Source organism: Rhodococcus sp. PvR099 (assembly GCF_017833315.1).
Lineage (GTDB): Bacteria > Actinomycetota > Actinomycetes > Mycobacteriales > Mycobacteriaceae > Rhodococcus_G > Rhodococcus_G oryzae.
This window is the reverse complement of sequence record NZ_JAFIBV010000001.1, coordinates 3059968-3117638: the sequence shown is the minus strand read 5'-3', so window position 1 is coordinate 3117638 and position 57671 is coordinate 3059968. Positions and strand designations below refer to the sequence as shown.

45 protein-coding genes (2 of these 45 only partly in view) are annotated in these 57671 nt (G+C 69.3%); 16 read left to right on the top strand and 29 right to left on the bottom strand.

The window, feature by feature from the left end:
* From JOE46_RS14265 to JOE46_RS14215, 11 genes are all read right to left on the bottom strand, one after another.
* Positions 1-575: the 5' portion of a hypothetical protein gene (locus JOE46_RS14265; RefSeq protein ID WP_209927631.1), read on the bottom strand. It extends 535 nt beyond the left edge of the window; the window shows 575 of its 1110 coding nt (coding positions 1-575); it begins with the start codon at positions 573-575; its stop codon lies beyond the left edge, outside the window.
* A 269-nt stretch (positions 576-844) separates the two neighbouring features.
* Complete coding sequence (locus tag JOE46_RS14260; RefSeq protein WP_097211853.1) at positions 845-1147, bottom strand: gas vesicle protein K; 303 nt, start codon at positions 1145-1147, stop codon at positions 845-847.
* Positions 1140-1361 carry a gas vesicle protein gene (locus JOE46_RS14255; protein ID WP_097211854.1) on the bottom strand — a complete coding sequence of 74 codons (222 nt, stop codon included), beginning with the start codon at positions 1359-1361 and terminating at the stop codon, positions 1140-1142. Before JOE46_RS14255 ends, JOE46_RS14260 begins: the two co-directional genes overlap by 8 nt.
* Positions 1358-2146, bottom strand: a complete 789-nt coding sequence (locus JOE46_RS14250) for a GvpL/GvpF family gas vesicle protein (RefSeq protein WP_306455730.1) — start codon at positions 2144-2146, stop codon at positions 1358-1360. The genes JOE46_RS14255 and JOE46_RS14250 overlap by 4 nt, the downstream gene beginning before the upstream one ends.
* Positions 2136-2534 (bottom strand): gas vesicle protein, encoded by a 399-nt coding sequence (locus JOE46_RS14245; RefSeq protein WP_245221047.1) that lies wholly within the window; start codon positions 2532-2534, stop codon positions 2136-2138. Before JOE46_RS14245 ends, JOE46_RS14250 begins: the two co-directional genes overlap by 11 nt.
* Positions 2531-2860 carry a gas vesicle protein gene (locus tag JOE46_RS14240; RefSeq protein WP_209927629.1) on the bottom strand — a complete coding sequence of 110 codons (330 nt, stop codon included), beginning with the start codon at positions 2858-2860 and terminating at the stop codon, positions 2531-2533. The genes JOE46_RS14245 and JOE46_RS14240 overlap by 4 nt, the downstream gene beginning before the upstream one ends.
* A 5-nt stretch (positions 2861-2865) precedes the next feature.
* Complete coding sequence (locus JOE46_RS14235; protein ID WP_097211857.1) at positions 2866-3141, bottom strand: gas vesicle protein GvpG; 276 nt, start codon at positions 3139-3141, stop codon at positions 2866-2868.
* Between the two features lie 2 nt (positions 3142-3143).
* Positions 3144-3935, bottom strand: a complete 792-nt coding sequence (locus tag JOE46_RS14230) for a GvpL/GvpF family gas vesicle protein (RefSeq protein WP_209927627.1) — start codon at positions 3933-3935, stop codon at positions 3144-3146.
* Positions 3935-4342: a gas vesicle protein GvpJ gene (gvpJ, locus tag JOE46_RS14225; RefSeq protein ID WP_097211859.1), complete on the bottom strand. Its 408-nt coding sequence runs from the start codon at positions 4340-4342 to the stop codon at positions 3935-3937. Before gvpJ ends, JOE46_RS14230 begins: the two co-directional genes overlap by 1 nt.
* A complete protein-coding gene (locus JOE46_RS14220; RefSeq protein WP_097211992.1) occupies positions 4339-5388 on the bottom strand; it encodes an SRPBCC family protein in 1050 nt (349 codons plus the stop codon). The genes gvpJ and JOE46_RS14220 overlap by 4 nt, the downstream gene beginning before the upstream one ends.
* Positions 5389-5393: 5 nt before the next feature.
* Positions 5394-6083 carry a hypothetical protein gene (locus tag JOE46_RS14215; RefSeq protein ID WP_209927624.1) on the bottom strand — a complete coding sequence of 230 codons (690 nt, stop codon included), beginning with the start codon at positions 6081-6083 and terminating at the stop codon, positions 5394-5396.
* Positions 6084-6115: 32 nt separating this feature from the next.
* Between JOE46_RS14215 and JOE46_RS14210 the strand changes: the two genes are divergently transcribed.
* Both JOE46_RS14210 and JOE46_RS14205 read left to right on the top strand, forming a co-directional pair.
* Entirely contained in the window at positions 6116-6706 is a 591-nt protein-coding gene (locus tag JOE46_RS14210) for a hypothetical protein (RefSeq protein ID WP_209927623.1), read from the top strand.
* A 240-nt stretch (positions 6707-6946) separates the two neighbouring features.
* A complete protein-coding gene (locus tag JOE46_RS14205; RefSeq protein WP_209927622.1) occupies positions 6947-7273 on the top strand; it encodes a hypothetical protein in 327 nt (108 codons plus the stop codon).
* 4 nt (positions 7274-7277) lie between these two features.
* Here the strand turns inward: JOE46_RS14205 and JOE46_RS14200 are convergent, their stop codons facing one another.
* The 5 genes from JOE46_RS14200 to JOE46_RS14180 all read right to left on the bottom strand — a co-directional run bounded on the left by JOE46_RS14200 (position 7278) and on the right by JOE46_RS14180 (position 13385).
* A complete protein-coding gene (locus JOE46_RS14200; RefSeq protein WP_097211863.1) occupies positions 7278-7751 on the bottom strand; it encodes a DUF4383 domain-containing protein in 474 nt (157 codons plus the stop codon).
* A gap of 73 nt (positions 7752-7824) precedes the next feature.
* The gene (locus tag JOE46_RS14195) at positions 7825-9084 is read right to left on the bottom strand and encodes a DUF3533 domain-containing protein (protein ID WP_245221768.1); all 1260 of its coding nucleotides are present in this window, start codon (positions 9082-9084) and stop codon (positions 7825-7827) included.
* A 208-nt stretch (positions 9085-9292) separates the two neighbouring features.
* The gene (locus JOE46_RS14190; RefSeq protein WP_209927621.1) at positions 9293-11650 is read right to left on the bottom strand and encodes an MMPL family transporter; all 2358 of its coding nucleotides are present in this window, start codon (positions 11648-11650) and stop codon (positions 9293-9295) included.
* 33 nt (positions 11651-11683) lie between these two features.
* A complete protein-coding gene (locus JOE46_RS14185) occupies positions 11684-12337 on the bottom strand; it encodes a TetR family transcriptional regulator (RefSeq protein ID WP_097211866.1) in 654 nt (217 codons plus the stop codon).
* Positions 12338-12449: 112 nt separating this feature from the next.
* Positions 12450-13385, bottom strand: a complete 936-nt coding sequence (locus JOE46_RS14180; RefSeq protein ID WP_209927619.1) for a methionyl-tRNA formyltransferase — start codon at positions 13383-13385, stop codon at positions 12450-12452.
* 119 nt (positions 13386-13504) lie between these two features.
* Here JOE46_RS14180 and JOE46_RS14175 point away from each other — a divergent pair, with 119 nt between their 5' ends.
* The 4 genes from JOE46_RS14175 to JOE46_RS14160 all read left to right on the top strand — a co-directional run bounded on the left by JOE46_RS14175 (position 13505) and on the right by JOE46_RS14160 (position 33024).
* Complete coding sequence (locus tag JOE46_RS14175; protein ID WP_097211868.1) at positions 13505-14305, top strand: alpha/beta fold hydrolase; 801 nt, start codon at positions 13505-13507, stop codon at positions 14303-14305.
* A 95-nt stretch (positions 14306-14400) separates the two neighbouring features.
* The gene (locus JOE46_RS14170) at positions 14401-31272 is read left to right on the top strand and encodes a non-ribosomal peptide synthetase (protein WP_209927617.1); all 16872 of its coding nucleotides are present in this window, start codon (positions 14401-14403) and stop codon (positions 31270-31272) included.
* Positions 31273-31393: 121 nt separating this feature from the next.
* Positions 31394-32788, top strand: coding sequence for a lysine N(6)-hydroxylase/L-ornithine N(5)-oxygenase family protein (locus tag JOE46_RS14165; protein WP_374102894.1), 1395 nt, complete (start codon positions 31394-31396; stop codon positions 32786-32788).
* Entirely contained in the window at positions 32785-33024 is a 240-nt protein-coding gene (locus JOE46_RS14160) for an MbtH family protein (RefSeq protein WP_027503481.1), read from the top strand. The genes JOE46_RS14165 and JOE46_RS14160 overlap by 4 nt, the downstream gene beginning before the upstream one ends.
* 31 nt (positions 33025-33055) lie before the next feature.
* Here JOE46_RS14160 and JOE46_RS14155 read toward each other — a convergent pair whose 3' ends face one another.
* A complete protein-coding gene (locus JOE46_RS14155; RefSeq protein WP_257017481.1) occupies positions 33056-34498 on the bottom strand; it encodes a threonine/serine exporter ThrE family protein in 1443 nt (480 codons plus the stop codon).
* A 1-nt stretch (position 34499) separates the two neighbouring features.
* A complete protein-coding gene (locus JOE46_RS14150; RefSeq protein ID WP_097211994.1) occupies positions 34500-34874 on the bottom strand; it encodes a nuclear transport factor 2 family protein in 375 nt (124 codons plus the stop codon).
* 150 nt (positions 34875-35024) lie between these two features.
* On the opposite strand from JOE46_RS14150, the gene JOE46_RS14145 reads away from it, so the two are divergent.
* Genes JOE46_RS14145 through katG form a run of 3 tightly spaced genes read left to right on the top strand, consistent with a single transcriptional unit; the run spans position 35025 to position 40935 of the window.
* On the top strand, positions 35025-38201 hold the full coding sequence (locus JOE46_RS14145) for a multicopper oxidase family protein (protein WP_097211871.1): 3177 nt from the start codon (positions 35025-35027) through the stop codon (positions 38199-38201).
* 42 nt (positions 38202-38243) lie between these two features.
* Positions 38244-38759 (top strand): Fur family transcriptional regulator, encoded by a 516-nt coding sequence (locus tag JOE46_RS14140; RefSeq protein ID WP_179800552.1) that lies wholly within the window; start codon positions 38244-38246, stop codon positions 38757-38759.
* The gene (gene katG / locus JOE46_RS14135; protein ID WP_209927613.1) at positions 38746-40935 is read left to right on the top strand and encodes a catalase/peroxidase HPI; all 2190 of its coding nucleotides are present in this window, start codon (positions 38746-38748) and stop codon (positions 40933-40935) included. Before JOE46_RS14140 ends, katG begins: the two co-directional genes overlap by 14 nt.
* Before the next feature lie 61 nt (positions 40936-40996).
* Here the strand turns inward: katG and JOE46_RS14130 are convergent, their stop codons facing one another.
* On the bottom strand, positions 40997-42175 hold the full coding sequence (locus JOE46_RS14130; RefSeq protein ID WP_097211874.1) for an acyl-CoA dehydrogenase family protein: 1179 nt from the start codon (positions 42173-42175) through the stop codon (positions 40997-40999).
* Between the two features lie 291 nt (positions 42176-42466).
* On the opposite strand from JOE46_RS14130, the gene JOE46_RS14125 reads away from it, so the two are divergent.
* Complete coding sequence (locus JOE46_RS14125) at positions 42467-43318, top strand: alpha/beta fold hydrolase (protein ID WP_097211875.1); 852 nt, start codon at positions 42467-42469, stop codon at positions 43316-43318.
* A 5-nt stretch (positions 43319-43323) separates the two neighbouring features.
* On the opposite strand, the gene JOE46_RS14120 is transcribed toward JOE46_RS14125, so the two are convergent.
* Positions 43324-43884 carry a GyrI-like domain-containing protein gene (locus JOE46_RS14120; protein ID WP_143548455.1) on the bottom strand — a complete coding sequence of 187 codons (561 nt, stop codon included), beginning with the start codon at positions 43882-43884 and terminating at the stop codon, positions 43324-43326.
* A gap of 135 nt (positions 43885-44019) precedes the next feature.
* On the opposite strand from JOE46_RS14120, the gene JOE46_RS14115 reads away from it, so the two are divergent.
* Positions 44020-44454: a YjdF family protein gene (locus JOE46_RS14115; protein WP_097211877.1), complete on the top strand. Its 435-nt coding sequence runs from the start codon at positions 44020-44022 to the stop codon at positions 44452-44454.
* Positions 44455-44483: 29 nt separating this feature from the next.
* Here the strand turns inward: JOE46_RS14115 and JOE46_RS14110 are convergent, their stop codons facing one another.
* Both JOE46_RS14110 and JOE46_RS14105 read right to left on the bottom strand, forming a co-directional pair.
* Positions 44484-45797: an alpha/beta fold hydrolase gene (locus tag JOE46_RS14110; protein WP_209927611.1), complete on the bottom strand. Its 1314-nt coding sequence runs from the start codon at positions 45795-45797 to the stop codon at positions 44484-44486.
* A 114-nt stretch (positions 45798-45911) separates the two neighbouring features.
* Positions 45912-46862, bottom strand: a complete 951-nt coding sequence (locus JOE46_RS14105) for a YafY family protein (protein WP_209927608.1) — start codon at positions 46860-46862, stop codon at positions 45912-45914.
* A gap of 94 nt (positions 46863-46956) precedes the next feature.
* Here JOE46_RS14105 and JOE46_RS14100 point away from each other — a divergent pair, with 94 nt between their 5' ends.
* The 4 genes from JOE46_RS14100 (at position 46957) to JOE46_RS14085 (ending at position 49442) form a co-directional block, all read left to right on the top strand.
* On the top strand, positions 46957-47370 hold the full coding sequence (locus JOE46_RS14100; RefSeq protein WP_097211880.1) for a VOC family protein: 414 nt from the start codon (positions 46957-46959) through the stop codon (positions 47368-47370).
* Between the two features lies 1 nt (position 47371).
* Positions 47372-48001 carry a YdeI family protein gene (locus JOE46_RS14095; protein WP_209927606.1) on the top strand — a complete coding sequence of 210 codons (630 nt, stop codon included), beginning with the start codon at positions 47372-47374 and terminating at the stop codon, positions 47999-48001.
* A gap of 12 nt (positions 48002-48013) precedes the next feature.
* Positions 48014-49021, top strand: coding sequence for an alpha/beta fold hydrolase (locus JOE46_RS14090; RefSeq protein WP_097211882.1), 1008 nt, complete (start codon positions 48014-48016; stop codon positions 49019-49021).
* A gap of 79 nt (positions 49022-49100) precedes the next feature.
* The gene (locus JOE46_RS14085; RefSeq protein WP_143548456.1) at positions 49101-49442 is read left to right on the top strand and encodes an SdpI family protein; all 342 of its coding nucleotides are present in this window, start codon (positions 49101-49103) and stop codon (positions 49440-49442) included.
* A 132-nt stretch (positions 49443-49574) separates the two neighbouring features.
* Here JOE46_RS14085 and JOE46_RS14080 read toward each other — a convergent pair whose 3' ends face one another.
* The 7 genes from JOE46_RS14080 to JOE46_RS14050 form a co-directional block, all read right to left on the bottom strand.
* Positions 49575-50135: a dihydrofolate reductase family protein gene (locus JOE46_RS14080; protein WP_097211884.1), complete on the bottom strand. Its 561-nt coding sequence runs from the start codon at positions 50133-50135 to the stop codon at positions 49575-49577.
* 17 nt (positions 50136-50152) lie between these two features.
* A complete protein-coding gene (locus tag JOE46_RS14075; protein WP_209927604.1) occupies positions 50153-50734 on the bottom strand; it encodes a PepSY domain-containing protein in 582 nt (193 codons plus the stop codon).
* Between the two features lie 37 nt (positions 50735-50771).
* Positions 50772-51743: an antibiotic biosynthesis monooxygenase gene (locus JOE46_RS14070; protein WP_097211886.1), complete on the bottom strand. Its 972-nt coding sequence runs from the start codon at positions 51741-51743 to the stop codon at positions 50772-50774.
* Between the two features lie 10 nt (positions 51744-51753).
* Positions 51754-54480 carry a molybdopterin-dependent oxidoreductase gene (locus JOE46_RS14065; protein WP_097211887.1) on the bottom strand — a complete coding sequence of 909 codons (2727 nt, stop codon included), beginning with the start codon at positions 54478-54480 and terminating at the stop codon, positions 51754-51756.
* Positions 54477-55304, bottom strand: coding sequence for a xanthine dehydrogenase family protein subunit M (locus JOE46_RS14060; RefSeq protein ID WP_097211888.1), 828 nt, complete (start codon positions 55302-55304; stop codon positions 54477-54479). Before JOE46_RS14060 ends, JOE46_RS14065 begins: the two co-directional genes overlap by 4 nt.
* A 155-nt stretch (positions 55305-55459) precedes the next feature.
* Positions 55460-56125, bottom strand: coding sequence for a response regulator transcription factor (locus tag JOE46_RS14055; RefSeq protein ID WP_097211889.1), 666 nt, complete (start codon positions 56123-56125; stop codon positions 55460-55462).
* Positions 56122-57303 carry a sensor histidine kinase gene (locus JOE46_RS14050; protein WP_179800553.1) on the bottom strand — a complete coding sequence of 394 codons (1182 nt, stop codon included), beginning with the start codon at positions 57301-57303 and terminating at the stop codon, positions 56122-56124. The genes JOE46_RS14055 and JOE46_RS14050 overlap by 4 nt, the downstream gene beginning before the upstream one ends.
* A gap of 225 nt (positions 57304-57528) precedes the next feature.
* Between JOE46_RS14050 and JOE46_RS14045 the strand changes: the two genes are divergently transcribed.
* Positions 57529-57671, top strand: the 5' end (the start) of a protein-coding gene (locus JOE46_RS14045) for a serine hydrolase (RefSeq protein WP_245221046.1). Its footprint extends 1084 nt past the window's final position; 143 of the gene's 1227 nt are visible here — the first part of the coding sequence; it begins with the start codon at positions 57529-57531; its stop codon lies off the right edge, out of view.

Sequence of the window (57671 nt, the reverse complement as noted above, 5' to 3'; positions counted from 1 at the left end):
TACTGACGCACGCGGACCTTGCGGCCCTCGGTGCCTTGAATCCGCCCCTTGGGCGCGCGACCACTCAACGATGCCTTGCGCGCATAATCTGCTGCACTGGAAGGAATTCCGGGAACCCGTACGTCCTCGGCCGGGCGATCCGGGGTGATTTCCACCAGTCGCGCCGACCCCTCGGCAAGGGCGAGCACGAATGCGGACTGCGGGAAGGTGACCGCCCGGAGCAGCGGCTTCACGAAGAACCGATCCCCGACGGTGACGCCGGCCTCGAGCCGATTCGGAATCCGGAAGGTACGCATCCGCTCCGGCGTCGCGTGCACAACCAGCGTGCGCGCCTGGAATCGCCAGAACTCCTCATCTGCGATCAGATCCTCGAGCTCCTCCTCCAGTGCGACCCGCGCATCCCGATCATTGATACGCCCCAACGCATCTCGTGTCTGATTGGAGAACGCGGTCCGATTCTGCTCCGGTGTCGCAGTATCGGCCTCGGTCGGCGTATAGATCGACACGGACCACGGCGCGGAGGCATCCACCAGCGCCTCGATCTCGGAGCGAGTAGGGATATCGGTGTGCAACATGTCGACCCTTTCGAATGCTCTTGTCGGTTGCCCCCAACGTAGGACGAATGCGTAACGTTCATGTCTCGCGCCGTACCGAAATCGTTGAATCCAGAATCCGACAGAATCAGAAACCCGCCGGTCAACAACCGAAAACAGCGCAATGGGTGACAATGGCCACCACAGCGACAATGCGGGCCCGAATATCGATAGAACACAACTGGACCACGGCACGTGTGAGATTCGAGATCTCGCATGGGGGCGGCCGGCGCCGGGGTCTGGGCGTTCCCTCATGGCGGGGGCAACAGTGTTCCCAACGGCCCCAGGTCTATGTTGAGATCTTCGGGATCCAGCCCGAAATGCTCTCGTAGTTCCTCCATTCGACGTTCGAGGAGCATCAAAGTGGTGCCGATCCGCTCGATCTGGTCATCGCTGAGATCGCCCTCGTCGACACGGCGCAACGCTTGGCGTTCCATGAGTTGTCGGAGCAGTTCGACGATCGTGAGCACGAGGGTGGCCAGCCCTCGTTCCACCGATTCGGGATCGGAGTCGATGCGTTGCGGCAAGCTGCGCGTCTCCCGTTGCTCAGCCATCTGTCGCCTGTTCGGATGGAGCGGACACCGCGTCGAGGGCGGGCAGGGCCCGCACGGAGGAGACGAGGGTGCGCAACGAGACCTGCACCAGATCGACATCCGCGATCGCGAGCGTGACGTCGCCGGCGATGACCACCCCACCGGCGAGTACCCGGTCGAGCAGGTCCACGAGTGCGACGCGGCGTTCCCGATTCTCGTCCGGCGGCATGGTCATGGCGACTCCCGTCCCGAATCGCGTTCGATTCCGGTGAACGAATACGGTGGCCACGGACCCGTCAATTCGAGCCGCAGCCGTTCGTGGTCGCGATCGAGTGACGCGACGGCATCCGCGAACTCGCGGGCACGGTCCCGGTCCACCAGGTAAGTGCCGTTGAGCGGCATCCACTCCCGGGTGCCGGCAAGCGCAGGCGCAGTGGGGGATTGGCGACGGCCCATCGCGGCAAGCCGGAGCAGCGTGGTGTGGACGCTCTCGGCTTCGGCCGCGAGTGCGCGCTCGATGTCGTCGCGCGACGACAGCTCCGCCCGCCGCCGCGCCAGGTATCGGGCTCCTGCCCCGCCCGGCGCGTCCGTGCCGACGTCTGGGGCAGGCGGTGCGGTGGTGTCCGCGATCGCCCGCACTCCCCACTCCGCGCGGCCGGCGATCTGGCGCAGTGCGGCCTCGAAATCGCGACAGCTCTCGGCGAGGAGCGCTCGGACCTGCTCGTCGTCCGCGCACACCGTTGCCAACCGGAGGGGGACGGTGTCGGCGGTGCGGGCCACGGCACCGACCACCGCGTCGTGTGTGCGCGCTGTCGTCTCCAGCCAGTCGAGGTCCTCGAGGTTCCGCCGCAGCGCGGCCTCGCCGAAATCGTCGAGGCCGACGGTGCCCACGACCGCGGTCAGGCCCGCGGCCTCGATGGTGCGGACCCGTTCGGCCGCCACCCCCGCCGGGAGTTCGTCACCGTAGCGACCGCCGCCGACCACCGCGTAGACCCACACGCCCGTGCCGTCATCCGCCACGATCGTCCTCCGTCGTCTTCGGTGCGGTGTGCTGCTGCGCGGGCTGCTGCCGTCCGGATTCGACGGCGGGCATCGTCTCGCCTGCGTCGAGCGCGGCGAGCCGGTCCCGGAGCGCGCGATTCTCGAGTTCCAGATCCCGGGCGGATCCGCTGAGCCACGGATCGTGCTCCCACCAGTCGATCCCGACCGCCTTCGCGGTCTCGAGGGAGGCGATCACCAGCCGCAGCTTGATGGTGAGCAACTCGATGTCGAGGAGATTGATCTGGATGTCGCCCGCGATCACCAGGCCCTTGTCGAGCACCCGTTCGAGGATGTCGCCGAGGTTCGCCGGCTGATGCCCGGACCCGTACGGCTGCATACCGGCGGGCTCGCGCCCGGACATGGTCATTGCGAGTTCCGCCCGATATCGCTGCTGCCCCGCGGGTAGCGCCGCGTCCGGCTGTAGGAGAGCAGGTCGCCGTCCAGGCTGAGTTCCACCTCGTACAGCGCGAGAATGTCTGAGGATGTCGGGATGCGTCGGTCCTCGACGACCTCTACCTCGACCAGCCACCCCTCGTCCGTGGGAGCGACAGAGGTCGCTCCGACCGGATCGCGGGAGACGAGCTCGACGATCTGGCGCATGGCGATCCCCGCGGCCTCGGCAGCGGAAACCGGTGCGGGCGCGGGCGACTCGCGATCGTCGGTCTCGTTGTCCCCGCGAGGACTCTTGGGCACGGCTGTCACTCCTCCTGGTCGGTCTCGGGGTTCGCCGGTGGTGTTTCAGTGACCACCGGTTGGTCTGTCATCCGGTTCACCACCTCCTGTTGGGCTGCCTCCTGTTCGTCAGGCGTCAGCTCGCCCGCATCCGCTGCGGCATCGATCGCCTCGAGTTCCCGTCGCGCTTCGGCAGGATCGTGGAGTTGTTGCTCGACCCGCTCCTGGATCAGTTCGCCGAGCCTGATCACCCCTCGGACGGGAGCGAAGGGCGCGCCTAGTACCGCCGAGATCAGGCCCATCGTCAGCCCTCCTGCTCCGGTTCCCGCTTCATCACGAAGTCGTATGCAGCCATGGGACCCAGCACCTCGATCTCGGCCCGGCCGTCCCATTCGTTGGTGATATCGGCCAGCGCCTTCTCCAGATCCTCCCGGGCGCCCACGTCGAGGAGCAGCGCCACGTGAACCGCATCCAGGTCGTGGCTGGCGGGACGCACATTCACCGCGTGTGCGAGCGATCCGATCGCATCGAGCACGGTGCGGGTATCCGCGTCCCGCTTCGCGCCGATCGCCTGTTCGATGAACTCGCCGAGGGCGATCCGGGCGTCGCGGGTGGTCTCCTCGGGCTTGTCGCGGATCTCCTCTCGCAGCCTGTCCGCGTCGGGGCTCCCGGACAGCACCTCGCGCAGGATCACGGGCTCGTCATAGCGGCCCTTGATCACGTACTGCGCCCGGCCCTCCAATTCGTCGAGAGCGGACCGGAACTCGTCGTGATGCGGGGAGAGAAGTTCCTGGGTGACCGCGTCCACGTCCGTCATCACAGCACCGAATCGCAGCGGCAGGACGGGCGCGACGCGGGCCGATCCGTCGAGCAGTTCGGCGTGGGCCCGCAGGTCCTCGGGCGTGCCGAGCGGGTGACCGACCTGGATCTCGCTGACCAGGGCGGCGACCTCGTTGTGGCGGACGGCCGTCACCGAGCCGGGTGGATCGCCGACTCCCGCCGCGTCGGGTTCCGGCTCGACGTCGGCAGGCACGATGCCGTAGACGTAGGTCGCGGTCCCCGAGCGTTGATCGGTGGTGTCCTCTGCCGCCGACATCATCGCTCCCTTCGCTTCGACGTCTTCTCCGCATTTTCGTCGCGTCTGTCCTGGACCTCGCCGAGGAAGTCCGAGAGCTTCTCGCCTGCCGCCTCGATCGCACCTTTCGTCTTGTGTTTGGCGCCACCCTCGGCGACGTCGCCGACCAGGCCGGGCAAGCCGGTCGGCTCGTTCTCCGAGATCTCGAGCCGGTTCACCGCCTCGGCATAGCGCAGGTAGGTGTCGACGCTGGCGACGACCACGCGGGCATCAACCGTCAATAGTTCGATGCCGACGATCGAGACCCGCACGAACGCGTCGAGAACCAGACCCTTGTCGAGGATGGTGTCGATGACATCGGCCAGTCCGGACGCACTCGGTCGTCCGAGCTCGCCCCCGCCGTTCGCACCCTGTGTCGCAATGGTCATGACGCGGACCCCCGCTTCTCGCCTTTCGCGCGCGCGGATCCCGTACGCCGTCGCGGCTGCCGTTTCGGGGGTTTCCGGTCTTCGTCCTCCGCGGGTTCGCTCTCTGGTTCTTCGGGTTCGCTCTCCGGTTCCTCGACCTCTCCGTCGTGGATCTCGCCGCGCCAGCCCTCCACGTCGTCGGGATGAAGGGCACTCTGCGTCATCAGGTGTCGCTGGAAGTGCTTGAGCTCGAGACGAGCCCGACGGCCCTGCGCCCGCCAGAGGTTCCCGGTCTTCTCGAAGAATCCCTGAGGGTGGTACTCGAGAACCATGATGATCCGGGTGAGGGAGGGCGCTAGCTCATGGAAGGTCACCGCCCCGTCGATGTAGCCCTTGTTGCCCTTGGATCGCCAGATGATGTGCTCCTCGGGAACCTGTTCCAGGATCGTCGACTCCCACGTTCGGCGTGACCAGAAGACTTTCGCCGTGAACGAGAGCTTCTCGTCCGACTTCTGTTCGACCTGTTCGACCTTCTTCATGAACTTGGGGAACTCGCCGAACTGGGTCCACTGGTCGTATGCGAGTTGGACGGGCACACCGACATCGATCTGTTCGACGATGTTGGTGAGTTTGATCTTCTTGCCGCCCTTGTCTTTTCCTTTGCCGCCGGTGAAGGACTCCTTGATGTCCTCGAACTTCTTCCCGGCGAGGTCCTTGACGTTCGTCAACCCGGCGCTCATCGCCGCCGACAGCGGCGACTTGCCTTCGGCCAGCTTCTTCGACCCCGTGAGCGCGGCGAGCAGGCCGCCTCCCGAGCCCTCCGCGTAGTCCGTCAGCCGCTCGGCCGTCCCACTCACCTTGTCGGAGACAGCCGCCACGGCGCGCTCGGTCAGCGTTCCGGCCAGATGTTGCACCGACTGCTGCAGCGGCTGCAGATCGCGGGGGGTTTCCGTGACGGCCTTGCCTGCGGAGCCCACCGTGTCCGTGGCCGTTTTGCCGACCCTGCCCACGGTCTTCTTGGCGACCTTTCCTGTCTTGCCGGTCGCGCGTTCGATCGATCGTGTCACCGGACTCACCTTCCTGTGCGCCGCACGGGCGCGCGGTCCGATGTGGCGCCCTCGGATCGTTTGGTGCGCCGCGAGGGGCTCGACGAATTCTTGCCCCCAGCGCGGGAACTCCGGGCGCGTGGGCGACCTGAGGTGGAGACCTCGTCCGCCGGGCGCCGACGGCGAGAACTCGTCGGTGCGCGGTCGACTCGTCCGTCGTCGTCTTCCGATTCATCCTCGACTTCGGCTTCGTCCTCCGGTTCCTCGTCCTCCTCCGGTTCCTCGTCGTATTCGTCGTATTCGTCCTCGAAGTCCTCGTCGGATTCGGGTTCCTCGTCCTGCTTCGATTCGGCCCTTCGAGTCCGTGCCTTTCGGCGTGGTTCCTCGCGTTCCTCGTCGCTTTCGGGTTCCTCGTCGGGTGCGGGCAGTTGCAGGCGGTCGTTCAGCGCCTCGATTCGATTGGCCGCGGCCGTCACCGCCGCCGCACGGGCCGCGCCGATGAGGTCACCGCGTACCGACTCGGTGATCTTGCCGAGTTCGGTGGACGACCCGAGCGCTCCTGCGGCCTGTTGCATCAGCTCCCGTGGGGTTCCGGGCAACCGCCCGGTCATACCGCCTCCCGCCAGCAGCAGCGCCAGCTTCAGCTTGCGGGTGCGACCGAGGACGTAGCCCGCGCCCACCCCGAGTCCCAGGGCCATTTTCGTTCCGGACTTCATTGTCGATTCTCCTTCGCAGGTGGTGTCCCGCGATGTGGGTGCTCGGTTACCGGGCGGATCCATTTCGTTTTCGCGGACTGAAACTTGGCCTACCCAAGCTCGCACCGGTGGAAACGCATTCGGTCAACCTTTTCCACAAGGAGTTCCGGGTTGGATCGGATCCTGTGCGCGGGCTCGTGTGCTCGCATGTGTTTGAGCCGGAAAGGGCCGGGTACACCGCCGCCATGATGAAATCCACTGCCTTGACCATCGCCGCGGCGGGCCTGGTTGCCCTCGCCGCCGCCTGCGGCAACGACGATGACTCGCAGGACGCTCAGGACGGTACCGGCGCGGTCATGACAGGCACAGGTGCCGTCATGACAACGGCGGAGTCTGCGATCGACGAGACCAAGCTCGCAGCATTCGTCGCCGCGTTCCGTACCGGCTATGCGGAGTTGGCCCAGGACCGCAGTGATGAGGACATCGAGATGATCGCAACGCAATCGTGTGCTCATCTCGCAGCCGGTGCGGACAAGGAGACCGTGACCGTCGAGATCGAGACGCTGGCGGCGAACGACGGGACGAAGCCGAGCCAGGAACAGGCCGAGAACATCTACAACCTGGTCACGCCTGCGTGTCCGTGAAGGGCGTCGTTTTCGTCCGAGGTACTAGTTCTTGAAGGCGTCCTTGACCTTCTTCCCTGCCTGCCCATGGCCTTGCCGACGACTTTCTTGGTGGCATCATGGCGGCGAAACCACCGTCCGATCCGATTCCGGAGGCGCGCGAGGTTTGGTCACGCACCGGTCGGGTATGCGCCGCACATGCGAAATCTATGGTTGGGATTGGTGATCGGGGCGCTCACAGGGGCGGCCGTGGGGGCTACGGTGGACGGCGCGCGCCGTGCTGGTCAGGCCGCGGCGCGAGTCGGACACAAGGTCGAGCACTCGATCTCGGAACACAAGCCGAACGTGAATGCCGCCGGGATCGCGGACAAAGTGCATGCTGCTGCCATCGCCGACAAAGTGCGGGAGGTAGACCTGCCCGACCGTGCCCGGGCGGTTGCTGCCCGACTGGCAGAGTCGCCGGTGGCAGAGACGACCCGCCATGCCGGCCACGTGCTCGCGGACACGGCGCGACGGTCGGAGGAGCGCACGGAGAAATTCGCGCTGGAACATCCGCCCCGGAAGGGGGACGGTGACCCCACCGACTAGGCGGTCACTCGATCGGCGAGTGGGGGCGATGCGGATCGGTGGCTCTGGTGGTACCGATTCTGGGTGTCGCAAAGAAGATGGCGAGCATCGCGATGCCCAGCCCGAAATGCAGCCAGTCGTCGGCCGCGTTGGTGGGCAGAAAATCCGCTCCCGAAAGGTCATCGACGATCAGTCCGTAGATCCACAACACCAGGTAGGCGATCCCCCCGAGCACCAGGAAGAGTGCGGACGCGGCGATCGACCGTGATGCGGCAACACCGATCACGCCGAACACGAGATGGACGATGTTGTGCAGGATCGACACCTCGAACAAGCCGAACAGTTCGGCCTGCGAATCATGTGGCAGAGCGAGCGTGTCGTAGCCGGTTGTCACACCTGGCACGAAGCCGAGCACACCGATGACCACGAAGACCAAGCCGATCAGCACGGCCGCCATCTGAACCGGCGCGGTATCGCCTTCGCCTCGCAGGTGTCTCATGACCCCTTCTCCTCGCACGGTCACCGAGATCGCAACTGTCGCTGCCACCGCGAATACCCATAGGCGCGGGTTCTCACACCGGATCTGCGAGGCGAGCGACGTCAGCTTCCACCGCGGGCCGGGCGGCCCCGCGGTGGAAGCCCTTCCGGTCGTAGAGCAGGGTCACCGTGGCGCCGAGCGTCAGCCCGACCAGCAGCCCGATCAGCGTCATCATCACGGCGTGCGTGAGGTCGCCCGCGCCGCCGCTGGTGAAGTAGAGCAGGGCGCGGGCACCGAGGAACACCTGGTGCATGGGCTCGAAGTTCGCCAGCCAGCCGTAGATCGGTGGGGTCGCCTCGATCGGGATGGTGCCGCCCGAGGACGGCAATCCGAGGACGACGAACAGGATGAGGTTGACCAGCAGTCCGACGGTGCCGAACACCGCGAGCACCGACAGCGCGGTGATGCCGACGGCGGCGATGGCGAAGGTGCCGTACATCCACAGCGCGAGCTGGTTGGGGATCGGCATGCCGAGGGCGCGGCCGACGGCCACGTACAGGCCCGAGACGAGCGGGGCCAGCACCACCATCACGGCCCACTTCGACAGCAGTGTCCGGAAACGCGAGATCTCGACCGCCGGGTTGTGCACATACCGGGGACCGAACTCGGTGGGCGCGAAACCCAGCATCCCGTCGGCCAGCGAGTTCACGATCATGCCCCCGGTGAACCCGGCGAGCACCAGCAGGAGCGCGTAGTAGAACGCGGACAGCCCGTTGCCGGTCCCGTCGGGCAGCGGATTGTGTGCGGTGGTGAGCACCTTGATCGGTTCGGCCAGGCTCAGCCGCGCGGCCCCGGAGAGCGCCGGGGCGTCCGCGATCGCGGCGAGCTGGGCGTTGACCTGCTCGGTCAGCTGCGCGCCGACCTTGTCGTTGACCGCGTCGAGGGCGGGCCAGGCGATGCCCGTGACCAGCCCGACTCCGAACGTCCCGGCGCGGGGATTGGTGTAGACGGTGATGATCGGCTTCTCGATGTCCCCGGGTATGACGCCCGCCTTGGCCAGGATCAGCAGGCGCTTGGTGAAATCGCTGGGGATGACGATCGCGCCGTAGATCTCGCCGGTGTCCAGCCGGGACTGGGCCTGCGCGATCCCGATCTGCTGCAGGTCGACCTTGTCCGCTGGGACGTTCGCCACCAGTCCCTCGGTGATCTGGTTGCCGAAGTTCTCCGGCTTGTCGCCCTCGGGGGTGGAGACCGTGTCGCCCTCGTCCTGGTTGACGATCGCGAGGGGGAAGTCGTGCAGGTTGCCCTTGGCGTCGAGGATCCCGCCGAGGTAGAGCGCCGCGAGCAGGGACATCAGCAGGGACACCACGACGAGCGGCGCCAACCAGAATCGGGGCGTGCGCACGATGTGCGTCGGACGGTCGGTCGAACCTCGCCTCAGCGATGTCACAGTGGCAGCCCCTCGTCCGCGGATATCCGTGTGCCGATTGTCGCAGCAACGACGGAGGCCGGCAGCGCATCGCGCCGCCGGCCTCCTCGATTCGATCCGGGTGTCGCCGCCGCTAGCGGGCGGCCACCGTCTCCTCGCCGTCGAGCGCATGAGCCGGCAGCTCGCGCTGCAGCTTCTCGCCCTCGATGTCGACGTTCGGCAGGATCCGGTCCAGCCACGCCGGGAGCCACCACGCCTTGTCGCCGAGCAGGGCCATCACCGCGGGGATGATCACCATGCGGACCACGAAGGCGTCGAAGAAGACCGCAGCCGCCAGGGCGAAGCCGATCGACTTGATGAACGAGTTCGGCTCCGCGATGAAGGCCGCGAACACCGACATCATGATCAGCGCGGCGGCGGTGACCACCCGCGACCCGTGGGTGAACCCGATCGTCATCGCGTCCTTGGCGGAGGCGCCGTGCACGTACTCCTCACGCATCCGGGTCACCAGGAACACCTGGTAGTCCATCGCCAGGCCGAAGACCACACCGATCAGGAAGATCGGCATGAAGCTGACCAGCGGCTGCGGGTTCCCGACCAGACCACCCCAGCCGTTCTGGAAGATCGCGACCGTGGCGCCGAAGGTGGCCGCGACACTGAGCAGGAAGCCAAGGGTGGCGGTCAGCGGCACGAGCAGCGACCGGAACACCAGCGTCAGCAGGATGAACGCCAGCCCGACCACCACCAGCAGGTAGGGGATCAGGGCGTCCTGCAGTCGGTCGGAGATGTCGGTCTCGAGCGCGGTCTGACCGGTGACGCCGTAGTTGACGCCGATCTGCTCGTGCATTCCGGTCTCGCCGTCGCGGATGGACTGCATCAGGTCGACGGTCTTCGGGTCGGTCGGCCCGCTGTCCGGGGTGACCAGGATCTGTGCGGTGTCGCCCGCCTGGTTGACGCCGATCACCTGTGCGTTGGCGACATCGGTCTGCTCGGAGATGGTCGCGGCGACGTCACCGAATGCCTGCATCGCCGGGACGGTGGCGTCGCGGGCATCGACGACCACCAGCAGCGGGCCGTTGCGGCCGGGGCCGAAGCCCCCGTCGATCAGGTCGTAGGCCTGGCGGGCGCTGGTCGCGGGGTCGCCGGTGGCCTGACTGGGCAGCGCCAGCTTGAGGCCGGTGGCGGGCACCGCGAGCACGGCGAGCAGCAGCACGCCGCCGATCAGGGGGATCAACGGGACGCGTGCGACCCAGCGGGCGTAGCGCATGGCCGATCCCGGCTGCATCGAGCCGGACTCGGGATCCTTGGCCTCGACGAACGGGATCCGGCCCGCGAACACCTTGCTGCCGAACAGCCCGAGCATCGCGGGCAGGAAGGTCAGCGCGATCAGCACCGCGATGAACACGGAGAAGCCGGCGGCCATGCCCATGTCGGTGAGGAACTTGATGCCGACCACTCGCAGCGCGACGAGCGCGATGATCACCGTCAGCCCCGCGAAGACCACGGCCGATCCGGCGGTGCCCACGGCGCGTCCGGCCGCTTCCTCGCGGTTGTCGGTGACGGTCAGTTCGTGCCGGAAGCGCGAGACGATGAACAGCGAGTAGTCGATCGCGACGGCCAGGCCGATCATGATCGCCAGCGTCGGCGTCATCGATCCGAGCTCGGTGAATCCGGTCGCGATGGTGATGCCGAGGCTGCCGATGCCGACGCCGATGATCGCGGAGATCAGCGGCAGGCCTGCGGCGACGAGCGAACCGAAGGTGATCATCAGGACGACCGCGGCCACCGCCATGCCGATCAGCTCGGTGGTCCCCCCTGGAGCCTCCTGGACCTGCGCGGCGCTGCCGCTGAGCTGGACGTTGAGCCCGGCGTCGCGGCCGACCTGGGCGGCGGCGTCGATCTCGGCGGTCAGTTCGTCGGTGACGTCGGTGACCTCGCCGGTGAACGGCACGTCGACATAACCGACGGTCGCGTCCGCGCTGAGCGAGGACAGCGCCTGCGCGTCGGCGAGCGCGCGGTCGAGCGGCTTGCCGGACTCCTGCGCCTGCTCGGTGACCATCTCGACCAGGCCGTCGTGGGCGACGACGGGGTTGACCAGGGCCGCGCTGCGTTCGCCCGCGGCGGGCGGGGTGGCGGGGTCGGCCTTCGCGGCGGGCTCGACCTGCTCGATGCCGCGCACCTTGTCCAGCACGGCGTCCATCGCGGCCTCGTTCGCCGGGTCCGTCAGCGTCTGGCCGTTGGGCGCGGCGAAGACGAAGCGTGCGCTGAGCGAGTTGAAGGGGTCGCTGCCGGCGGCCTCAGGGAAGCGCTCGGCCATCAGGTCCTGCGCCTGCTGCGCGGGCGTCCCTGGGATCGAGAAGGAGTCGTTGGTCGGCCCGGAGAGGGTCGCGGCGCCGACGCCCATCAGGACGAGAAGGGTGAGCCAGATGGACAGGACCGTGCCCTTGCGCCGATAGGCGAACTTGCCGATCCGATAGAGATAGGTGGCCATGGAGGACCCTTCGTTCGAGGTGGTACGGGTCGGTCAGTGCTGCGTGGGGGCTGGCGCGGAGCCTGCGAAGCGACCCGGCAGCGGTGTCGGCTGCGGGATGCCTGCGCGGAGTTGGCGGAAGGCCTCGGTGACGAGCTCGCCGGGGTTCGCGTAGTCGGAGGTGCCCTGCATCCAGAGGTCGATCGCCGCCTTACATGCGGCCCCCGCGGCCATCTGCAGCAGGTTCGGGTACAGGTCGCGCTCGATGTCGGTGCCGGTGCGTTCGGCGATCGCCTCGCCGAAGATGCGGTTGACGCGCCCCTGCAGTTCGAGCTGGCGGGCCAGCAGCGCGGGGCTGTCCTCGACGAGGGCCATCACGGCGAAGGTGTCGGTGAGGTCGCGCTCGGGATCCATCACGATGCCGACGACCACTGTCTCGAGCGAGTCCCAGATGGGTTCCTCGGCCGGGCGCTCGCGCAGTTGCTGCACCCACTGGGTCACTTCGGTCTCGAAGCGGAAGAGGATGGCCTCTTCCTTCGACGGGAAGTAGTTGTGAAAGGTGCGCGTGGAGACGCCCGCGTCTGACGCGATGGCGTCCGCTGTCACGCAGTCGATGCCGAGGGTCCTGGCCAGCCGGACCGCGGCGTCGCTCAGTGCCCGTCGGGTGGCGGCCTTCTTACGGTCGCGCAGGGGCAGTTCTTGGATCACCCCATCGACGGTACGGACTTTGCAGACCTCTGCAAGGTTGCAGAGGTCTGCAAAATTGGTGTGGTTGCCCACACTCGACGCCGCTCGGTGACGGGGGTCACCGAGCGGGTCGTCAGCTCAGGTAGCCGCCGCCGTGCGGGAAGAACTCCTTGCCGGTCATCTCGGTGCCGTCGTCGAGGCGCACGCGCTCGATCGACAGGCCCCGGTTGCGGCCGCTCCACGCGTCGGGCCCGGCGACGATGACCATGCCGTCGCCCTCGTGGATGAAGACCCGGCCGGGGGTGCCGCCGTAGCAGCCCTTGGACACCGAGGACTCGATGACGCGGATGCGCTGGCCCTTGAAGTGGGTGAACGCGTTCGGGTATGGGTCGGACTGCGCGCGGACGAGTCGCTCGATGACCTCGGCGGGCCAGGTCCAGTCGATCCGGCTGTCCTCCGCGGCGCGCTTGTGGAAGAAGGTGGCCTGCGACCGGTCCTGGGGCGTCCAGTCCGTGCGGCCGGACTCGATGAGGTCGAGGGCGTCCACGGTGATCGGGCCGATCATGTCGACGGTCCGGTGGAACAGGTCGGTGACCGTGTCCTTCGGGCCGACCGGGGTGCTGCGCTGCAGGATGATGTCGCCCGCGTCGAGCTCCTCGTCCATCAGGTGTGCGGTGAGGCCGACCTCGGGTTCGCCGTTGATCAGCGCCCAGATCAGCGGGGAGAACCCGGTGTACTTCGGCAGCAGCGAGTCGTGGATGTTGAGGGTGCCGTAGCGGGGGGCGTCGAAGACGTCCCTTGGCAGCCAGGTGCGCCAGTTGTTCGCCACGATGATGTCGGGGTCGGCCTGCTTCAGTGCGGCCTTGAAATCCTCGTCGGGCTTGTTCGTGATGTGCACCTGCACCCCGTGCTCGGCGGCGAGGTCGGCGACCGAATCGGCCCACATCCGCTCGTACGCGTGGTCGCTCTTGGGGTGGGTGATCGCAAGCACCACCTCATGTTTGGAATCCAGCAGCGCCTGCAGGGTACGGTGACCCCAGGTCTGGTATCCGAGCGTGGCGACTCTCAACGGGTTCCTCCTGGACGAGCGCGACAATTGCCGTCGAGTGATCGACGCGGGGCTAGCTTAGGCTATCCATAGCGACGGCACCGGGCCGTGTCCCCGGTTCTCGCCAGAAAGGCTCGTCGATGCCCCTCGCCACGATCAATGGGATTCAGCTGAATTACCAGGTCAAAGGCTCAGGTGACCTGGTCGTCCTGATCATGGGGACCGGCAGCCCCGGTCGGGTGTGGGACCTGCATCAGGTCCCCGCGCTGCTGGCCGCGGGATACCGCGTCTGCACCTTCGACAACCGCGGCATCGCCCCGACCGACGAGTGTGCGGACGGCATCGCCATCGAGGACATGGTCGCGGACACCGCGGCGCTGATCGAGCACCTCGGGGGCCCGGCCCACGTGATCGGCACCTCGCTCGGCGCCCGCGTCGCGCAGGAGCTCGCGCTGGCGCGCCCCGAGCTGGTGCGGAAGGCCGTTTTCCTTGCCGCGCACGGCCGCCGGGTTGCGCTGCAGAAGGCGTTGTCCGAGGGTGAGCGGGAACTCGACGCGCAGGGCATCACGCTGCCCGCGAGCTACCGGGCCGCGATCACCGCGGTGCTCAACCTCTCGCCCGCCTCGCTGGTGGACCAGATGGCGGCCCAGGACTGGCTGGACATCTTCGCCTTCTCCAAGGCCGAGACCAGCCGCGGCGTGCGAGCCCAGCAGAACCTGGACGACTTCGGCGACCGCCTCGCGGCTTACCGCCGGATCACTCGGCCCTGCCTGGCGATCGGGTTCGCCGACGACCGGTTGGTGCCGCCGCACCTGGCCGCCGAGGTGGCCAAGGCCATTCCTGGGGCGAACTACGTGGAACTGCCGGACTGCGGCCACTACGGCTACCTCGAGCGTCCCGACGCGGTGAACTCCGCGATCCTGGACTTCCTCACCGGCTAGCGCGGGGTAGTTTGCCTACCCTAAGGGTAGGTAGCCTATCCTAAGGTCCGAAATCGCGGCGATGACCGGCGCCGCGCGACGAAGATCGGACCTGTATGTCTTCTCCCTCGGATTCGACGGCACTCCCGCACGCCACCGGCCAGTGGCTTCCCGTCACCGCCGCCCAGTCCGAGGTGTGGGTCGCGCAGCAGCTCACCCCTGCCAGCCCGGCCTACAACATCGCCCTCACCGTCGAGGTGAACGGGCCGCTCGACATCGCCCGCGCGGTCGAATCCGTGTACATGACCATCCGGCGCGCCGAGGCGCTGCACGTGCGGTTCGCGGTCGGGGCGGACGAGGTGCTGCGGCAGCAGCGACTCGATCCGGAGGGGTGGACCCTGCGGATCGTCGATCTGCGCGGTCGGCCGGATCCCCTCGCAGCCGCCCGCGCGTGGGTCGAGAACGACATGCAGACCGTCGCCGAGCTCGAGAGCGACGAGCCACTGTTCACCCAGGCGATCCTGCGGATCGACGACGAGCTCACGTGGTGGCACCAGCGCTACCACCACAGCATCATCGACGGGTACGGCATCGTGCTGCTGGTCGCCGAGGTCGTCGGCAGGCAGGAACACCCGGAGCTGCTGTTCGACGAGCAGGACTGGTCGCTGCAGACCGCGATCGACGCGGACGTCGAGTACCGCGTGTCCGGGCGGTACGAGGCGGATCGTGCCCACTGGCTGGAATGGTTGGCCGACGCCCCCGAACCCCCCGTGCTGCTGCCGCCCTCGCCGGACCCCACCGCGCCGCCGATCAAGGCGACCGTCGAACTCGACCCCGAGACCGTTGCCGGGCTGTTCCGGTTCGCCGACGCCCAGGACATCCGGCGCAACCGGATCCCGTTCGCGATGATCGCCGCCTATCTGCACCGGGTCAGCGGCCAGACCGACCTGATGCTGTCGGTGCCGCTGACCGGCCGCACCGGTCGGGCGCTGCGGAACCTGCCGTCGATGGCCTCGACCATCCTGCCGATGCGACTGCGGGTGGACGGCGACAGCACACTGGCCGCACTGGCGGCACACATCGACAAGGGGCTGGTCGGGCTGCTCCGGCACGGCCGCTACCGCGGCGAGGACCTCGCAAGGGAGATGCGCGCGCTCGACCCGTCCCGGCGCGTGTTCGGCCCCGGCGTGAACATCGTCATGTTCGAGCACCCCATGACCTTCGGCGGCAGCCCCGCGTCCGCGCAGAACATGGTCACCGGCGCGATCGGCGAGCTGGACTTCACCGTGCAGGGCGGTCAGGAGGGTCAGTCGATCAGGATCGACCTGCGCGTCGGTGCGGGCCTGGAGGACGAACTCGAGCGGCACCGCGTGCAGTTCACCGAGTTCCTCCGCCAGCTCGCCGCCGCGCCCGAGGCCCCGGTCTCGCGGTTCGACGTGCTGTCGGACGCGCAGCGGCGCCAGGTGCTGGTGGACTTCAACGACACCGCCCGGCCGCAGCCCAGCCACACCGTGCCCGAACTGTTCGCGGCTCAGGTCGCGGCGACCCCGGACCGGGAGGCGTTGATCGCGGGCGAGGTCCGGCTCAGCTACCGGGACCTCGGCGCGCGGGTGAACCAGCTCGCCCGACACCTGACCGAGTGTGGACTGGCGCCGGAAGAGGTTGTCGCGGTCGGTGTTCCGCGTTCCGCCGAGATGGTCGTCGGACTGCTCGCGGTGATGGCCGCTGGCGGCGCCTTCGTGCCCCTCGACCCGGCCTGGCCGCAGGACCGCCGCGACCAGGTGCTCGCCGATGCGGGCGCACGGCTGGTGCTCACCGGACCGGGCGGGGTGCAGGCCTCGCCGGACGCCGCGGTCGCGGTGGACCTGGCCGACTGGGCGCACGGGTTGCAGTCCGCGGATCCGCTCGACGCCGCGATCGAGGGCCGGTCGCTGGCCTACGTCATCTTCACCTCCGGTTCCACCGGCAGGCCCAAGGGCGCGATGATCCGCCACGAGGCGATCTGCGCCCGGTTGCTGTGGCAGGTCGAGGAGGTGCTCGGGTTCGGCGTCGACGACGCCTCACTGTTCAAGGCGCCGCTCTCCTTTGACATCTCGGTCAACGAGATCCTGCTGCCGCTGGTCTCCGGCGGCAGGCTGGTGGTCGCCGAGGCGGGCGGCGAGCGCGACCCGCACTACCTGCTCGACCTCATCGAACGCGAGCGGGTCACCTTCGTGTACCTGGTCTCGTCGATGCTCAGCGTGCTGCTGGACCTGGCCGAGGGCGGCCGCTCGCTCGACGGACTCCGGCACGTCTGGTGCGGCGGCGAGGTGCTCACCCCGGAACTGTTCGACCGCTTCCGGCGCCGGCTCAGCACCACCCTCTACCACGGCTACGGCCCCGCCGAGGCGACGATCGGTGTCTCCCATGTGATCTACCGCGATCGCGCCGAGCGGATCGCGTCCTCGATCGGCAGGCCGAACCCCAACACCCAGCTGTACGTGCTGGATTCGCAGCTGCGGCCGGTGCCGCCAGGAGTCGGCGGCGAACTGTATGCCGGCGGCTACCTGCTCGGCCGGGGCTACGTCGGGGCGGCCGCCATGACGGCCTCCCGATTCATCGCCAACCCCTTCGCCGAGGACGGGTCCCGGCTCTACCGCACCGGTGACCTCGCGCGGTGGGCGGAGGACGGCAGCCTCGACTTCATCGGTCGCGCCGACAACCAGGTCAAGATCCGCGGCATGCGCCTCGAGCTCGAGGACGTCGAGGCCGCGCTCGCGTCGCACCCGGGCGTCCGTGACTGTGCGGTGCTGGTGCGCGAGAACAACGGATCCAAGTACCTTGCGGGCTATGTGGTCTCGCACGCGACACACCCGGGGCTGACCTCCGATGAGGTGCGGGCCTGGGCGGCGGCCAAGCTGCCCGAGTACATGGTGCCCACCGTCGTGTTGGTCCTCGACGAGTTCCCGCTGACCCCGAACGGCAAGCTGGACCGGCGGGCACTGCCGGAACCGGACCTGCGCGCCGCGCTGCCCGGGCTGGCTCCGCGCACCGAGCGAGAGCAGCAGCTGTGCGCCATCATCGCCGGGGTGCTCGGCGTCGACAGCGTCGGCGTCACCGACGACTTCTTCGCGCTCGGCGGTGACAGCATCGTCGCCATCCAGCTGGTGAACCACGCGCGCGGCGCCGGCCTGAACTTCAGTGCCCGCGAGGTCTTCCAGTTGCGCACCGCGGAGGCCCTCGCCCGCGAGATCGAGGGCCGCGCGGAGGCGTTGGTGGACCGGCTCGACGTGCCGCTCGGCGAGGTTCCCGCGACGCCGATCATCGCGCACACCAGCGAATCCGGCGAGGCCGTCGCCCGGTTCCACCAGTCGGTGCTCGTGCAGACGCCGATCGGGCTCGACGCGGACGCGGCGCGCGCGGCGCTGGCCGCGGTGATCGAGCGCCACGATGCGCTGCGCGCCGCGCTGGTCCGCGGTGAGCGCTGGGCGCTGTCGGTGCCGGAGACCGCGGCCGCGACGGACCTGCTCCTGCTCGACGCGGAGCACCTGTCCGAGGCCGAGCTAGACGCCGTGGTTTCACGCGAAACAATCGCCGCCGCAGCGCGACTCGACCCCGACGCGGGCGCGATGGTCGCGGCGGTCTGGTTCGACGGCGGGACGGACCGCCCGGGCCGGCTGTTGCTGGTTGTGCACCACCTGGTGGTGGACGGCGTGTCCTGGCGGATCCTGCTCGAAGACCTGGCCAGGGCGGGATCGGCGGCGACGGCGGGCATTCCCGTCGAGCTGGCCCCGGTGGGCACCTCGCTGCGCCGGTGGTCCCAGCTGCTGTCCGAGCGGGCCGAATCCGGTGCGTTCGACGGCGAACTCGATCACTGGCTCTCGGTGTCGCGGACACCGGACCCCGCGCTCGGATCCCGCGGGCTCGACCCGGCGCTCGACCGCTGCGGCGCGGCCGAGTCGATCACGGTGAGTCTGGCGCCCGAGTTCACCGGTCCGCTGCTCGGGGCCGTGCCCGCCGCGTTCGGCGGTCAGGTCGGCGACGTGCTGCTCACCGGACTCGCCGCCGTGCTGGCGGACTGGCGCGGCCAGGCCGGGTCCGGCACCCAGGTGGTCATCGACCTCGAGGGCCACGGCCGCGAGGAGGACGCCGCGGGCAGGCCGGTCGACCTGGGCCGCACGGTCGGCTGGTTCACCAGCCTGTACCCGGTCCGGATCGACGCGGGTGCGCTCGCGGACGGCCTCGACCCGGCCGCGCTCGGCGTGGCGGTGAAGACGGTCAAGGAACAGCTGCGGGCGGTGCCCGGCAACGGTATCGGCTACGGCGCGCTGCGATACCTGAGCCCGTCGGGTGCCGAGCTGGCCGGTGGCGTCACCCCGCAGGTGCTGTTCAACTACCTGGGCAGGGTTTCCGCCTCCGAGGGCGCGGACTGGCTGCCGATCGCGATGGACGGCGCCAACGACCCCGATGCGCCGATGGGCCACGCCATCGAGTTCAACGCGATCGCGGAGGACGGACCCGACGGGCCGACCCTGCGCACCACCATCACCTGGGCGCCAGGGTTGTTCCCCGCGGCGCGGATCGCCGCCCTGTCCGAGGCCTGGACCGCGGTGCTGCGTGCGCTCGCGGCGAGCGCCCCGTTCGGCGGCCACACCCCCTCGGACTTCCCGCTCGCGCGGCTGGGCCAGGCGGACGTGGACCAGCTCGAGGCCGCGGCCGCCGAGCTGGTCGACGTGCTGCCGATGACCCCGCTGCAGGAGGGCATCTACTTCCACAGCGCGTTCGAGACCGAGCACTCCGATCCCTATGTGGTGCAGCAGATCATCGAGCTGGCCGGTCCGGTGGACCCGCAGGCGCTGCACACCGCGCTGCAGACGGTCGTGGACCGGCACGCGGCGTTGCGCACCGGGCTGCGGGCGGTGTCCGACGGCCGGGTGGTGCAGGTGGTCTCCGGCGAGGCCCTGGTCCCGATGGATGTGGTGGACCTGCGTGGGCTCGGTGCCGACGAGGTCTCGTCCCGGGTCCGGCAGATCCTCGCCGACGAGCGGGTGCGCGGGTTCGACCTCGAGCAGGCGCCGCTGCTGCGGTACGTGCTGGTGCTCGTCGGACCGGGCGAGCACTTGCTGCTGCAGTCGATCCACCACATCGTGGCCGACGGCTGGTCGGTGCCGGTGATGCTGCGCGAGCTGATGGCGCTGTACACGCCCGCGGGCTCGGCGCCCGCGGCGCTGCCCGCCCCGGAGCCGTACCGGAACTACCTGGGCTGGTTGGGCTCCCGTGATCGGGAGGCATCGATCGAGGTGTGGCGCGCCGCGCTCGACGGTGTCGACGAGCCGACCGGGCTCAGCAAGGCCGAGCGCGGCACCGAGGTCGGTGTCCGCGAGGTCGAGGTCAACCTGTCGGCGGCGCAGACAGCGGACCTCATCGCGTCCGGTCGAGCTCGCGGATTGACGCTGAGCACCCTGGTGCACGGCGCCTGGGGCCTGCTGCTGGGCCGGCTCACCAAGCGCCGCGATGTGCTGTTCGGCTCGACGGTGTCCGGGCGCGGCGGCGACCTGCGCGGCATCGAGACGATGGTCGGGTTGTTCATCAACACGGTGCCCGCTCGATTGCGGTACCGCGCCGAGGAATCCGCCGCGGAGGCGCTGACCCGTTGGCAGGACGAGCAGTCGAGGCTGCTCGAGCACCAGTACATCGGCCTGAGCGAGCTGCGCAGGCTGACCGGGCTGCAGGAGCTCTTCGACACCCTGGTGGTGTTCGAGAACTACCCCATCGGCGAGGGCGCCGTCGCCGACCCCACCGGCCGGCTGGAGATCACCGGCATCACCTTCGAGGAGAACCCGCCGTACCCGGTCACGCTGATCGTCGCGCCCGGCGACGAGCTGCGGCTCGAGGTCAAATACCAGGCCGCGGTGGTCGACTCGGCCACCGCCAACCGGTTGGCCGACGGCATGGTGTCCTTCCTCGGTGAGCTGGTGCGCGACGGCGACCAGCCGATCTCCGCGCTGGCGCTGGTGACCGCGGCCGAGCGGGACGAGCTGGAGGCGAGCTGGGCCGCGTCCCTCGGATCCGCCGAGGACCGCACCCTCACCGACCTGCTCGACGAGCAGGCTGCCCGGACCCCGGAGGCGGTCGCCGTCGAGTTCGAGGGACGGTCGCTGACCTACGCCGAGCTGCACGCACGGGCGAATCGGCTGGCGCGAGACCTCGTCGACCGGGGGGTGGGACCGGAGTCGCTCGTCGGCGTCGCGCTTGGACGTTCCCTCGAACTCATGGTCGCGCTGCTGGCGATCGGCAAGGCGGGCGGCGCGTACCTGCCGCTCGACCTCGACTACCCGGCCGACCGGTTGTCGTACATGCTGGCCGACGCGGAGCCCGTGTGCGTGCTCACCGACGGCGGGCCGTTCGACACCGGGCTGCCGGTGCTGACGGTGGATCTGTCCGAGCCTCTGGGGGATTCGGGTGTGCTGCCGGCGGTCGCCAGGGCCGTGGCGGGCAATCCCGCCTACGTCATCTACACCTCGGGTTCGACCGGCAGGCCCAAGGGCGTGCTGGTGCCGCACGAGGCCATCGTCAACCGGCTGCTCTGGATGCAGTCCGAGCACCCGCTGCCGGTCGGGGAGCGGGTGCTGCAGAAGACGCCGTCGAGCTTCGACGTCTCGGTGCCGGAGTTCTTCGGGCCGTTGATCGCCGGGGCCACCGTCGTGCTTGCCCGTCCCGGCGGGCACAAGGATCCGGCGTACCTCGCCGGCCTGATCGCCGAACGCGGCATCAGCCGTGCGCATTTCGTTCCGTCCATGCTCGACCTGTTCCTGGCGGAGCCGGGCGCCGCCGCCTGCACCGCGCTGCGGGTCGTCGGCTGCTCGGGTGAGGCGCTGCCCGCGGCATCGGCCCGGCGCTTCGCCGAGGTGCTGCCGGGAGTGCGGCTGGACAACCTCTACGGGCCCACCGAGGCCGCGGTCGAGGTGAGCTACTTCTTCGGGGCGCAGGAGGTTTCGTCGGCGGCGCTCAGTGTGCCGATCGGCGCGCCGGTCGCGAACACCCGGCTGTACGTGCTCGATCAGTACCTGAACCCGGTGCCGCCGGGCGCCGAGGGCGAGCTGTACCTGTCCGGGCCGCAGCTGGCCCGCGGCTACCTCGGCCGCGCCGCGCTGACCGCGGACCGGTTCGTCGCCGACCCGTTCGTCGCAGGCACCCGGATGTACCGGACCGGCGACCTGGTGCGGTCCGTGGATGGCGATCTGGAGTACGTCGGCCGCGCCGACGACCAGGTGAAGCTGCGCGGCTTCCGGATCGAGCTCGGCGAGATCGAGGCCGCGCTGCTTGCCGATCCGTCGGTGGCTCAGGCCGCCGTCCTGGTGCGCGAGGACCGGCCCGGCCAGCAGCGTCTGGTCGCCTACGTGGTGCCCTCCGGGCCCGTGAGTCCTTCTGGCCCCCAGGGGGACCAGAAGTACCCACAGGCGCTGGCCGCCTCGCTGCCGGAGTACATGGTGCCCAGCGCCTTCGTGGAGCTGGACGCGTTGCCGCTGAGCCCGAGCGGAAAGCTCGACCGCAAGGCCCTGCCCGCGCCGGACTTCTCCGCCGCGGTGTCGGCACCCGCCTCGAGCACGGGCACGGAGGGACGCATCGCCGCCCAGTTCGCCGAGGTCCTCGGCCTGGACCGGGTGGGACCGGGCGACGACTTCTTCACCCTCGGCGGCGACAGCATCCTGGCGATCCGGCTGGTGAACCTTGCCCGCCGCGACGGTGTCACGCTCACCCCCCGCCAGATCTTCGAGCAGCGCACCCCGGCCGCGATCGCGCGGTTGGTCGGCGAGGCGGACCCGGTCGCCCAGGCGGCCGCGCCCGACGCACCCGTCGCCGACGGCATCGGCGAGGTCATCCCGCTGCCGGTCGTGCACCGGCTCTCCGAATGGTCAGGCGGCACCGACCGCTTCAACCAGGCCGTGCTGCTGCACACCCCGGCGGGCGCCGACGAGCGCGCACTCCGCATGGCGCTGCAGGCCCTGCTCGACCACCACGACGGCCTGCGCGCCCGCCTGACCCGGCACGCGCCAGGCGTGTGGTCGACGGTCACCACCGAACCCGGTTCGGTGAGCGCCGCCGCCCTCCTCACCACCGTCGACGCCCGCGACCAGGAGTCGCTGCGCGACATCGTCACCGAGCACTCCGAGGCGGCGACCGAGCGCCTCGACCCCGAGTCGGGCGTGATGCTGCAGGCGGTGTGGTTCGACGCCGGACCGGAGACCACCGGCCGCCTGCTGATCGTCGCCCACCACCTCGTGGTGGACGGGGTGTCCTGGCGGATCCTGCTCGAGGACCTCGCGATGGCGAACGTGGCGTCGGCATCCGGTCAGGATGCGGCGCTCGATCCCGTCGGCACCTCGTTGCGCGGGTTCGGCCGGATCGTTGCGGAGCAGGCCCAGGGCGCCGAGCGCCTCGCCGAGCTGGCGCACTGGACCGCCGTGACGGCGCCGGGAGCGGCGCTGGTGCCGGAGGTCAGCGGTCACGCGACCATCGGAACCGGTTCCCAGCACCGGGTTTCGCTGTCCGTCGAGGACACCGTCGCCGCGCTGACGATCGTGCCCGCACTGGCGAACGCCGACGTGACCGACGTGCTGCTCGGCGCGCTGCGGATCGCCGTGAGCCGCTGGCACCGCGACGCCGGCAGCGCCGCCTCGGACCTGCTGGTCGACCTGGAGCGGCACGGCCGCGAGGAGCTGACGCCGGGCGTTGACCTGTCCCGCACGGTCGGCTGGTTCACCAGCATCAGCCCGGTCCGACTGCGGGCGGGCGAGCGACCGCTGGACGTGCTCAAGGACGTGAAGGAGCGGCTGCGGGACTCGCCCGACGGCGGCATCGGCTTCGGCATGCTGCGGTACTCGAACGCCCGCACCGCCGCCCTGCTCGCCGCCCGCGCGGAGTCGCAGGTCCTGTTCAACTACCTGGGCCGGATGCCGTCGACCGATCTCGGCGTCGCGGTCCCGTGGGCCCCTGCGCCCGAGACCGATGCGCTGTCAACCTATCCCGATGCCGACATGGGCGGTCCCTACCTGCTGATCGTCAACGCGATCTGCGAGGACACGGCCGAGGGCCCGGTGCTGCGCGCGAACTTCGGCCGCTCGGACCTGGGGCTGACCGAGTCCGACGGTGAGGCGCTGAGCCAGGGCTGGGCCCAGGCGGTGCGCGAGCTCGTCGAGACCGCGGCGCGCCACGACGGACCCGGCGTCCTGACGCCGTCCGACGTGCCGCTGGTGGCGCTGACCCAGGACGAGCTGGACCTGATCGCCGAGCGCAGCCCCGCCGGGGTCGACGCGGTGTGGCCGCTGTCCCCGCTGCAGGAGGGCCTGTACTTTCAGGCGACCTTCGACACGTCGCCGGCGGCGACCCGTGACGCTCCCGCCGACATCTACACCGCGCAGTTCTCGCTGGACTTCGAGCATCGCCTCGACGTCGAGCGGCTGGCTGCGGCACTGCGCACCCTGCAGCGCCGGAACCCGACGCTGCGTGCGGGATTCCTCAGCGACGGCCTCACCACGCCGGTGCAGTTCATCACCGCCGACCTCGAGGTCCCGATCGCCCTGTTCGACCTGCGCGAGCTGGCGGAGTCCGAGCGCGAGGCCCATGCCGCCGAGCTGATGGCCACCGACCGGCTCACCCCGTTCGACCTGACGGCGCCGCCGCTGTGGCGGGCGATGGTGATCCGTCTCGACGACGACCGCGACCGCCTGGTGGTCAACCGGCAGTTCCTGCTCTGGGACGGCTGGTCGAACGGCATCGTCGTGAGCCAGCTGCTGGCGCTCTACGAGTCCGCGGGTGATGACGGCGGGTTCCCCACCGCGACGGGCGGTTTCGACGACTACCTGGGCTGGCTGCGCGACCGCGACAGCGAGACGGGGAAGGCGGAGTGGCGGCGCGCGCTGGCCGGTCTCGAGGAGCCGACCCTGCTCGGGTCGACCGTGGCCGGGGCGCCGGCGCTTCCCGGCCGTCGCGACACCGTGCTCACGGCGGACCTCAGCGAGCGGCTGCGGACCAGGGCCTCGGCGAGCGGGGTCACCTTCAACGCCGTCCTCAGCGGCGCGCTGGCACTGGTGCTCGGCGCCGCGACCGGGCGCGACGACGTCGTGTTCGGCATCACCGTCGCAGGCAGGCCCCCCGAGGTCGAGGGCCTCGACACGGTGGCCGGACTGTTCCTCAACACGGTCCCGGTCCGCACCACGCTGCGTCCGGCGGAGCGGGTGGAGGACCTGTTGCGGCGCAGCCAGTCCGAGCGTCTCGGCCTGATGCCGCACGACTACCTCGGACTGGCCACCATCGGACGCGAGTCCGATCACCGCCAGCTCTTCGACGTGCTCTACGTGCTGCAGAACTTCGTCGACGAGAACCAGGTGTCGGCGCTCAACAGCGCGCACGACATCAGCGGCGGCGACAGCGTCGACCACACGCACTACCCGCTGACCGTGGTGGTGACACCGGGCAACCGGGTGAAGATCAAGTTCGAGTTCCGCCCCGAGGCGGTGGCCGAGGCGACCGTCGAGTCGATGCTGGCCCGGTTCGTCGGGCTGCTCGAACTGTTCGCCGACGACGTGTCCGTGCCGGTCGGGTCGCTGGACCTGTCGCTGCCCGGCGAGCGCGCGGCGCTGGCGTCCCTCTCGGCCGAGCGGGAGCTGCCCGAATCCACCATCGCGGACCTGTTCGCGGAGGCGGCCGCGCGCACCCCGGACGAGGTCGCGCTCGTCTTCGGTTCGGAGTCGGTGACCTACCACGACCTCGACGGCCGGATCAATGCCATGGCCCGGCTGCTGCTGGCACACGGCGCCGGCCCGGAACGGATTGTGGCGCTTGGCCTGCCGCGGTCGGTGGAGATGGTGGTCGCGCTGTTCGCGGTGCTGCGCACCGGGTCGGCGTACCTGCCGCTCGAGCTGGACCACCCGGCGGAGCGCCTGCTCGGGATGCTCGAGGACGCCCGGCCGGTGGCACTGGTGACCACCGTCGCGGTCCGCGAGACCCTCGCCGGGTTCCAGGGCGAGGCGATCGTCCTCGATGGCGACGCGACCCGGGACCACGGCACCGGACCGCTTACGGACGCCGAGCTGGGCGGCTTCGCCCCCGGCACCCCCGGGCGGCTGGACCACCCGGCGTACGTCATCTACACCTCCGGCTCGACCGGTAAGCCGAAGGGCGTGGTCACCGGCTACCGCGGCCTGACCAATATGCAGTTCAACCACCGCGCGGAGATCTTCGACCCGACGATCTCGATGACCGGCGGCCGTCGCCTCCGGATCGCGCACACCGTGTCGTTCGCGTTCGACATGTCCTGGGAGGAGCTGCTCTGGCTCGTCGAGGGTCACGAGGTGCACATCTGCGACGAGCACCTGCGCCGCGACGCGGAGGCACTGGTCACGTACTGCAACGCGCACGCCATCGACGTCGTCAACGTGACGCCGACCTACGCGCAGCACCTGTTCGAGGAGGGCCTGCTCGGCGACGGTCCGGGCGAGCACCGGCCGCCGCTGGTGCTGCTCGGCGGCGAGGCGGTGCCGGATTCGGTGTGGAGCCGGCTGCGGGACACGGAGGGGACGTTCGGCTACAACCTGTACGGCCCCACCGAGTACACGATCAACACGCTCGGCGGCGGTACCGCGGACTCCGCGACGCCCACGGTCGGCAAGCCGATCTGGAACACCAGGGCCCACATCCTCGACTCGTGGATGCGTCCCGTCGCGGACGGGGTGGCCGGTGAGCTGTACATCGCGGGCATCGGCCTGGCCCGCGGCTACCTGGACCGTTTCGGCCTGACCGCCGAGCGCTTCGTGGCCGACCCGTTCGCTGCGGGCGGCCGGATGTACCGCACCGGCGACCTGGTGCGGCGCGGCGTCGATGGCAATATCGACTTTCTCGGCCGCACCGACGCCCAGGTGAAGATCCGCGGTCACCGGGTCGAACTGGGCGAGATCGAGGCGGTCCTCGCCGGCCTCGACGGGGTGCGGCAGTGCGCCGTCATCGCGGCGCCCGGCCCCGGCGGCGTCAAGCGGCTGGTCGCCTACGTGGTGCCCTCCGGGCCCGTGAGTGGTTTCGGCCCGCAGGGGGGCCAGAAGTACGCACAGGCGCTCCGCGCCTGCCTGCCGGACTACATGGTGCCGGCGGCCTTCGTACCGACCGAGACCTTGCCGATGACGGTAAACGGCAAGCTCGACGCGCGAGCACTGCCGCCGGTGCCGGACGCGGTCGGTTCGGGATCACGCGCTCCCGCCGACCACATCGAGCAGGCGCTGTGCGAGCTGTTCGGTGAGGTGCTCGATGTCAGCGAACTCGGTGTCGAGGACAGCTTCTTCGACCTCGGCGGGCACTCGCTGCTGGCGACCAGGCTGATCAGCCGGGCCCGGTCGGCGCTGTCGACCGAGCTGACGATGCGGGACCTCTTCGAGGCGCCCACCGTGGCTGCGCTGGCGGAGCGGGTCCGCGCGCGGGGACAGGCGGTGCGCCCTGTACTGGCGCCCGCGGCCCGGCCCGACAACCTGCCGATGTCCTCCGCACAGCAGCGGCTCTGGCTGATCCAGCAGATCGAGGGGGACTCGGTCTCGACGGACGGCGTGCCCGCCGGGGCTGCGTACAACTTCCCGATCGTGTTGCGCCTGAAGGGCGAACTCGATCCCGAGCTGTTCTCGACCGCGCTCGCGGACGTGGTCAGCAGGCACGAGTCGCTGCGAACCGTGTTCGGCGAGGTCGACGGCCTGCCCGTGCAGCGGATCCTCGACGAGGCGACCCCGGAGCTGACGGTGGTGGACGGGGTCGAGGCCGAGATCGCGGGACTGGTCCGAGGCGCCGTGCTGCGTCCCTTCGACCTGACCCGTGAGATCCCGGTGCGCGGCACCGTGATCCGGCTGGCCGGGGGCGAGCGAAGCGACGGGGGATGTCACGGTGATCACGTCCTCGCGCTGGTGCTGCACCACATCGCCACCGACGAGTGGTCGGACCGGCCGTTCCTGCGGGATCTGATGCTCGCCTACGCCTCGCGGGCGCACGGGCAGGCGCCGCAGTGGGAGCCGCTGGCCGTGCAGTACGCGGACTACACGCTCTGGCAGCGCGAGCTGCTCGGCGACCCCGCGGACCCGGATTCGGTTCTGAGCGAGCAGCTCTCGTACTGGGAGCGGACGCTGTCCGGTGCGCCGGAGGAGCTGACGCTGCCCACCGATCGGGCCCGGCCCGCACGGCCGAGCTTCGCGGGCGGCGCGATCGAGCTGGATCTGGATCCGCGCACCACCGCAGCGCTGCGGGCGCTGGCCACCGACAGCGGAGCGAGCATGTTCATGGTGCTGCACGCAGCCGCGGCGGCGCTGCTGCACCGCATCGGCGCGGGCGAGGACCTGCCGCTCGGCGCGCCCATCGCGGGCCGCACCGAGCAGGGCCTCGACGAGCTGGTCGGGTTCTTCGTCAACACGCTGGTGCTGCGCACCGACGTGAGCGGCAACCCGACGTTCGGCGAGCTACTCGGCCGGGTCCGTGAGCTCGACCTCGCGGCGTTCACCCACGCCGACGTCCCGTTCGAATCCGTTGTCGAGCGCCTGAACCCGGCACGCACGCTGGCCAGGAACCCGCTGTTCCAGGTGATGGTCGGCTACCACAGCCGGGCCGCCGATATCACCGAACTGGGTGGCCTGACCCTGGAGCCGGTGCCGCTGCCGGAGCGGACCGCCAAGTTCGACCTGGTGTTCAACTTCACCGAGTTCCTGCCCGCGGCAGCGGATTCGGATGCCGGCGACGGCAAGATCACGCTGCGCCTGGAGTACGGCGCGGACCTGTTCGACCGGTCCACCGCCGACGCGATCGCGCACCGTCAGCTGGCGCTGCTCGACGCCGTCGCGCAGGAGCCGACGACGCCGATCGGCGCTGTCGACGTGTTCCTGCCCGGCGAGAGGGACCTGGTGCTGGTGGACTTCAACGACACCGGCCGGGAGGTGCCGGAGGAGACCCTCGACGCCTCGTTCGCGCGCTGGGTCGAGGCCACACCGGACGCGGTGGCCGCGCTCGACGAGCACCGCAGCGCCACGTACGCCGAGCTCGACGAGCGGTCCGATCGGATCGCCGCGGTGCTCGCCTGTCGCGGCGTCGGCGCGGAATCGGTGGTGGGCCTTGCCGTTCCGCGCTCGGTGGACATGGTCGCCTCGGTGTTGGCCGTCCTCAAGCTGGGCGCGGCCTACCTGCCGCTCGACCTGAGCCACCCCGCGGACCGGATCTCGTACATGCTGGCCGACTCGAACGCGGGGGTGCTGCTGAGCACCGCCGCGGAGTCCGCGCGGATCGACGAGGTGCCGGGCCTGCGCCGGGTGCTGCTCGACGAGCCGGGTACGGTCGCGGAACTGGCCGCGGCACCGAAGCCGGTGGCCGCGGTGCCCGACGGCATCGACCACGCCGCCTACGTCATCTACACCTCCGGATCCACCGGCAGGCCGAAGGGCGTGGTTGTCTCGCACGAGGGCATATCCAGCCTGGTCGCCACTGCCGAGGACCGGATGAAACTGGTCCCGGGTTCGACCGTGCTGCAGTTCGCCTCGGTCGGGTTCGACGTCGCGGTGTTCGAGCTGTCGATGGCGCTGTGCACCGGTTCGCGCCTGGTGATCGTGCCGGACCGCTCGCGGGTCGCGGGCCCGGAGCTCACCGACTTCATGCACGAGCACGAGGTCACGCACGCGATCATCCCGCCGTCGCTGATGGCCGCGCTGCCGCCTGGCGCCCTGGTGCCCGCGGGCTGCACGGTCCTGGTCGGCACCGAGACGGTGCCGCCGGACCTGATCGGGCGGTGGGCGGAGCGGCTGAACCTGCTGGCCGCCTACGGCCTCACCGAGGCCACGGTGAACAACACCCTGTGGCAGGCGCAGCCGGGCTGGAACCAGGCCGTGCCGATCGGCATCCCGGACCCCAACGAGCAGGCGTTCGTCCTCGACGCGCGACTGCGGCCGGTTCCGGTCGGCGTCGCGGGCGAGCTGTACATCGCCGGCCGCGGGCTTGCCCGCGGCTACCTCGGCAAGCCGGCGCTGACGGCGGGGCGTTTCGTCGCCAATCCGTTCGGCCCCGGCCGGATGTACCGCACCGGCGATCTGGCGCGCTGGCGTGCGGAGGGCAATATCGACTTCCTCGGCCGGGTCGACGACCAGGTGAAGATCCGGGGCTTCCGCATCGAGCTCGGCGAGATCATCGCGGCGCTCGCGGACGGCCCGGGCGTCAACCAGTCCGCGGTGGTCACCGACAGGGACGGGTCGATCGCCCGGCTGATCGGGTACGTGGTCCCGCACGAGGGTGCGGTGGTCGATCCGGCCGCAGTGCGCGCCCACGTGGCGTCCTCGCTGCCGGACTACATGGTGCCGAGCGTGGTCATCGTGCTGGACGGGCCGCTGCCGCTCACGCCTAACGGCAAGCTCGACCGCAAGGCGCTGCCCGCGCCGGACTGGTCGGAGCTGACCGGCGACGTCGCGCCGCGGACGCCGAGGGAGCGGGTGATCGCGGACCTGTTCGCGGAGATCCTGCACCTGCCCTCGGTCGGCGTGCACGACAACTTCTTCGACCTCGGCGGTCACTCGATGGCCTCGATGCAACTGGTCGGCCGGGTGCGCGCGGAACTGGGTGCCCAGCTGAGCATTCGGGAGGTCTTCGACGCGCCGACGGTCGCGGAGCTCGCCGAGCTGACCGAGGCGGACACCGGTGAGGGCAGGCCTGCCGTGATCGCGGGCGCGCCCCGCGACGGGGCCGCGCCGCTGTCGCCGCCGCAGCGCAGGCAGTGGCGGATGTACCGGGAGTCGCCGACCGCCAGCCACGCCCTCTCGCTCTATCCGGAGCGTCGGCTCGATGCCGAGTCGCTGGCGTTGGCGCTCGACGACGTGGTCTCGCGGCACGAGCCCCTACGCACGGTGTTCTTCGAGCGCGACGGCGAGGTGTTCGGCCAGGAGGCGGTGCGCCCGCAGGTCGGGCTGGTCGACATCGGCGACGGCGATCTGCACGCGCGGGTCTTCGAGCTGGCCCAGCAGCCGATGGATCTCACCGAGGAGGCACCGCTGCGGGTGCAGCTCGTGGAGGACGCGTCGGGTCGCCAGGCCCTGCTGCTGGTGATGCACTACCTGGCCGTCGACGAGTGGTCCGTGGTGCCGTTGCTCGGGGAACTGCTCGCCGGCTACCTGGCTCGGCAGGCGGGACATTCGCCCGACCTGCCGCAGCTGCCGGTGACCTATGGCGACTACGAGCTCTGGTCGCGGCAGGTGCTCGGCGATCCCGCCGATGAGTCGAGCAGGCACGCAACGCAACTCGCGTACTGGCGGCAGCGCCTGTCCGGCGTGCCGGAGGCACTGGCCATGCCGGGCGAGCGGCCGGGTGGTCCCCGCCGCGGCGACGTGGTGCCGCTGCCGATCGACGAGTCACTGCATCGCGAGATCGACGCGCTGGCCCGCCGGACCGGCACCTCGATGTTCATGGTGTTGCAGTCGGCACTGGCCGTCGCGCTCACCGAGGCCGGTGTGGGCGAAGACCTCCCGATCGGGGCCCTGGTCGCCGGCCGGACCGAGGAGGCACTGTCCGGGTTGATCGGCTGCTTCTTCAACACGGTGGTGCTGCGGACGGACACCTCGGGTGAACCGACCTTCGCGGAGTTGCTGGCCCGGGTCCGGGAGAGCAACCTGTCCGCGCTCGAGCATCAGGATGTCGGATTCGACGACGTGGCAACCGATCTCGGCGGCGACGCGCTGCGGCCTCAGGTGATGATCGTGCACCACGAACAGGCGCGCCTTGGCGAGGTGGACGGGGTCTTCGGGGGGCTGCTGCCGGTCCCGGTCGGGGAGCCGGTGTCGGACCTGACGCTGAGCTTCTACGAGCCCGTGGGGGAGGGTCCCGTGCACGCCTACCTCGGCTACCGGGCGCACGTGCTCGATCCCGCCATCGTGTCAGTGCTGGCGGACCGACTGCTGGCCGTGCTGGCCGTCGCGTGCGCCGACGCGGATCGCCGGATCGGGGTGATCAAGTGAGGGCCCGCCCAGCCACCCGAATTAGGGTAGGCTGCGCTACTATTCGGCGCGGCCCAAATGTTGGACCCCGAGCTATGTCAGCAACAAGCAGCACTGCCGCCGGCCGAACCGGCGAGGATGGATGACCGTCATGGATACGACTCTCTCGGCCGCTGACCGCGACCAGTCGCCGACCTACGACCTGGTCGGTGTCGGCTTCGGGCCGTCCAACCTGGCGCTGGCCATCGCCATCGAGGAGCACAACGCGAGCTGCGCCCCCGGCGACCGGATCCGGGCGCACTTCCTGGAGAAGCAGGACCGCTTCCGCTGGCACCCCGGCATGCTGCTGGACGGTGCGACCATGCAGATCGCGTTCCCGAAGGACCTGGTGACCTTCAGGAACCCGGCCAGCTCGTTCAGCTTCTTCTCCTACCTGTTCGACAAGGGCAGGCTGGTCGACTTCGTCAACCACCAGACCTTCTTCCCGACCCGGCACGAATTCAATGACTACCTGCAGTGGGCGGCAGGCCGGGTCGACGCCGACGTGCGATACGGCACCGCCGTCACCGGCGTTCGCGGCCTGCCCGCCGCGGATGGGGCGGTGGACGAGTTCGAGGTCGAGACGGCCGACGGGCAGGTCCTGCGGACGCGGAACCTGATCGTCGGGGCCGGGCTGCGCGAGCGGATCCCGGAGTGGGCGACGCCGTCGGCGCGCTGCTTCCACAACCATCAGTTCCTGTTCCGGATCGACGAGCTGCCCGAGCTGCGGCACCAGCGCTTCGTGGTGCTCGGCGCCGGCCAGAGCGCTGCCGAGGTGGTCCAGTACCTGCACCGCAACTACCCGAAGGCCGAGGTGCACAGCGTCTTCTCGCGCTACGGCTACAGCCCGGCCGACGACAGCCCGTACGCCAACCGCATCTTCGACCCCGGCGCCGTCGACGAGTTGCACGGCGCCGACAGCACCGAGCGCGAGCGGATCCTGACCCTGCACAAGAGCACCAACTACTCGGTGGTCGACATCGAGCTGATCAACGAGCTGTACACCACCGAATACCAGGAACTGGTGCGCGGCCAGCGGCGCCTGTTCATGCGCCGGGCCTCCGAGATCGACGGCGTGGTCGAGACCGAGGAGGGCATCGAGGTGAGCGTGCGCAGCAGCCTCGACGGGCTGACCGACTCGCTGATGTGCGACGCGCTGGTGCTCGCCACCGGGTTCACCCCCACCCCGCTGAGCAACCTCATCGGCGATCTGGCCCCCGAGGGCGGGGTGGCCACCGAGGTGGACCGCGATTACCGGCTGGTCACCCCCGAGAACGTCCGGGGTGGCATCTACCTCCAGGGCGGCACCGAGAAAACGCATGGCCTCACCTCGTCGCTGCTGTCCAATGTCGCCGTTCGCGCCGGTGAGATCCTGAATTCTGTGCTGGATAATCGTCCCGACCACGGCGATCTTGATAGGGTCGAGGCGTCCGCTGGGACGGAAACCTCAGCGCTGGAAACACCGATGAACGAATTTGCGACAAGCGAGGCCAGATGAGCACCAATCCCTTTGACGACGAAGACGGCCGTTTCTACGTGCTCGTCAACGACGAGGACCAGCATTCGCTGTGGCCGACGTTCTCGGACGTCCCGCAGGGGTGGCGTGTGGTGTTCGGTGAGGACAGCCGCCAGGCGTGCGTCGAGTACGTCGAGGCCAACTGGACCGACATGCGCCCGAAGAGCCTGCGTGAGGCCATGGAACGCGACGCTGCCGAGCGCGGGAACCAGAGCTGACAACCCGGCGCCACCGGCGCCGGCGCATTGACTACAACGCCCGATTCTGACCCGACCTCCGTCGGCTCAGGGTCGGGCGTTTCAGCGTTCCTGTACGGCGCAGGATCCGCGGCCGCCGCATGGTCCGGGCGATCCACTCGCCGAGCGTGACCCCCGCGGCGAGCGCACATCCGATGCCGAAGGCCGACAGCAGCGCGCTGAAGCCGTCCAGTAACTCGTTGTTGAGCAGGGCGTACAGGCCGCGGTACAGGGCGAGACCCGGCAACAGCGGGGTGATGCCCGCGACCGCGATCACCTGCGGCGGGGTCAGCGCCCGGCGGGCCAGGATGCCGCCGACGGAGCCGACGACGGTCGCGGCGATGGCCGAGGCGATGACCGGGCCGATGCTCACGCTCAGCGCCAGGGCATAGACGAGGATGCCGGCGGCGCCGCCGATGCCCGCGATGGGCAGCGCCCGCCGCTCCGCGTAGCAGGCCACCGCGAAGAACAGCGAGGTGAACGCGCCCGCGACCACCTGCACCGGGATCTGGGCAAGCGCGGGCGGCGGGACGGTGGTCAGCACCGGCAGCGTCGAACCGAGGGCGCCCGCGATCCGCAGCGAGATCGCGACGCCCGCGATGATGCCGCCGGTCATCATGAGGACCTCGAAGAACCGCGCGACGGCGGTGATCGGTGCGCCGGTGATCGCGTCCTGCACCGAGCCGACCAGCGACAGCCCCGACAGCAGCACGATCACCCCTGCCGCGATGATCAGTGACGGCCGGATGGTGATGCCCAGCTGGTCGCTGAAGGTGTACAGCAGGCTGGCGGGCGCGGCGGCGATCAGTCCGCCCATCACGTGCTGGAAGAAGAACGGGAGCCCGATGGCGTTCAGCCTGCGGTTGACCCGGTCGATGACCATGGTGGTCAGAAAGCTGACGACCGCCACCAGCAGGTTGCCGCCGAGCAGCACCGAGGCGGAGGCGGCCATCGACGCCCACGCCAGCGTCGCCGTCCAGCGGTTGTAGGGATGCGGCGCGCGGGTGATCCGGGTCAGCTCGTCGTGCGCGTCGTCCGGGCTGACCGCCTCCGTCCGCAGTCGGCGGGTGAGCCGGTCGACCGCGGCGAGCCGGGTGAAGTCCAGCGACCGGTAGTGCACGATCCGCATGGTGGCGGCGGGCGGCATCGTCGGACCGCGGTGCGCGCTGATGCGGATCGCGTTGTAGGTGACGTCGACGTCGCAGCGCGCGAGCCCGTAGCTCGCGGCGACGAACTGGACCTGCGCGGTGGTGTCCATCGCGGAGGTGCCGGACGCGAGCAGCACCTCGCCGGATCGGAGGGCGATGTCGAGGACCTCGGCGACCTTGGCGTCGTCGGTCAGGTCGATCGGCTGGAGCGGCGCGGGGGCGGATGTCTGGTCGTCGACCACCGCCCGCTCTTCACCGATCAGCCGGTTCAGCGAGGTGAGTGCGTCGCGCAGGCGCCCCCTCGCCACGTCAGGACACCGCGTCCGCTTCGCTCAGATCCGTTGCCGCAAAAGCTGCTTCGAGGTCGTTGTGCCGGAAGATCGAGGTCACCTGATCGTGCACCACTCGGAAGGCGGTGGCGACGGTCGACTTCTCGTCGGGCTTCGAGGCCCAAGAGGCCTCCTCCTCGACCACGACGACGCCCTCGTGCACGAACATGCGGCCCGGGGTCAGGGTCATGCCCGCGCTGGAGGCCCACTCACGCAATGCTGTGAGACCCTGTCCGGCACCCTGCGGGCCGCCCACCTCGACGTCGTCGCTGGACAACGCGAGGAGGGTGTCGATGTCGGAATCGTTCAGTGCGTCGTGCCACGCGAGAACCGTGGCGATCTCCGAGGTGCTCATGCCGTCCACGCTATCGGGTTTCCCGCCGCGGGGGCCGCGCACGGGCCGAGCGCCGTTTCGTGTGCGACCGCCGCGGCGGCGAACTAGGCTTTTGAGGCGCTGACGCTGGAGCGCCGGTGCCCGTATTCGTTCACGGAACGGGGCAGCGAGATGGTCGCGAATCGTCGAAGGCCGATCTCTGTCGTCTCGTGCGCTGCGTTCGCCATGGCGCTGGTCCTCACCTCGTGCTTCTCGACGACGGGGGAGCCGGGGGTCAACGCAGGTCCAGACGGCGCCCCCGCCTCCTACCGGGAGCCGGTCAAGCTGTCGAGCGAGGACGGCGTGCTCGAGGTGCGGCTGTCGGCCCACCAGGGCAAGGTCGCCCTCGACACGGCCTCGGGGCCGGTCTCGAATTTCCTGCTGTTCGGGTACGAGGTCATCCGGGGGACGGCATCGGACGGCTCGACCGAGGGCGAGGACGTGTACCCGGCGCCGACGCTGCGGGTCGATCCGGGCGAGCGCCTGATCATCCACTACGACAACGACCTGCGGGGCCTGACGATCGAGGACTTCAACGACCCCGCCTTCACCCCGGCAGGCGGCGACGTGCCGATCTACCCGCAGGCGCTGGAATCCGCGCCGCTGAACCTGCACACCCACGGGCTGCACGTGAGCCCCGACGGCAACGCCGACAACGTGCTGCTCGACATCCCCGCCGGGATGGGCAACCGTTACGACTACGCGGTTCCGGAGGACATGCCCAACGGAATGTACTGGTACCACAGCCATCGCCACACCCTCACCGCGCAGCAGACGTACCTGGGGCTCGCCGGTCTGCTGGAGATCGGGCGGCCGGACGGAAACCTGCCGCTGGTGACGCAGAACGAGATCCCGATCCGCGACATGGCGTTGCAGTACAACTTCGTCGTCGACCGCAAGGGCAGCGGGCGCCAGCTGAACAACGCGTACTGGTCGCAATGGGTGAGCACCTTGAAGCCGCCGGAAGGAGCACAACTCGCCGACGGCACCTACCGGCCGAGCCTGGCCCCGGTGAACTTCGACCAGACGACGAAGGGCTCCCGGTACATCACCAACTGGTATGCCGGTGCACTCTCTCCGGCCAACCATCGGGGGCAGAACCAGTTCATACCCGGCAACCTGCAGACCTTCACCAGCGACACGGTGACCGTCGCGGCGGACCCGTCGCTGCCGGACAACCAGCGCGACGTTCAATTCACCGTCAACGGCCAGTTCCAGCCGGAGCTGAAACTCGAACCGGGCCAGACGGAGATCTGGGTGCTGGCCAACATCAGTGACATCGCCTACATGCCGGTCCGGCTCACCGAGACGGCGACGGGCACCCATCCGACCTTCGCGATCGTCGGGCAGGACGGAAACCCCTTCACCCGGGTGGAGCCGCCGGTCGGCGGCGACGGCACCCGGCTCGTCATCCCTCCCGGCTCACGGTTCGCGATCGCGGTGACGATGCCGAAGACCGGCGACCTCGTCCTCGACATCCCGCCGCTGGAGGGGGCGAAGCCGGTCACCAACCCGGGCGTGCTCTACACCAACGACGGCACCGAGAACCCGCCCGCGGTGCTGGGGACGGTGACCGTGGACCCGTCGGTGATCAGCTACGCCGACGGCTTCTTCACCTTCCCCACCCAGACGCTGCTGCACGCGACCCCCGATAGCGGGCAGGGACAGACGACGGCCTTCGAGCCCGGCCAGAACCTCGACGCCTACACCTCGTTCGTGGACACCTCGGTGATGACGCCGGACGTGAAGCGGACGCTGACGGTCTCGGGCGGCTTCGGCAACGACAAGGCCAGCAACAGCGATCCGAAGGCCTTCACCTACGAGTTCGACGACAACACCTTCCCGAACATCCCCCTGCTCCAGCCGCGGCTGAACTCGGTGGAGGAGTGGACGGTCACCAACCTCAACAACGACGAGCATCCGATGCACATCCACGTCAACGATTTTCAGGTGATGGAGGTCGTGGACCCGGTGGCGGGCACCAGGACCGGTGTGCAGCCGTGGGGCATGGACAACGTGAACGTCCCCGCGCCGGTGACCGATGAGAACGAACAGGCGCTCGAACCGGCCTCGGTGACGCTGCGGACCAAGTTCACCGAGTACACCGGCACCTTCGTGATCCACTGCCACCGCCTCAATCACGAGGACAACGGGCTGATGGCGCTCGTCAGCGTGATCCCGGAGGTGTCCACGTACGCGGTCGCGGTGCCGGGGTTGCCGGGCACCCCCGCGACGGTGCGGGTGCATGACGGCAACGGCGACAAGGTGATCGCCGCCGTCACGCCGTTCCCGTCGTTCGAGGGCACCCCGACGGTGGCGATGGCCGACGTGAACGGAGACATGGTGCTCGACCTCGTCGTCGGCACCGGCGCGGGCCCCGAGTCGGAGGTGGTGGCCTACGACGGCGCCGACCGCGCCGACGGCGCGTTCAGCGCCGAGCTGACCCGGTTCGCCCCGTTCGACCCCGGGTTCCGCGGCGGGGTGAACGTCGCGGGTGTCGATATCGACGGAAACGCCTTGGCCGACAACATCATCGTGGGCACCGGCCCGGGCGCCCCGACGCAGGTCAAGGTGTTCTCCTCGACGCTGCCCGCCGGGAAGGGTGAGGCACCGGAGGTGTTCTCGAGCTTCACGCCGTACCCGGGGTCCGAGGCGGGGGTGTCCGTCGCGACGGGGCTGGTGGACACCGCCTCTGGCCGGGCCAGCATCGTGACCGCGCCGGGCCGGGGGGAGGCGCCGCGGGTGAAGACCTTCCGCTACGACCTGTTCGAGCCGACCGCGGCCGCGGCGGCGTCGAAGAGCGGCCACGGCGGGCACGGCGGCACGGGCGCGAGCGGCGGCGGCACCGACGATCCGACGATGACGTCGGAGTTCCTTGCCTTCGACGAGGGCTACCGCGACGGCGTCTCGCTCTCGACGGGCTGGGTGGCAGGCGCCGAGGGCGGCGCGAAGAGCATCGTGACCGGCATGGCGGGCGGGGCGGGCACGGTGCGGGTGTGGTCGAGCGGCTCGCGGCTCGACGGCGCGCCCGGGATGTACCTCGACAGCCCGGATCACCACTCGGGCCCAGTGGATTTCCGCCAGATCGCCTCGTTCGAGCCGTTCGCGGGCGGCGGGGTGCAGGTGGCCACCACCAGCACCACCACCGGCGCGGACCTGCTCGTCAGCGGCGCCGGTGCGACGGGATCCGAGGTCCGCAAGTTCGGGCTGGGCCGGGCGGACCCGCAGTCGACGACGCTGACGCCCGCGCCGCTTGGGGCGCTTCCCCCGCTGCCCGCGGCGGGCGCGGTTCCGCTGGGCGGACGGTAGTTCCGCGATCGACCCCGAAAACTCTTGACCGAGTCCAGAACAATGCGCCATTGTATTGATGTGCCCTCCGCGAGGGAATACGCAGCGCATTTGCGCGCGGCAGAGCTTCGCGTGACCCGCCCCCGGGCCACGGTGCTCGAGGCTGTGCACAAGCACCCGCATGCCGACACGAAGACGATCTACGGAGCCGTGCGGGCCGTCCTGCCCGAGGTCTCCCGCCAAACCGTGTACGACGTGCTGCAGGCACTCAGCGATGCGGGCCTGGTGCGGCGGATCCAGCCGGCGGGCACCGCCGTGCGGTACGAGGCCCGCGTCGGCGACAACCACCATCACTTCGTCTGCCGTACCTGCGGGGTCATCGCCGACGTCGATTGTGCGGTCGGCGCGGCCCCCTGCCTGACCGCGCCCGGCGACAACGGCTTCGTCGTCGACGAGGCCGAGGTCACCTACTGGGGATCGTGCCCCGACTGTTCGGCAGCACAGGTTTCGCGACCAGGTTCGCGATCGCAGTCCGATTCACCCACTCCTGGAAGGAAGGACCGTCGTGTCCAACAGTGAAAGCGAATGCCCGGTAATCGGCTCCCCGAGCCCGCAGGAGCACCGGCCCAGGACCAACAGGGACTGGTGGCCGAATCAACTGGACCTGCAGGTTCTCCATCAGCACTCGCCGCTGTCCAACCCCATGGGCGAGGACTTCGACTACGCGGCAGAGTTCGCGACGCTCGACGTGGACGCGCTGAAACGGGACGTCATCGAGTTGATGACGGCGTCGCAGGACTGGTGGCCTGCCGATTTCGGACACTACGGGCCGCTGTTCATCCGGATGAGCTGGCATGCGGCGGGCACCTACCGCATCGCGGACGGCCGTGGCGGTGGCGGTGAGGGCGCACAACGCTTCGCCCCCCTCAACAGCTGGCCGGACAACGCGAGCCTCGACAAGGCACGGCGGTTGCTCTGGCCGGTCAAGCAGAAGTACGGCCGGAAGATCTCCTGGGCGGATCTGCTGATCTTCGCCGGCAACTGTGCCTACGAATCGATGGGGTTCGAGACGTTCGGCTTCGGTTTCGGCCGCGAGGACATCTGGGAGCCCGACGAGGTGTTCTGGGGGCCGGAGGACACCTGGCTCGGCGACGAGCGTTACACCGGCGACCGGGAGCTCACCGGTCCCTTCGGCGCCGTGCAGATGGGCCTGATCTACGTGAACCCGGAAGGGCCCAACGGAAACCCGGACCCGCTCGCCGCGGCCGTCGACATCCGCGAGACCTTCCGCCGGATGGCGATGAACGACGTCGAGACCGCCGCACTGATCGTCGGCGGCCACACCGTCGGCAAGACCCACGGCGCGGGACCGGCCGACCTCGTCGGGCCCGAGCCGGAGGCAGCGCCGATCGAGCAGCAAGGCCTCGGCTGGAAGAGCTCCTTCGGCACCGGCGTCGGTGGGGACGCGATCACCAGCGGCCTCGAGGGCACCTGGACGCCCACCCCGACCAGGTGGGACAACAGCTTCCTCGAGACCCTGTACGGCTACGAGTGGGAGAAGACCAAGAGCCCGGCCGGTGCGTGGCAGTACATTCCCAAGGACGGCGCCGGGGCGGGCACCGTCCTCGACGCGCACGATCCGTCGAAGTCCCACAGCCCGGTGATGCTGACGACGGACCTCTCGCTGCGCCTCGACCCGGTCTACGGGCCGATCACCCGGCGCTGGCTGGACCACCCCGAGGAACTCGCCGACGAGTTCGCCAAGGCCTGGTACAAGCTGCTGCATCGCGACATGGGGCCCGTCTCGCGCTATCTCGGCCCATGGGTTGCGGAGCCCCAGTTGTGGCAGGACCCCGTCCCCGACGTCGATCACGATCTGGTCGGGACGGACGAGATCGCCGCGCTCAAGGCCACGGTCCTGGGGGCGGGTCTGTCCATTCCCCTGCTGGTCGGTGCGGCATGGGCGTCGGCTGCCTCCTTCCGCGGCACCGACAACCGCGGCGGGGCCAACGGGGCGCGGATTCGGCTTGCGCCGCAGAAGGACTGGGAGTCCAACAACCCGGCAGGCCTGGCCGAGGTGCTGCAGAGGCTCGAGCGGATCCGGGGCGACTTCAACGGTGGGAGGTCCGACGGCACGAGGATCTCGCTGGCCGACCTGATCGTCCTGGCGGGATGCGCGGCGGTGGAGCAGGCGGCGAAGAACGCCGGGCACGACGTCACGGTCCCGTTCACGCCGGGCCGCACCGACGCCGCCCAGGAGCAGACCGACGTGGAGGCGTTCGAGGTGCTCGAGCCCAGGGCCGACGGGTTCCGCAACTACCTGCGCGCCGGGGAGAAGCTGCCCGCCGAGCGGCTGTTGCTGGACAAGGCGAACCTGCTGACGCTGACCGCCCCGGAGATGACGGTCCTCATCGGTGGGATGCGCGCGCTGAACGCCAACGTCGGGCAGTCCGGGCACGGTGTCCTCACTGCCCGTCCCGAGACGTTGACCACCGACTTCTTCGTGAACCTGCTCGACATGGGCACGGAGTGGAAGGCATCGGCCGAGTCCGAGAACGTCTACGAGGGCCGCGCCCGCGGCACGGATGAGGTCAAGTGGACGGCCACCACCGTCGACCTGGTCTTCGGTTCGAACTCGCAGTTGCGCGCGCTCGCCGAGGTATACGCGAGCGACGATGCGCAGCCGAAATTCGTGGCGGACTTCGTCTCCGCGTGGGACAAGGTGATGAACCTGGACCGCTTCGACCTCGCCTGATCGCGGCACGGCGCCCCGCAAGCCGACTCGGCTCGCGGGGCGCTCGCGTTTCCTCGATCGGTCAGATCATCGCGCGGTGCGCGCCCTGCGGCTCGCCGCCGAGCTGCGTCAGCGCCGACGAATGGAAGATCGAACCGGGCACGTGAATCGCGTGCGACAGGCCGGCGTGTGCGTCCCGCCAGAAGCGCTGCATCGGCGTCTTCATCTGCAGCGCACCGCCGCCCGACCGCGCGAAGATCTCGTCGACCGCGCGCACCGCCCGCCACGCGGCGGCGGTCTGGGTCCGACGGCCGATCGCGCGCTGCTCGAAGGTGACCTCCTTGCCCTGGTCGGTGAGGTCCCAGAACCGGTCCACCGTCTCGAGGATCGCCGCCCGCGACGCGGCGATCTCCGCCGCAGCCTCGCCGATCGCGAACAGCACGTACGGATCGTCCTTGATCGCCGTGCCGGACACCGTGATCCGCTCGCGCTGCGCGTTCAGATGGCAGGCCAGCGCCCCCTCGGCGATGCCGATCAGCGACGAGGTGATGCCCAGCGGGAAGATGCACGAGAACGGGAAGTTGTACAGCGTCTGTGTGCGGCCGGCCTCCTTCGGCGCGGTGCCGTCGAAGACCTTCGCCGCCTCCAGGGTCCGGTGCGTCGGGATGAACGCATTCTTGACGATCACGTCCTTGCTGCCGGTGCCGCGCAGACCGACGACGTCCCAGCTGTCCTGATCGATGTCGTAGTCGCTGCGCGGCAGCAGCACGTGCAGGATCTTCGGCGGCATCTGCGGCTTGCCGTCCTGGTTTCCGACCATCGCACCGATCATCACCCACCGGCAGTGGTCGGTACCCGAGGAGAACGACCAGCGGCCGTTGAGGACGTAGCCGCCGTCGGTCGGGACCGCGACACCCATGGGCGCGTACGGCGAGGCCATCCAGGTGTCGGGGTCCTCACCCCACACCTCCTCCTGGGCCTTCGGGTCGAAGAACGCCAGCTCCCACGGGTGCACGCCGACGATGCCGCTGACCCAGCCGGTGGCGCCGTCCATCGCGCCGATCGCCATCGCGGTCTCGGCGAACTCACGGGGATGCGATTCGAGGCCGCCGTGGTCCTTCGGCTGCAGCATCCGGATCACCCCCGATTCACGCAGCCGCTTGGCCGAGGCATCGGTGAGGCGCATGAGCCTGTCGCCCTCGACACCGTTTGCGCGGATCTCGTCCGCGTACTGCTCGATCCGCTCGTGAACCTGACCCATGACTTCCTCGTCTCGGTAGAAGTGTGCCGGCTGATTGCCCCAAAACTAGAACAAGTTCCATACATGTGGAAGGGGAACGAACTCATAGGTTTCCTTTCTGGTTGCTGTCGAGGGACGCCACATGTCGGCGATCGAGTCATGGGTTTAAGCAGGTAGACGCCGATTATTTGGGTGATGCCGGGTCTCGGGCGTGGTGGCCGCACGCCTGGTTTTGGTGTCGTGAATCACTGAAGTTGGGGCGATCTGTCGAATCGGGCGCACACAAACTAGAATGTGTTCTAGTGTCGAGTGATGGACGTGACCTACGAGGGGACCAAGAGGGAAGTCGCTACCGACAAGGGGGTGTTGCGCTACCACGAGGCAGGCGAGGGACCGCCGCTGATCCTGTTGCACGGCTCCGGTATCGGAGTCAGCGGCTGGCGAAACTACCGGGGAAACCTGGACGTCTTCGCCCAGCATTTTCATTGCTACATCCTGGAGTTCCCTGGATTCGGCGTGAGCGATCCGGTGGACGGGCATCCCGTGCTCACCGCGGGCTCGTCGGTGATCCGCTTCATGGACGCCCTCGGTATCCGATCGGCCGCGATGATCGGCAATTCGATGGGCGGCGTCGTCGGCGTGAACGTGGCGATGAGGCACCCCGAGCGGGTCGGCAGGCTCGTCACCATCGGCGGGGTGGGACCGAACATCTTCAGTCAGAACCCGAGCGAGGGCACCCGGCTACTGCAGGAGTTCGCCGACGGCCCGAGTCGCGAACGGCTGGTTCGCTGGCTCGAGTGCATGGTCTACGACCCGGCGGTGATCACGGAGGAGCGGGTGGAGGAGCGCTGGGAGACCGCCAACGACCCGGCGTCGCACAAGACGCTGGCGGCGATGTACGGCTCCACAGCGTTTGCGGCGCAGCAGCAGTTGATGGCCTCGTCGGATGCGCCGCCGTACTGGTCGCAGATGCACAAGGTGCAGTGTCCGACCCTGCTCACCTGGGGCAGGGACGACCGGCAGTGCCCGCCGGACATGCCCATGGTGCCGATGAGACTGATCCCCAATGCCGAGCTGCACGTGTTCCCGAACTGCGGTCACTGGGTGATGGTCGAGGCGAAGGAGGCTTTCGAGCGAATTGCCATCGAGTTCCTGCGCCGCTGAGGGTGTTACCGCCGCAGTGGAACCCAGAGCTGGCACAGGTGGCGGGTGAGCAACTCCGATGTGTACATCTCGAAAATCGGTTCGCCGTCCACGGACAGCCCGCGAGTTTCGATTTCCTCGAAGATGCTCGACCATGCCGCACCCACGCCCTCCGCGGTGTGCGGCACATCGAATACCGCGTAGTGCCCGCCGCGGAGGCAGCCGACGCCGACCGCGCCGTCGACTTCGAGATCGTCTGTCACGACGATCGCCGCGTCGTAGCGGCACTCGTCGGGCGGCGTCACCGAGGGATCGTCCCTCGGAATTCCACACAGGATCGCTCCGTCGTCGAGTAGTCCCCGACGAGACGCCCACTGCTTTATCTCGGCCATCGCCTTGGCGTTGCCCTGTCCGAACGGTCCGGTCACGCGCACGAAGGCGAGGCGATGATTCGGAATGTGGTGAAGCGTCATGCGCATGATTTCTCCCGCTGTCGTTGGTGTGGCAGCGAAGGTATCACGGTATAAATCGGCTCTGACCTGCATTTTTAATACATGCGATACGCTCACCGTGATTGCTGGTCGCACGAATTGCACAGTCCGGAGGAAGTCCGGATGGCACGTCCCGATGGGTCCTCGGGCCCCCGGCTCGGGCGTGTTCGTCACTTCGCCGTCGAAGACTCCTGATGCTGCCAGGTTGCCTACGCATACCTGGAGGTTGAAATGAGTTCCACGACGTTCACCGTCTTCCACGACGGACAATTTTGGGTCGGTCTGCTCGAGGTCATCGACAACGGCGAATTGCGCGTAGCCCGTCACGTGTTCGGGTCCGAACCGAGCGGGCCCGAACTCTACGAGTTCTCGCTGCGCGACTATGGCGCGTTGTCCGCTCTCGCGCACCGCTCGCCCTCGGTGCCGGTCGACCAGCGGCGGGCGGCACCGCGGTCGGTCAATCCCAAGCGGCTGGCGCGGCAGGTCGCGAAGGAACGAGCCCGGCCGGCCGTCAGCACCGCCGCGCAGGAGGCCGTCAAGCAGAGCATTTCCGAGAACGCCACTGCCAGGAAGTCCAGGAGAAAGCACCTTCGCGACGCCGCCGAGGACACGCGCCGACAGATCGCCCGGGCGAAGGCGAAGGCGCGGCACCGGGGAAAGGCTTGAACGGCGCACCGACCGGGGTCCTTGCGCGGTCACCGTGAGGCGTTGGCGAACCCGGGCGGCGGCTCGGCCTCCTCGTATCGGGGGAGTGCGGGTCGGCCGTCCGTCAGGAACGCGACGACGGTCGCGGTGTACAACTCGGGCCTGTCGGCGGCGATGGCGTGGCCGGCGTCGGGAATCAACACCATCGTCGAATTCGGAAACGTGTCGCGGTATTCGCGCGTCACGGGCCAGGACTTGTAGTCGTACTGGCCGCGCATCACGAGCACTGGGACGCGCAGGTTCCGCAATGCCGGACGGGGGTCGTCGACCGATGCGAGATCGGCGCCGGTCATCTGGTTCACCCAGTAGCCGGGTGGCGACGCCGGAACGAGATCCGCTCGACGGTCGGGAGCCTGCGCCAGCGGGGCGAGAATCTCCAACTGCCGCCGGAACATTTCGTCGGCCTCGTTGTCGGTCCAGAAGCTATGCGCGGCAACGGGGTTGATCGCCTGAAGGACGGAGGCTGTGAAGACGCGCGGGGAGCTGCCCGTCTCTTCGAGCTGGGCGGTCATCGCCGGGGTCTCATGAGCTCTGATGTTCCCATCCGACCCGTCCGGGTATTCCGGCGCCCACAGTGCGCCGGGCGAGCTGACCACGATCCCGGCGACGCGGTCGGGGTGGGCGGCGGCGTACCGCGCCGCGAGGATGCCGCCCCAGGACTGACCCATCACCACGATCCGGTCAGCGGCGATGACCTCCCGGATTGCCTCGAGATCGCGTACCTGCCGATCAACGGTGTAGTCCTCGACCTGGGACAATCGACTCGAGCGGCCCGACCCGACCTGGTCGTACGAATAGACGTCGTACCCAGCTGCCGCGAGCTCAGCGCTCGAGGGCGGTAGGCCGTCTCCCGCGGTGCCGGGCCCACCATGCAGGAAGATCACCGGCATCGAACGGGTCGCGCTGCCCGCCGCGGGCAGGTGCCGGTACGCGATGTTCGATCCGGTGGGCAGGTCCCAGTAACTGCTTGCCGAAACGACGGCGCGATCGTCCTGGTGCGCCGCCCGTCCCACGAGCGCATAGCCGGTTGCCGCGCAAACCAGGCCGAAGATCGTCGCACACGCCAACAGATTCAGCGCGGGTACAGGTTTGCGCGCCATGCGCGCCCACAGACGCCCGGCACCGTATGAGCAGACGATCACCGTGATGATCGCACACAGCGTCAACATAGGAACGGAATCGAACAGCGCCGCCGATGCGAAGAACACCGCCGCCCCTGCGAGCGCGGTGAGCACCAGGGCCACCGTCACGACGATCAGGGAAGTGATTCGGCGCCCCAACGACTCCGGCGATCTGGATGCCATATGCGGTCCTCTCGGGGGCAACTGAACGACCTAGCCGAGACTAGGTCGCAGTGGCCGGCGAGAACATCAGGGATGTCCCCCATTTCCGGCCAGGGGTCGTCCGCCACGGGCAGTTCACTGCTCGCCGGCATAGCGGCCGGCGAGCTCGATTCCGATGCGCGCCAACTCGTCCCGTACCGACCGCGGCTCGAGCACCTCGACGTCCGCGCCCCAACCGGCGAGGTTGCGGGCGATGTCGAGCGGGGTGGGTGCGGCGAGGCGGACTCGGGTGCGGCCGTCGTCGGCCTCGCCGTCGGTGTGGCAGTGGCGGCCGAAGTGGTCGCGCAGGATCGGCACGAATCTCGGTTCGATCAGCACGGTCGCCCAGGTGGCCGAGCGCCGTTCCTCCATCTTCCCGGTGACCTCTTCCCAGGCGGCGGCGAGCTCGAAGTCGGCGGGCCGGTCGGCGGGCTGGTCGGTCGTCTCGGCGTCGGCGATCCGGTCCACCCGGAAGGTTCGCCTGCCGCGCTCGGTCCCGGCGATCAGGTACCAGGTGTCGTCCTTGTCGACCAGGCCCCACGGGTCGACGAGGCGTTCGCTCCGCTCGCGGGCGGCGTTCACATAGGTCAGCCGGACCCTGCGCCTGCGGACCACGGCGGACTGGAGCTGGTTCACCATCTCGGGTCGGCGCCGATCCCGCTCGCCCCAGCGGGTCGGGTCGATCATGGTGGCGCCCGCGGCGGCCTCGGCTTCGGCCCGAAACGTCTGCGGCAGAGCACGTACGAGCTTGCGCAGCGCTGCTTTGGCCTCGCCCGAGACCGCCGCGGCGGGGCCGACGAGCAGGAACAGGGCCTGCGCCTCGTTGGACGACAGGCCGGACAGGTCCGTGCGGGCGCCGCCGACGAGCGCCCAGCCGCCACCGCGACCGGGCTGCGGGTATACGGGGATGCCCGCCGCGGACAGTGCCTCCAGGTCGCGTCGGGCGGTGGCGACGGACACCTCGAGCTCGTCGGCCAGCTCGGCGGCCGTCACCCGGCCGCGGGACTGCATGAGCAGGAGGGTGGCGACGAGTCGGTCTGCGCGCATGTTCTTCAGTTTCCCCGTAAAAGTGCTCAGTTGGTGAGCACTTTGGTCGGAAAGATGGTTCCTGTCACCAACCGAACGAGGGAAGGAACCACCGATGTTGCGAGGACTCACCACCGTCAGCTTCTTCGCCGACGACGTCGCGGCCGCCAAGGATTGGTACACCGAGGTGCTCGGGATCGAGCCGTACTTCGCCCGCGAGATCGACGGGCAGATCGCCTACGTCGAGTTCCGCATCGGCGATTTCCAACACGAGCTCGGCATCATCGACGGCCGGTTCGCGCCCCACGACCGCTCGGACAAGGCCGGTGGCCAGGTGACCTACTGGCACGTGGACGACGTCGAGTCCGGCTTCGAGCGGCTCCTGGAACTGGGCGCCACCGCGCACGACAAGCCGACCGAGCGCGGACCCGGCTTCGTCACCGCCTCCGTTGTCGATCCGTTCGGGAACATCCTCGGCATCATGTACAACCAGCACTACCTCGACATCCTCGGCTCGAAGGAGGCGTGAGATGACCGGCGTGAGCACCCCCGACGTCAGCGCCTTCGCCCCGCGCACCACCGCCGACTGGCGAGACTGGCTGGCGCGAAACGGCCGGTCCGAGAAGGAGATCTGGCTGATCATCCACCACAAGGACAGCGGCACGCCGAGCCCGCGCTACCACGAGGCGATCGAGCAGGCGCTCTGCTTCGGCTGGATCGACGGCCTGCACCGCAAGCACGACGCGGATAGTTCCCGGCTGCGGTTCACCCCCCGCAACCCGCGCAGCACGTGGAGCCGGGTGAACCGGGAACGCGCGGCGAACATGATCGAGCTGGGCCAGATGACCCCGCACGGCCAGGCCCTGATCGATGTCGCCAAGGCTGCTGGGACCTGGCAGGTGGTGCCCGACGACGGCGCCGCGCTGCCCGATGATCTGTGGGAACCGCTACACCGCAACGAGGGGGCCCGCGCCAACTTCGAGGGCTTTCCGCCGTCCTCGAAGCGGCTGATCCTGGAGTGGATCGCGACGGCGAAGCGGCCGGAGACGAGGCAGCGACGGATCGATCGGACGGTCGAGCTCGCAGCGGTGAACATTCGGGCCAATCACCCAGGGGTGCGGGCAGGCGCCGGTGCCCTCCCGCACAGCGTCGCGGTGTGACACGCTGAGATCATGCGCGCCACTCCGGGCGGGCGCCTGGCCGCCCTGCGGTTCGCGGCGGCCGTCCTCGGCGTCACGGCGTCGCTGATCGCGTGTGGCAGCCAGGAGGAGAACCCCGCGGGCAACACGGTGCCCACGGCGGACACGCCGCAGGCCGACATCGCCCGGACGTTCGACATCGGCGACGGGCGGCAGATGTACCTGGAGTGCCGCGGCACCGCATCTCGCGATGATGACGTCCCGACGGTGGTGCTGGTGCCCGGCGCAGTCGCCGCTGCGGACACCTGGAGTGAGGTCGCCGATCAATCCGGTGACATGGTGCCGAGCGGGTCCGCCGTGTATCCGGAGGTCGGCGCGTTCACGCGGGTCTGCTCCTACGACCGGCCCGGGACCGCACGCGCGGGCGACGAGTTCACCCCGTCCACGCCGGTGTCGCAGCCGACCGACCCCGAGCGGGACACCGCCGACCTGCACGCGTTGTTGACCGCGGCGGAGGTGCCCGGTCCCTACGTCCTCGTCGGGTGGTCGTACGGGGGACCGATCGCGAGGGTGTACGCGGGCACCCATCCCGACGAGACGGCCGGTCTGGTCCTCGTGGACGGCATGTCGGAGTTCCTCGAGAACGAGCTGACCCCCGCCGAGTTCTCGGTGTTCCTGCGGATGAACGAGCTGGACAACGAACGCCGCACCGCCCAGTGGGCGGACGTCGAGCAGCTCGACCCCGCCGCGATCTTCCCTCAACTGCGCGCCGCCCCGCCGGTTCCCGAGGTGCCGGTCGTGGTGCTCAGCGGTGACACCTTCGACCCGGACGCCTTCCGTGCCCGCCTGCCCGCGGACGCGCCCGCCGACTACCCGGAGGTGTTCTGGCGGGCGCAGCTGGCGTCGCAGGACAGTCTCGCCCTGCTGTTTCCCGGCGCGCAGCACATCACGAAGACGAACAGCGGCCACAACATCCACAACGAGTCGCCGCAGCTGGTGGTCGACGCGATTCGTGAGGTGGTCACGGCGGCGGGCGGCTAGGACACGGGTCAATGCCTGCTCTCAGAGCACGTTCAACGGGATATCAGACGGTGAGGTTGCATGTGTAAGAGTGCGCTTCATGACAATGAACGATGCTCCGGGCGACCTGATCATGGTGGCCTGGGTGTTTACCGGGTTGCTGCTTCTGCTGGTCGTGGTCTGTCTTGCCGCAGGCCGCGGAGCGATACCGGTCAACTCCTTCGTCGGTATCCGTATCCCCGCATTGAAGCGCAGTGAGGCTGCGTGGCGGGCAGGGCATGCGGCCGCTGTGATGCCCGCGGCGATCGCGTTCGTCATCGCGGGCATGTGCAGCGGGATCGGACTCGTCGCGCCCGTCGCCTATTGGGGCACGATCATCGCGATGGTGGGCGGAGTGATCTGGGTGTTCGTCCGCGCTGCGAGGGCTGCCGCCGTCGCCTGAGCCGCAGGCGTCCCGCCTGGCGGCCGGGGTCCAACCTCGTTCACTCGTCCTCGGCAGGCACGCGAGCCGCCGTGATGTGGGTCAGCCAGCCCGACCCGACGAAGCCCAGGAACTGCGCTTTCGGGAACCCGGTCAGGCCTTCCCATACCGCGAGTAGGTGATGCCACAGCGGAAGGCCTTCGCGTCGAGCAGTGCCAACTCCGGTATCTCGAACCCGTCGGGGAACAACCGGCGGCCCCGGCCCTGCACGACCGGATAGACGAACAGCCGGTACTCGTCGACGAGTCCCGCCTCGATCAGGGTGTGGCACAGCATGATGCTGCCGGTGACCACGATGTCCTTGCCCGGCAGCATCTTCAACGCGCGGATCTCCTCGGCGGGTTCGCCGGAGAGGACCGTCGAGTTCTGCCACTGCGGGTCGATCATGGTCGAGGAGACGACGTACTTCTGTACTCGGTTGAGGTAGTCGGTGATCCCCGTGGCATCCTCGGATTGTTTCGGCCAGTATCCGCGTAGGTCCTCGAAAGTGCGCCTGCCCACCAGAAACCCGTCGGCTGCACGGTCCTGGCGGTGCGACTCCTCGAGCAGATCAGAGTTGTCCACCCCGCCCTGGCCCTGGGGATCGAACCACTCTCCCAGCATCTCGATCGAGCCGTCGATGGTGATGTTCTGCGTGATTGCCAGCGTGCGCATCTCGGCGTCCCTGCGGATCAGTTGTCGGGCACGACCGCGCCGGTGGCGGCGTCGACGTCCACGTCGTAGTCCCAGCCTTGGGTGTTGCGGATGTGGACGTGCCACACCGTCTTGCCGTCGTGCTGATTGGTTTCGGAGGAGACGATCGTGCCGCCGGGGACGGTCGCGAGGGCGGTCTGCTCGGCCTGTTCCTTGGTGACCGTCACCGCCGCGTTCGGCGAGGCGGCGGGCGTGGACATGTCCTCACTGTCATCCTCGTGGTCGGGTACGACCGCGCCGGTGGTGGCGTCGACATCCACGTCGTAGTCCCAGCCTTGGGTATTGCGGATGTGGACGTGCCACACAGCCTTGCCGTCGTGCTGTGCGGTTTCCGAGGAGACGACCACGCCGCCGGGGACGGTAGCGAGGGCAGTCTGCTCGGCCTGTTCCTTGGTCACCGCCCCCATCGGCGCCATGCCCGTGGACACCGGAGCGGTCGTCACCGCCGCGGTCGCGGACGTCGTGGAGGTGTCGTCGCTGTCCGAGTCACATCCGGCCAGCAGCAGTGCCGCCGCGGCGATGGGGATCAGGCTCGCGCCTCGCACCGTTCTCGTGTTCATCGTGGTTCCTCGATTCCGTAGAAGGTGAACTCCTCTGTCAGGGCAGCGTCCAGAACTGTCTCGTCACGAGATAGAACACGACCACCCAGAATGTGTTGACCCCCGCGACGATGGCGATACCCCGGAGATTCGTCCTGCCTTCAGGCACGTCCGCGGGCGGCCGCAGCCAGCGTCGCAGCAGTGGGTTCACGTAGCGCGGCATGGTCACGAAGGTCATGGCGAAGCTGGAGAACAGGTTTCCGATCAGCAGGCCCAGCCACAGCGGCATCTTCAGCGGGGACAGCGCGAGGGTGAGCAGCACCACGGTGGGGTAGAGGCCCACCCAGACGGCGATGGAGGTCTTGACATCGGACGGTGGCGGCGCCTCGTTCCCCTTCTCGTCGAAGGCGAACCAGCTGCCGAAGGAGTTGTCGACGGTGCGTGAGGAGAACTCGTGGAACCTCTCGCCCTCGGTCAGGAGCTGCTGCCGCTTGTTGGAGGTGAGCCACGTGAAGAGGTTCGCGGCGTTGTCGTAGCGGTAGAGCGCGGTCCACTCGTCCTGGATGCCCTCGATGGGGCGGAACAGTTCGCTGCCGCGAAAGCCCTCGAACTTGCACTCCGCCAGCCGCATCCGGTTCTGCCACTCGAGGAAGTCGTCGACGTTGTCCGGCGCAACGCGGTGGGTCACGACGACCGTCACGAGCTGATCGGTCGGCCGGGATCCGCCGGTGATCACCTGCTGCGTCGCGGGGCCGTCGAGGTACTGCTGACCCCGGTCGAGCCAGGCCTGGCGGGTGGCACTGTTCACCCATGCCTGCACGTTGGCGACGGAGTCGAAGCGGTAGACCACCACCCAATCGGGTTGCACGGCAGTGGGTGCCGAGATCTGGGCGCCGAGGAAGCCGGCGTAGTGCGAGGCGGCGACGTTGATCTCCTCCTGCCAGGCCTTGAAGGCCGACTCGCAGCCGCGGCGCACCCGCTGCCCGATGATGACCGTGGCGGTGTCGCGGGTGCGCTCCTCGGCTGCCATGGCCGCCTCCCTACGGGCGCACCGAAGGGGCGCGGGTCCGCGACAGGGCCAGTGGGCCGTAGATGCGCTCGGGTGTCAGGGGCAGCGCCCGGAATTGCACCCCCGTCGCATTCTGGAGGGCGTTGGCCAGCGCGGGCGCGACCGGGTTGATGCAGCACTCCGCCATGCCCTTCGCACGCATCGGCCCGACCGAGTCCGCCGAGTCGACCAGGAGCACCTCGGTGCGGGGCACGTCGGCATAGGTGGGGATGCGGTAGTTGCGCAGGTTCGGGTTGACCATCGTCCCGGCGCCGTCGACGAGGAAGTTCTCGGTCAACGCGAAACCGATGCCCTGCGCGACGCCGCCCTCGATCTGCCCGCGCACCTGCGCCGGGTTGATGATCACCCCGGCGTCGGTGGCCTGCACGCTGCGCAGGACACGGATCTCGCCGGTGACCCGGTGCACGGCGATCCGGAAGCCGTGCGTGTTGGACACCACGCTGCGCGGCGAGCCGTACGCCTTGCGGGCGGCGGTGAACCGGATGCCGCGGGCGCCTGCGGCGAGCTGGAGCACGGTCAGCGGTACGCGGGTGCCGTCGCAGACGACGCCGCCGTCGTCCATGGCACAGGCGGCGACGTCGACCCCCGTGTGCGCGGCGGCGAACGCGAGGATCCGGTCGCGCAGGGCGTTCGACGCCCGCAGCACGGCGTTGCCGGACACGAACAGGCCCGCGCTGGCGAAGGCGCCGGTGTCGAAGCCGGTGCGGTCGGTGTCGGACTGCACCAGGCGGATCCGCGACGGCGTGGTCCCGAGCTGGTTCGCGGCGATCTGCACGTGCGCGGTCGAGGTGCCCTCCCCGAACTCGACGGTGCCGACGGCGAGCTCGTAGACGCCGTCGTCGCCGAGCGTCACCCAGGCCTCGGAGACGTGTTCGGTCGGGGGAGCGGTCTCGTGCAGTGAGCTCGCGGCGCCGGTCCCCACGAGCCAGTCGTCACCGGCGGGCGGGTCGGAGCCGCCGTGCCGCAGGGCCTCGTCGACCAGGTCGATGCACTTTCCGAGCCCGTCCTCCGCGAACACGACGTCGTCCGGTCCGTCCTCGAAGGCGACCAGGGAGTCGCCCGGGCGCACGATGTTGCGGCGGCGCAGCTCGAGCGGGTCGATGCCGAGCGCGACCGCCAGCTCGTGCACGGCGGACTCCACCGCGAACGCGGGCTGGGTCATGCCGTAGCCGCGCAGCGCGCCGCTCGGCACGGTGTTGGTGTACACCGAGTACGCGTCGTATTTCTTGTTGGCGCACCGGTAGATCGAGACGGCGGCCCCGCCCGCGAACAGCGTCTCGCCGCCGTGGTTGCCGTAGGCGCCGGTGTTGGAGACGTTGCGGATCTTCATCGCGGTGAGGGTGCCGTCGGCCTTCGCGCCGAGGGTGACCGTCAGCTTCATCGGGTGCCGCGGCGAGGCCGTCGTGAACTCCTCCTCCCTGGTGAACTCCAGGCAGACCGGGCGCCCGGTGTCCAGCGTGGCGAGGGCAACCAGGTCCTCGGAGATCACCTCCTGCTTGCCGCCGAACCCGCCGCCGACCCGCTTGCAGAACACCCGCAGCTGATCGGGGCGCAGGGCGAACAGGTGGGCCAGCTTGACCTTCGCGATCGACGGTGACTGGGAGCTGGTCCGCACGTGCAGGCGGCCCTCCGCCATCCACGCGATGGACCCGTGCGTCTCCAGGTGCGCGTGCTGCACGCGCGGGGAGAAGTAGGTGCCCTCGTGGACGACATCGGCCTCGGCCAACCCGGTCTCGACGTCTCCGACGTGCCCGTGCAGTTCGAGCAGGATGTTGTGCACGGGGTCCCGCACGAACGGGTCGTGCGAGCCGTGCAGCGCGGGCGCGCCGTGGGCCATCGCCTCCTCTGGGTCGAACACCGCTGGCAGCGGCTCGTACTCGACGACCACCCGGCGGCAGCCCTCCTCCGCGGCCCCGACGGAGTCGGCCAGCACCGCGACCACCCGCTGCCCGACGAAGCGCACCGTGTCGTCGAGGATGTAGGTGTCGTCGGGATCGACGAGGTGATCGGTGTGGATCGCGGTTGTGAAGCGCTTCCGCGGCACGTCCTCCCAGGTGTAGACGCGGTGCACGCCGGGCACCGCGAGCGCGGCGGTCTTGTCGATCGAGATGATGCGGGCGTGCGCGTGCGGCGAGTGCAGCACCTTCAGGTGCAGCATCCCCTCGATCTCGGTGTCCATCGTGAACTCGGCGCGGCCGGTCACCACGTCGGTGGCGGCCGGGGCGGCGACGCTGGTGCCGACGGCGCGACCGGGGAGCGCGTCTTCGATCCCCGTGACCCCGTGCACGGCGTCCTCGATCGACCGATAGCCGGTGCAGCGGCAGAGGTTGCCCTTGAGCGCGCGGGGCAGATCCTGCTTCTGGGCGTCGGTGAAGGTCGCCGACGTCATGATCATGCCCGCGGTGCAGAATCCGCACTGGAAGCCGGGGGCATCGCGGAACTGCCGTTGCAGCGGGTGCAGATCCTCGGGAGTGCCGAGGCCCTCGATCGTGGTCACCTCGCGGCCATCCGCCCGGAACGCGGGGGTGATGCAGCTGTGCACCGGATCGCCGTCGAGCCAGACCGTGCAGGCACCGCAATCGCCTGCGTCGCAACCCTTTTTGACGCCGTGGTGGCCGAGCTCCCGCAGGTGCGTCCGCAGGCACTGGCCGGGTCGCGGCTCCTCGTCGAAGGTCTTGCCGTTCACCGTATAGGTCATGACCGGTCTCCCGACTCGAACTCGACGCGGATCTCCTCGGCGAAGTGCCGCGCGAGGTGGTGGCGGTGCTCGGGGGTGCCGTTCGGGTCGTCGAACCACAGGTCGTCGGGCAGGGAGTCGATGCTGCGCCGCATCGTCTCGGGGTCCGGCACGGTCTCGAACTCCATCCGCACCGGGCGCGTGGTGCCCGCCGTGATGGTGAGGGCGAGGTCGGCGGTGCCGGGGGTCTGGGTGGCGATCATGAACAGGGTGGAGCGCCCCAGCCGGGTGAGGGTGAAGCGGCGGTGGGTGTGGCGTTTGCGCAGCGCGGCGGCCGGGATGTCGATGCGGCGCAGAACCTCGCCGGGCGCCAGCACATTCCGGTGGTCGCCGGTGACGAAGTCGGCCGCGTCGACGGTGCGCTGCGATCCGTCGGGCGCCCACAGCGTGTACGTCGCCTCGAGCGCCACGGTCATCGTGATCATCGGGCCCGCAGGCAGGGACATGCAGATGTTGCCGCCCACCGTCGCCGAGTTCCACACCTTGAACGAGGCCAGGAACGCCTCACAGCTCGTCCTCAGTAGCGGGCCGGCTCGCCAATCGCTCTGCGGCGCAAGGTCGTACAGATCACGAACCGTGCACGTCGCGCCGATCTCCAAGCCGGACTCGCTCGGTACGAGGGCGTCCCAGCCGAGTGCGGTGAGGTCCACCAGCCTGCGCAGCGCGGGCTGCGGAACGGAGAACAGCCACGTTCCCCCGGCCAGCCAGGCATCGCCCTCGCGCCAGTCCGCGCCGGGGCGGTCGGGTGGTCGCCGCACGACATCGCTGATGGTGTTGAGATCCATGGGACCGCTCCCGTCAGGGAATGTGTCGTGCCAAACATACGCCGACCGGGTCCGCGCGGGTCGGCGTTTGGGGCGCCGGGAGGCATATTCGTGCGGCCTCGTATGGCTGGTCCGGCCGGAGGGGTCTCGGTATGTCGCGCCTGGCGTGGCGGTGCTCAGTTTCCCGGGGTGATCAGGCCCGATTCGTATGCGAGCACCACGGCCTGCACCCGATCACGCAGGTCCAGCTTCGACAGAATTCGCCCCACGTGGATTTTCACGGTGCCCTCGGACACCTGCAGGTCGCCCGCGATCTCGCGATTCGACCGGCCGGCCGCGAGCCCGGCGAACACCGTCCGCTCCCGGTCGGTGAGCGCGTTGAGCACCGTGTCGCGCCTGGCCTGCCGGTCCGGTTCGGGCAGAAGCGGCATGAACTGGTCGATCAGGCGCCGGGTCGCGGTCGGAGCGAGCACGGCCTCCCCGTCGGCCACCGTGCGAATCGCGGCGAGTAGAGCCGTCGGGGGCGCGTCCTTGAGCAGAAACCCGCTGGCACCGGCCTTCAGGCCGGCATAGAGGTACTGGTCCACATCGAAGGTGGTGAGGATCAGGATCTTGCAGGCGGGCTGGGCGTCGAGAATGGCGGCGGTGGCCGCGATGCCGTCCATGGTCGGCATCCGGACGTCCATCATCACGACGTCCGGTTCGAGGGCCGCCGCCATCCGGACCCCGGTCGCGCCGTCCCCGGCCTCGCCGACCACCTCGATATCGGACTCGGCCTCCAGGATCAGCCGAAATCCCATCCGCAGCAGGGATTGATCGTCGACCAACAGCACACGGATCACGTGCTCTCTCCTTCGTCCAAGCGAAACCGCGCGGAGACCCGCCAACCGCGGGGCCCCATCGGACCGGACCGCAACACGCCGCCATATGTGTGGACTCGCTCCCGCATCCCGATCAGGCCGCCGCCCCCGCCGGACGGCGTCGTCGCCGCCCCGGCACCGTCGTCCTCGACGTCCACCCGGATCTCGCCGGGCAGGTACCGCAGCCGCACCGAGGCGCGGGTGCCATGGCCGCCGTGTTTGAGGGTGTTGGTGAGCGCCTCTTGCACCAGCCGATAGACCGTGAGCTGGATGGTGGCGGGTAGGTCGATGGCGTTCCCGTGCACCTCGAGTGAGGTCGGCAGTCCTGCGTCACGTACCCGGGCGATGAGCACGTCGAGTTCGGCCAGGTCCGGGACGGGCGCGAGCGCGCAATCTCCGGGGTTCCCGAGCTCGTTCTCGCGCAAGACCCCGAGCAGCCTCCTGGTGTCGGCCAGTGCCTGTCGACCGGTGGCGGACACGGTGCGCATCACCTCGATCCCGCGTTCGGGCGAGGTTGCGCTCGCGGCGACCGCACCCTCGCTGAGGGCAACCATGACGGTCAGGTGGTGCGCGACGATGTCGTGCATCTCGCGGCTGATCCGCGCGCGTTCAGCGGCTGCGGCCAGCTCGCCCTGCTGGTCGCGCTCGCGTTCCAAACGCACCGCGCGATCGCGGAGTTCGGCAAGGTATGCGCGCCGCGTCGATGCGTACAGTCCGAGCCCGAGTGCGGTACCGACCAGGCCCGACACGAGGATCGAGGCGTGCCACCAACTGCCGTCAGTGCTGCGGACGGTGGCGACGATCATGGCGAATTCGAGGACGGCCGCCGCCGCCAGCGCCTCCAGTCGCGATTGCGCAGCGGCGACGGTGTAGAGCGCGATGAGCAGGCCCAGGTCGGCGGCGAGGTTGTCGTTCCAGAGTCCGGCGGCGACCGCGCTGATCAGGACCCAGGCGAATACCGGGATCGGAAAGATGCGCCGTACCGCCAGCGGGGCGAGCACGGCGACCAAGACCGCGATCGCGGCCAAGGGCGGGCCCTCGCCGTCGTGGAAGAGGTCGGGCATCGCCACCGCCACCGCCAGCGCCGCGACGATCGCATCAAAGGCCCAGCGGGCCGACGAGCGGTCATCGAGATGTTCCGCAGGGCGGAGGCAACGCATGGTGGTCATTGTCGCGTGCGCCCCCTTCTATCGCCTCGGCGACTCCGACTCGATCGACGCTAGAACCACTATGCCCGTCTTCGCATCATCCGAGCGGACACATTCGGGGCCTATCGGGTATGTCTCAAGGCCTATGCGCATGTACGCCGCAGGTCGCGATCTTTCTGAAATGCGTAGTCCTGTATCGGTTTTAGTGAATTCAACTGCTCTACTGGGTCGGCGTCCATGGTGGATGCGCTGGAGCGGGAGGGCAGGTCGATGTCGATCAATTGTGTGCGTTCGAGGAGGACCCTGTGCGCCGTCGTGGGGGCGCTCGTGGTGGCGGTCGGGGCCACCGGATGTGGTGGCACGGGTGAGGGCTCCGCGTC

Bases quoted from the DNA above. Each gene is read 5' to 3' on its own strand.
- JOE46_RS14260 (WP_097211853.1), bottom strand. From the start codon at position 1,147: ATGGCTGAGCAACGGGAGACGCGCAGCTTGCCGCAACGCATCGACTCC.
- JOE46_RS14255 (WP_097211854.1), bottom strand. From the start codon at position 1,361: ATGACCATGCCGCCGGACGAGAATCGGGAACGCCGCGTCGCACTCGTG.
- JOE46_RS14245 (WP_245221047.1), bottom strand. From the start codon at position 2,534: ATGACCATGTCCGGGCGCGAGCCCGCCGGTATGCAGCCGTACGGGTCC.
- JOE46_RS14235 (WP_097211857.1), bottom strand. From the start codon at position 3,141: ATGGGCCTGATCTCGGCGGTACTAGGCGCGCCCTTCGCTCCCGTCCGA.
- JOE46_RS14230 (WP_209927627.1), bottom strand. From the start codon at position 3,935: ATGTCGGCGGCAGAGGACACCACCGATCAACGCTCGGGGACCGCGACC.
- gvpJ (WP_097211859.1), bottom strand. From the start codon at position 4,342: ATGACCATTGCGACACAGGGTGCGAACGGCGGGGGCGAGCTCGGACGA.
- JOE46_RS14215 (WP_209927624.1), bottom strand. From the start codon at position 6,083: ATGAAGTCCGGAACGAAAATGGCCCTGGGACTCGGGGTGGGCGCGGGC.
- JOE46_RS14210 (WP_209927623.1), top strand. From the start codon at position 6,116: ATGTGGGTGCTCGGTTACCGGGCGGATCCATTTCGTTTTCGCGGACTG.
- JOE46_RS14200 (WP_097211863.1), bottom strand. From the start codon at position 7,751: ATGAGACACCTGCGAGGCGAAGGCGATACCGCGCCGGTTCAGATGGCG.
- JOE46_RS14195 (WP_245221768.1), bottom strand. From the start codon at position 9,084: ATGTCCCTGCTCGCGGCGCTCTACCTCGGCGGGATCCTCGACGCCAAG.
- JOE46_RS14190 (WP_209927621.1), bottom strand. From the start codon at position 11,650: ATGGCCACCTATCTCTATCGGATCGGCAAGTTCGCCTATCGGCGCAAG.
- JOE46_RS14175 (WP_097211868.1), top strand. From the start codon at position 13,505: ATGCCCCTCGCCACGATCAATGGGATTCAGCTGAATTACCAGGTCAAA.
- JOE46_RS14170 (WP_209927617.1), top strand. From the start codon at position 14,401: ATGTCTTCTCCCTCGGATTCGACGGCACTCCCGCACGCCACCGGCCAG.
- JOE46_RS14165 (WP_374102894.1), top strand. From the start codon at position 31,394: ATGACCGTCATGGATACGACTCTCTCGGCCGCTGACCGCGACCAGTCG.
- JOE46_RS14160 (WP_027503481.1), top strand. From the start codon at position 32,785: ATGAGCACCAATCCCTTTGACGACGAAGACGGCCGTTTCTACGTGCTC.
- JOE46_RS14150 (WP_097211994.1), bottom strand. From the start codon at position 34,874: ATGAGCACCTCGGAGATCGCCACGGTTCTCGCGTGGCACGACGCACTG.
- JOE46_RS14145 (WP_097211871.1), top strand. From the start codon at position 35,025: ATGGTCGCGAATCGTCGAAGGCCGATCTCTGTCGTCTCGTGCGCTGCG.
- JOE46_RS14140 (WP_179800552.1), top strand. From the start codon at position 38,244: ATGCGCCATTGTATTGATGTGCCCTCCGCGAGGGAATACGCAGCGCAT.
- JOE46_RS14130 (WP_097211874.1), bottom strand. From the start codon at position 42,175: ATGGGTCAGGTTCACGAGCGGATCGAGCAGTACGCGGACGAGATCCGC.
- JOE46_RS14125 (WP_097211875.1), top strand. From the start codon at position 42,467: ATGGACGTGACCTACGAGGGGACCAAGAGGGAAGTCGCTACCGACAAG.
- JOE46_RS14115 (WP_097211877.1), top strand. From the start codon at position 44,020: ATGAGTTCCACGACGTTCACCGTCTTCCACGACGGACAATTTTGGGTC.
- JOE46_RS14110 (WP_209927611.1), bottom strand. From the start codon at position 45,797: ATGGCATCCAGATCGCCGGAGTCGTTGGGGCGCCGAATCACTTCCCTG.
- JOE46_RS14105 (WP_209927608.1), bottom strand. From the start codon at position 46,862: ATGCGCGCAGACCGACTCGTCGCCACCCTCCTGCTCATGCAGTCCCGC.
- JOE46_RS14100 (WP_097211880.1), top strand. From the start codon at position 46,957: ATGTTGCGAGGACTCACCACCGTCAGCTTCTTCGCCGACGACGTCGCG.
- JOE46_RS14095 (WP_209927606.1), top strand. From the start codon at position 47,372: ATGACCGGCGTGAGCACCCCCGACGTCAGCGCCTTCGCCCCGCGCACC.
- JOE46_RS14090 (WP_097211882.1), top strand. From the start codon at position 48,014: ATGCGCGCCACTCCGGGCGGGCGCCTGGCCGCCCTGCGGTTCGCGGCG.
- JOE46_RS14085 (WP_143548456.1), top strand. From the start codon at position 49,101: ATGACAATGAACGATGCTCCGGGCGACCTGATCATGGTGGCCTGGGTG.
- JOE46_RS14080 (WP_097211884.1), bottom strand. From the start codon at position 50,135: ATGCGCACGCTGGCAATCACGCAGAACATCACCATCGACGGCTCGATC.
- JOE46_RS14075 (WP_209927604.1), bottom strand. From the start codon at position 50,734: ATGAACACGAGAACGGTGCGAGGCGCGAGCCTGATCCCCATCGCCGCG.
- JOE46_RS14070 (WP_097211886.1), bottom strand. From the start codon at position 51,743: ATGGCAGCCGAGGAGCGCACCCGCGACACCGCCACGGTCATCATCGGG.
- JOE46_RS14065 (WP_097211887.1), bottom strand. From the start codon at position 54,480: ATGACCTATACGGTGAACGGCAAGACCTTCGACGAGGAGCCGCGACCC.
- JOE46_RS14060 (WP_097211888.1), bottom strand. From the start codon at position 55,304: ATGGATCTCAACACCATCAGCGATGTCGTGCGGCGACCACCCGACCGC.
- JOE46_RS14050 (WP_179800553.1), bottom strand. From the start codon at position 57,303: ATGCGTTGCCTCCGCCCTGCGGAACATCTCGATGACCGCTCGTCGGCC.